This window comes from Streptomyces sp. BK79, assembly GCF_044142145.1.
GTDB lineage: Bacteria > Actinomycetota > Actinomycetes > Streptomycetales > Streptomycetaceae > Streptomyces.
On sequence record NZ_JBHVOC010000009.1, the window covers coordinates 1 to 57,671 of the forward strand.

General features: G+C 69.5%; 52 protein-coding genes, 1 tRNA gene and 1 pseudogene (1 of these 54 running past the window's edge). 35 read left to right on the top strand and 19 right to left on the bottom strand.

From position 1 onward, the window contains the following. The first annotated feature begins 191 nt into the window (after positions 1–191). Positions 192–1,559: a phosphatase PAP2 family protein gene (locus tag ACFIF2_RS12945; RefSeq protein ID WP_395572748.1), complete on the top strand. Its 1,368-nt coding sequence runs from the start codon at positions 192–194 to the stop codon at positions 1,557–1,559. Positions 1,560–1,607: 48 nt separating this feature from the next. On the opposite strand, the gene ACFIF2_RS12950 is transcribed toward ACFIF2_RS12945, so the two are convergent. The 4 genes and pseudogenes from ACFIF2_RS12950 to ACFIF2_RS12965 form a co-directional block, all read right to left on the bottom strand. Beyond that, positions 1,608–2,495, bottom strand: coding sequence for a septum formation family protein (locus ACFIF2_RS12950; RefSeq protein ID WP_395572749.1), 888 nt, complete (start codon positions 2,493–2,495; stop codon positions 1,608–1,610). Between the two features lie 189 nt (positions 2,496–2,684). Then, positions 2,685–5,699, bottom strand: a complete 3,015-nt coding sequence (locus ACFIF2_RS12955; RefSeq protein WP_395572750.1) for an FG-GAP-like repeat-containing protein — start codon at positions 5,697–5,699, stop codon at positions 2,685–2,687. 190 nt (positions 5,700–5,889) lie between these two features. After that, positions 5,890–6,042: pseudogene (locus ACFIF2_RS12960) on the bottom strand (VapC toxin family PIN domain ribonuclease); the annotation flags it as partial. An 18-nt stretch (positions 6,043–6,060) separates the two neighbouring features. After that, positions 6,061–6,483 (bottom strand): hypothetical protein, encoded by a 423-nt coding sequence (locus ACFIF2_RS12965; protein WP_395572751.1) that lies wholly within the window; start codon positions 6,481–6,483, stop codon positions 6,061–6,063. 537 nt (positions 6,484–7,020) lie between these two features. On the opposite strand from ACFIF2_RS12965, the gene ACFIF2_RS12970 reads away from it, so the two are divergent. The 3 genes from ACFIF2_RS12970 (at position 7,021) to ACFIF2_RS12980 (ending at position 11,050) form a co-directional block, all read left to right on the top strand. Further along, entirely contained in the window at positions 7,021–8,361 is a 1,341-nt protein-coding gene (locus tag ACFIF2_RS12970) for a hypothetical protein (RefSeq protein WP_395572752.1), read from the top strand. A 10-nt stretch (positions 8,362–8,371) separates the two neighbouring features. Beyond that, positions 8,372–8,926 (top strand): GNAT family N-acetyltransferase, encoded by a 555-nt coding sequence (locus tag ACFIF2_RS12975; protein ID WP_395572753.1) that lies wholly within the window; start codon positions 8,372–8,374, stop codon positions 8,924–8,926. Between the two features lie 465 nt (positions 8,927–9,391). Further along, a complete protein-coding gene (locus ACFIF2_RS12980; RefSeq protein WP_395572754.1) occupies positions 9,392–11,050 on the top strand; it encodes a hypothetical protein in 1,659 nt (552 codons plus the stop codon). Positions 11,051–11,118: 68 nt separating this feature from the next. Here the strand turns inward: ACFIF2_RS12980 and ACFIF2_RS12985 are convergent, their stop codons facing one another. Beyond that, entirely contained in the window at positions 11,119–11,541 is a 423-nt protein-coding gene (locus tag ACFIF2_RS12985) for a PIN domain nuclease (protein ID WP_395572755.1), read from the bottom strand. Next, entirely contained in the window at positions 11,538–11,753 is a 216-nt protein-coding gene (locus tag ACFIF2_RS12990) for a type II toxin-antitoxin system VapB family antitoxin (RefSeq protein WP_127892590.1), read from the bottom strand. Before ACFIF2_RS12990 ends, ACFIF2_RS12985 begins: the two co-directional genes overlap by 4 nt. Positions 11,754–12,216: 463 nt before the next feature. Here ACFIF2_RS12990 and ACFIF2_RS12995 point away from each other — a divergent pair, with 463 nt between their 5' ends. From ACFIF2_RS12995 to ACFIF2_RS13015, 5 genes are all read left to right on the top strand, one after another. After that, entirely contained in the window at positions 12,217–12,837 is a 621-nt protein-coding gene (locus tag ACFIF2_RS12995) for a Crp/Fnr family transcriptional regulator (RefSeq protein ID WP_395572756.1), read from the top strand. Between the two features lie 139 nt (positions 12,838–12,976). Continuing rightward, the gene (locus ACFIF2_RS13000) at positions 12,977–13,804 is read left to right on the top strand and encodes a hypothetical protein (protein WP_395572757.1); all 828 of its coding nucleotides are present in this window, start codon (positions 12,977–12,979) and stop codon (positions 13,802–13,804) included. A 367-nt stretch (positions 13,805–14,171) separates the two neighbouring features. Beyond that, the gene (locus tag ACFIF2_RS13005) at positions 14,172–14,909 is read left to right on the top strand and encodes a hypothetical protein (RefSeq protein ID WP_395572758.1); all 738 of its coding nucleotides are present in this window, start codon (positions 14,172–14,174) and stop codon (positions 14,907–14,909) included. Further along, entirely contained in the window at positions 14,906–15,208 is a 303-nt protein-coding gene (locus ACFIF2_RS13010; protein WP_395572759.1) for a helix-turn-helix domain-containing protein, read from the top strand. Before ACFIF2_RS13005 ends, ACFIF2_RS13010 begins: the two co-directional genes overlap by 4 nt. Then, on the top strand, positions 15,205–16,392 hold the full coding sequence (locus ACFIF2_RS13015; RefSeq protein WP_395572760.1) for a hypothetical protein: 1,188 nt from the start codon (positions 15,205–15,207) through the stop codon (positions 16,390–16,392). Before ACFIF2_RS13010 ends, ACFIF2_RS13015 begins: the two co-directional genes overlap by 4 nt. A 1,327-nt stretch (positions 16,393–17,719) precedes the next feature. Here ACFIF2_RS13015 and ACFIF2_RS13020 read toward each other — a convergent pair. Beyond that, a complete protein-coding gene (locus tag ACFIF2_RS13020; protein WP_395572761.1) occupies positions 17,720–18,028 on the bottom strand; it encodes a hypothetical protein in 309 nt (102 codons plus the stop codon). Positions 18,029–18,410: 382 nt separating this feature from the next. On the opposite strand from ACFIF2_RS13020, the gene ACFIF2_RS13025 reads away from it, so the two are divergent. Continuing rightward, entirely contained in the window at positions 18,411–19,700 is a 1,290-nt protein-coding gene (locus tag ACFIF2_RS13025; protein ID WP_395572762.1) for a helix-turn-helix domain-containing protein, read from the top strand. 330 nt (positions 19,701–20,030) lie between these two features. Here the strand turns inward: ACFIF2_RS13025 and ACFIF2_RS13030 are convergent, their stop codons facing one another. The 4 genes from ACFIF2_RS13030 to ACFIF2_RS13045 form a co-directional block, all read right to left on the bottom strand. After that, positions 20,031–20,408: a hypothetical protein gene (locus tag ACFIF2_RS13030; RefSeq protein ID WP_395572763.1), complete on the bottom strand. Its 378-nt coding sequence runs from the start codon at positions 20,406–20,408 to the stop codon at positions 20,031–20,033. Continuing rightward, positions 20,405–20,617 (bottom strand): hypothetical protein, encoded by a 213-nt coding sequence (locus ACFIF2_RS13035; RefSeq protein WP_395572764.1) that lies wholly within the window; start codon positions 20,615–20,617, stop codon positions 20,405–20,407. Before ACFIF2_RS13035 ends, ACFIF2_RS13030 begins: the two co-directional genes overlap by 4 nt. A gap of 128 nt (positions 20,618–20,745) precedes the next feature. Further along, positions 20,746–21,177 carry an ATP-binding protein gene (locus ACFIF2_RS13040; protein WP_395572765.1) on the bottom strand — a complete coding sequence of 144 codons (432 nt, stop codon included), beginning with the start codon at positions 21,175–21,177 and terminating at the stop codon, positions 20,746–20,748. Between the two features lie 46 nt (positions 21,178–21,223). Beyond that, on the bottom strand, positions 21,224–21,631 hold the full coding sequence (locus ACFIF2_RS13045) for an NUDIX hydrolase (protein ID WP_395572766.1): 408 nt from the start codon (positions 21,629–21,631) through the stop codon (positions 21,224–21,226). A 107-nt stretch (positions 21,632–21,738) separates the two neighbouring features. On the opposite strand from ACFIF2_RS13045, the gene ACFIF2_RS13050 reads away from it, so the two are divergent. The 10 genes from ACFIF2_RS13050 to ACFIF2_RS13095 all read left to right on the top strand — a co-directional run bounded on the left by ACFIF2_RS13050 (position 21,739) and on the right by ACFIF2_RS13095 (position 28,674). Further along, on the top strand, positions 21,739–22,524 hold the full coding sequence (locus ACFIF2_RS13050; protein WP_395572767.1) for a GntR family transcriptional regulator: 786 nt from the start codon (positions 21,739–21,741) through the stop codon (positions 22,522–22,524). A 156-nt stretch (positions 22,525–22,680) separates the two neighbouring features. Further along, positions 22,681–23,037 (top strand): hypothetical protein, encoded by a 357-nt coding sequence (locus ACFIF2_RS13055; RefSeq protein WP_026235468.1) that lies wholly within the window; start codon positions 22,681–22,683, stop codon positions 23,035–23,037. Beyond that, entirely contained in the window at positions 23,037–24,416 is a 1,380-nt protein-coding gene (locus tag ACFIF2_RS13060; protein WP_395572768.1) for an FtsK/SpoIIIE domain-containing protein, read from the top strand. Before ACFIF2_RS13055 ends, ACFIF2_RS13060 begins: the two co-directional genes overlap by 1 nt. Positions 24,417–24,504: 88 nt before the next feature. Further along, the gene (locus tag ACFIF2_RS13065; protein WP_395572769.1) at positions 24,505–25,167 is read left to right on the top strand and encodes a DUF2637 domain-containing protein; all 663 of its coding nucleotides are present in this window, start codon (positions 24,505–24,507) and stop codon (positions 25,165–25,167) included. Between the two features lie 12 nt (positions 25,168–25,179). Further along, positions 25,180–25,371, top strand: coding sequence for a mobile element transfer protein (locus ACFIF2_RS13070; RefSeq protein ID WP_248509980.1), 192 nt, complete (start codon positions 25,180–25,182; stop codon positions 25,369–25,371). A gap of 15 nt (positions 25,372–25,386) precedes the next feature. Continuing rightward, positions 25,387–25,581, top strand: coding sequence for a hypothetical protein (locus ACFIF2_RS13075; protein ID WP_395572770.1), 195 nt, complete (start codon positions 25,387–25,389; stop codon positions 25,579–25,581). 25 nt (positions 25,582–25,606) lie between these two features. Continuing rightward, on the top strand, positions 25,607–25,852 hold the full coding sequence (locus ACFIF2_RS13080; RefSeq protein ID WP_395572771.1) for a SpdD protein: 246 nt from the start codon (positions 25,607–25,609) through the stop codon (positions 25,850–25,852). A 152-nt stretch (positions 25,853–26,004) separates the two neighbouring features. Next, positions 26,005–27,300 (top strand): replication initiator, encoded by a 1,296-nt coding sequence (locus ACFIF2_RS13085; protein ID WP_395572772.1) that lies wholly within the window; start codon positions 26,005–26,007, stop codon positions 27,298–27,300. Continuing rightward, positions 27,293–27,505, top strand: a complete 213-nt coding sequence (locus ACFIF2_RS13090) for an excisionase family DNA-binding protein (protein WP_395572773.1) — start codon at positions 27,293–27,295, stop codon at positions 27,503–27,505. The genes ACFIF2_RS13085 and ACFIF2_RS13090 overlap by 8 nt, the downstream gene beginning before the upstream one ends. Beyond that, a complete protein-coding gene (locus ACFIF2_RS13095) occupies positions 27,505–28,674 on the top strand; it encodes a tyrosine-type recombinase/integrase (RefSeq protein ID WP_395572774.1) in 1,170 nt (389 codons plus the stop codon). The genes ACFIF2_RS13090 and ACFIF2_RS13095 overlap by 1 nt, the downstream gene beginning before the upstream one ends. A gap of 49 nt (positions 28,675–28,723) precedes the next feature. Here ACFIF2_RS13095 and ACFIF2_RS13100 read toward each other — a convergent pair. Beyond that, positions 28,724–28,797, bottom strand: a tRNA-Gly gene (locus tag ACFIF2_RS13100). Positions 28,798–29,308: 511 nt separating this feature from the next. Between ACFIF2_RS13100 and dcd the strand changes: the two genes are divergently transcribed. Both dcd and ACFIF2_RS13110 read left to right on the top strand, forming a co-directional pair. After that, on the top strand, positions 29,309–29,884 hold the full coding sequence (gene dcd / locus ACFIF2_RS13105) for a dCTP deaminase (RefSeq protein ID WP_395572775.1): 576 nt from the start codon (positions 29,309–29,311) through the stop codon (positions 29,882–29,884). Positions 29,885–29,897: 13 nt separating this feature from the next. Beyond that, positions 29,898–30,395 (top strand): phosphoribosyltransferase, encoded by a 498-nt coding sequence (locus tag ACFIF2_RS13110; protein ID WP_395572776.1) that lies wholly within the window; start codon positions 29,898–29,900, stop codon positions 30,393–30,395. Positions 30,396–30,465: 70 nt separating this feature from the next. On the opposite strand, the gene ACFIF2_RS13115 is transcribed toward ACFIF2_RS13110, so the two are convergent. From ACFIF2_RS13115 to ACFIF2_RS13125, 3 genes are all read right to left on the bottom strand, one after another. Then, positions 30,466–33,690 (bottom strand): FG-GAP repeat domain-containing protein, encoded by a 3,225-nt coding sequence (locus ACFIF2_RS13115; protein ID WP_395572777.1) that lies wholly within the window; start codon positions 33,688–33,690, stop codon positions 30,466–30,468. Between the two features lie 191 nt (positions 33,691–33,881). Further along, a complete protein-coding gene (locus tag ACFIF2_RS13120) occupies positions 33,882–34,901 on the bottom strand; it encodes a Yip1 family protein (RefSeq protein ID WP_395572778.1) in 1,020 nt (339 codons plus the stop codon). Positions 34,902–35,077: 176 nt separating this feature from the next. Continuing rightward, positions 35,078–37,360, bottom strand: a complete 2,283-nt coding sequence (locus ACFIF2_RS13125) for a (Fe-S)-binding protein (RefSeq protein WP_395572779.1) — start codon at positions 37,358–37,360, stop codon at positions 35,078–35,080. Positions 37,361–37,668: 308 nt separating this feature from the next. Here ACFIF2_RS13125 and ACFIF2_RS13130 point away from each other — a divergent pair, with 308 nt between their 5' ends. From ACFIF2_RS13130 to ACFIF2_RS13170, 9 genes are all read left to right on the top strand, one after another. After that, on the top strand, positions 37,669–38,838 hold the full coding sequence (locus ACFIF2_RS13130) for an MraY family glycosyltransferase (protein WP_395572780.1): 1,170 nt from the start codon (positions 37,669–37,671) through the stop codon (positions 38,836–38,838). Positions 38,839–38,932: 94 nt separating this feature from the next. After that, the gene (gene dnaK / locus ACFIF2_RS13135; protein ID WP_395572781.1) at positions 38,933–40,789 is read left to right on the top strand and encodes a molecular chaperone DnaK; all 1,857 of its coding nucleotides are present in this window, start codon (positions 38,933–38,935) and stop codon (positions 40,787–40,789) included. Continuing rightward, the gene (gene grpE / locus ACFIF2_RS13140; RefSeq protein WP_395572782.1) at positions 40,786–41,457 is read left to right on the top strand and encodes a nucleotide exchange factor GrpE; all 672 of its coding nucleotides are present in this window, start codon (positions 40,786–40,788) and stop codon (positions 41,455–41,457) included. Before dnaK ends, grpE begins: the two co-directional genes overlap by 4 nt. Before the next feature lie 30 nt (positions 41,458–41,487). Continuing rightward, the gene (dnaJ, locus tag ACFIF2_RS13145; protein ID WP_395572783.1) at positions 41,488–42,681 is read left to right on the top strand and encodes a molecular chaperone DnaJ; all 1,194 of its coding nucleotides are present in this window, start codon (positions 41,488–41,490) and stop codon (positions 42,679–42,681) included. 5 nt (positions 42,682–42,686) lie between these two features. Continuing rightward, positions 42,687–43,142 carry a heat shock protein transcriptional repressor HspR gene (locus ACFIF2_RS13150; protein ID WP_395572784.1) on the top strand — a complete coding sequence of 152 codons (456 nt, stop codon included), beginning with the start codon at positions 42,687–42,689 and terminating at the stop codon, positions 43,140–43,142. 175 nt (positions 43,143–43,317) lie between these two features. Continuing rightward, the gene (locus ACFIF2_RS13155) at positions 43,318–44,436 is read left to right on the top strand and encodes a sugar ABC transporter substrate-binding protein (protein ID WP_395572785.1); all 1,119 of its coding nucleotides are present in this window, start codon (positions 43,318–43,320) and stop codon (positions 44,434–44,436) included. A 176-nt stretch (positions 44,437–44,612) separates the two neighbouring features. Continuing rightward, positions 44,613–44,993, top strand: a complete 381-nt coding sequence (locus tag ACFIF2_RS13160; RefSeq protein WP_395572786.1) for a hypothetical protein — start codon at positions 44,613–44,615, stop codon at positions 44,991–44,993. Between the two features lie 121 nt (positions 44,994–45,114). Then, on the top strand, positions 45,115–45,801 hold the full coding sequence (locus ACFIF2_RS13165; protein ID WP_395572787.1) for an ABC transporter ATP-binding protein: 687 nt from the start codon (positions 45,115–45,117) through the stop codon (positions 45,799–45,801). Next, entirely contained in the window at positions 45,798–47,966 is a 2,169-nt protein-coding gene (locus ACFIF2_RS13170; RefSeq protein ID WP_395572788.1) for a hypothetical protein, read from the top strand. The genes ACFIF2_RS13165 and ACFIF2_RS13170 overlap by 4 nt, the downstream gene beginning before the upstream one ends. A 298-nt stretch (positions 47,967–48,264) precedes the next feature. Here the strand turns inward: ACFIF2_RS13170 and ACFIF2_RS13175 are convergent, their stop codons facing one another. After that, positions 48,265–48,996 (bottom strand): DNA-binding response regulator, encoded by a 732-nt coding sequence (locus tag ACFIF2_RS13175; protein ID WP_395572789.1) that lies wholly within the window; start codon positions 48,994–48,996, stop codon positions 48,265–48,267. A gap of 305 nt (positions 48,997–49,301) precedes the next feature. Between ACFIF2_RS13175 and ACFIF2_RS13180 the strand changes: the two genes are divergently transcribed. After that, the gene (locus ACFIF2_RS13180) at positions 49,302–50,348 is read left to right on the top strand and encodes a LuxR C-terminal-related transcriptional regulator (RefSeq protein ID WP_395572962.1); all 1,047 of its coding nucleotides are present in this window, start codon (positions 49,302–49,304) and stop codon (positions 50,346–50,348) included. On the opposite strand, the gene ACFIF2_RS13185 is transcribed toward ACFIF2_RS13180, so the two are convergent. Together ACFIF2_RS13185 and ACFIF2_RS13190 are read right to left on the bottom strand one after the other, a co-directional pair. Then, positions 50,299–51,294: a LuxR C-terminal-related transcriptional regulator gene (locus ACFIF2_RS13185; RefSeq protein ID WP_395572790.1), complete on the bottom strand. Its 996-nt coding sequence runs from the start codon at positions 51,292–51,294 to the stop codon at positions 50,299–50,301. The two genes, ACFIF2_RS13180 and ACFIF2_RS13185, sit on opposite strands and share 50 nt — an antisense overlap. Beyond that, a complete protein-coding gene (locus tag ACFIF2_RS13190) occupies positions 51,291–52,304 on the bottom strand; it encodes a helix-turn-helix transcriptional regulator (protein ID WP_395572791.1) in 1,014 nt (337 codons plus the stop codon). The genes ACFIF2_RS13185 and ACFIF2_RS13190 overlap by 4 nt, the downstream gene beginning before the upstream one ends. Before the next feature lie 322 nt (positions 52,305–52,626). Between ACFIF2_RS13190 and ACFIF2_RS13195 the strand changes: the two genes are divergently transcribed. The 3 genes from ACFIF2_RS13195 to ACFIF2_RS13205 all read left to right on the top strand — a co-directional run bounded on the left by ACFIF2_RS13195 (position 52,627) and on the right by ACFIF2_RS13205 (position 56,654). Continuing rightward, positions 52,627–52,962, top strand: coding sequence for a hypothetical protein (locus ACFIF2_RS13195; protein WP_395572792.1), 336 nt, complete (start codon positions 52,627–52,629; stop codon positions 52,960–52,962). Positions 52,963–53,274: 312 nt separating this feature from the next. Further along, positions 53,275–55,872: an ATP-dependent chaperone ClpB gene (gene clpB / locus ACFIF2_RS13200; RefSeq protein WP_395572793.1), complete on the top strand. Its 2,598-nt coding sequence runs from the start codon at positions 53,275–53,277 to the stop codon at positions 55,870–55,872. A gap of 248 nt (positions 55,873–56,120) precedes the next feature. Beyond that, entirely contained in the window at positions 56,121–56,654 is a 534-nt protein-coding gene (locus tag ACFIF2_RS13205) for a YbjN domain-containing protein (protein WP_395572794.1), read from the top strand. Between the two features lie 60 nt (positions 56,655–56,714). On the opposite strand, the gene ACFIF2_RS13210 is transcribed toward ACFIF2_RS13205, so the two are convergent. Further along, positions 56,715–57,671, bottom strand: the 3' portion of a protein-coding gene (locus ACFIF2_RS13210; RefSeq protein WP_395572795.1) for a pyridoxal phosphate-dependent aminotransferase. Its footprint extends 246 nt past the window's final position; only the last 957 of its 1,203 coding nucleotides appear in the window; its start codon lies beyond the right edge, outside the window; the stop codon is at positions 56,715–56,717.

The window sequence follows — 57,671 nt, forward strand, 5'->3', positions numbered from 1 at the left end:
CCCCGGTGGGCCGGGTAACCCCCGGGGCGGGCTGCCCATGGCTTGCCCGCCGCGGGGTTCGTTGTATCCCTATTTCCCGCCAGGAACCCGGGCCTTAATCTTTTCGTCTTCCTGCCGGTGGACCGGAACGGGCCAGCCGACAGAAAGAACTATTCGGCCTATATCAGCACATCGAATAAAGATTGAGATACATGCCATCACGGGTGTTTTCGCGAATAAACTGGCGCCAACCACGGGCGAGACTCTGGGCCGTGGCGGGCGCGACGGTGCTCGGATTCCTCATCGTGCTGGAGATCGCCGCGCGTCGCTACGGCCTTCCTGGTCCGATCACCAACCAGGCAAAAGAGGTCATATTCCCCCCTGCGTCGGGCCCTTTGCTCTACGCCAGCATGGCCCTGATGTCGGTGGTGCTCACCTGGCGGCAGCGGTTCCTCGCGGCCGGCGCCGCGGTCGGCATCGACCTCGCCCTCACGCTGGTGCGGTGGGCGGCCGGCGTCACGGTGACCGAGGGCCACTCCTTCGGCAACGGCGCGCTGTGGGTGATGCTGGGCTGCGCGGTCGTCGCCGTCACGCGCCGCACCGGAGCGGACCGCGTCCTGCTGCTCAAGGGGGTCGGGCTGGGGCTGCTCCTGGTGGCCGGCCGCAAGACGGGCGACGCCTGGCTCCTGATCACCTCCAAGACCCGCCCCGCGGTGCTCGACGAGTACGTGGCGGTCGCCGACCACGCGCTGGGCAGCCCCGCGTGGGTGATGGGCCGGATCGTCGAGGCGACGGGCCCGGTCGGTGACCGCGTCCTCGACTGGGTCTACGTCCAGCTCGCGGTGGCCGCGGTCGTCGTGGCCCTGTACCAGCTGCGCCACGTGGCGGCCGAACGCCGCTTCCCCGGCCACCACCTCGTGCGCACGTTCCTGGTGATCGGCCTCCTCGGCCCCGCCGTCTACATGATCTACCCCGTGGTGGGACCGGTCTTCACCTACGGCACCGGCGCCTTCGGCACCGGCGGCGAGGAATGGGCCGTGGCGCAACTGTGGCCGCACACCACCCCGCCGATCGCCGCCCCGCACCCCGTGACGTACGACGGGATCACGCCCCGCAACTGCATGCCCAGCCTGCACACGGCATGGGCCACCGCGATCTTCCTGCACTCCCGCCGGGGCCCTCGCGTGCTGCGTTTCGCGGGAACGTTCTGGCTCGTCGCCACGCTCGCGGCGACCCTGGGATTCGGCTACCACTACGGGATCGACCTCGTCGCCGGCGTGGTGTTCGCGGTGACGATCGAGGCGGCGCTGCGCGCGGCGGACCGGGGCTGGGACCGGGCGGGCGTCCGGCTCGTCGCCCACGGGACGGTGGTGTTCGCCGCGGTGCTGCTGTCCTCCCGCTTCCTGTCCCTGGAGATGGCGCACCGCCCGTGGCTGTTCGGCCCGCTCCTCGTCCTGGCGATGCTCTCCGTGGTCCTCGGCTACGCGCGCACCACCGCCGGCTGGGAACCGAGGCTCGCCGTACCGGCCCCGCGCGCGGAACCGCAGCCCCAGCCCCAGCCGCAGCTCGAGGGCGCCTGAGACCACCGGCGCCGGCGCCCCCGCCGCCTCACGTGCCGCGGGCGGGGGTCAGCCCGCCCAGACCTCGGCCTCGTCGGCCGGGACGGTGGTGGCCAGGCCCAGTTCCTTGCGGGCGGCGACCGACTCGTTCGGGTCGATGCCGGTGAACGCCGGGTCGTAGGCGACGTAGAACGCGTCGGCGTCGGCGGCGTTCGCGGCCTTCTCCCAGTCGCCGGCCGCCTTCGTCAGCGTCGAACGGAGCTTGCCGACCTCGGCGCCCTCGATGCCGCCCAGGCCCTCGACGTGCGTCTGGAGAGCGGCCGCGACGGCCTTGGCCTGCGCCTTGTACCCGGGCAGGTCGGCCTCGACGGTGTCCTTCTCGGACTGGTTAGCCCACAGGGCCTCGTAGACCGCGTTCGAACCCTTGAGGTACGTGAGCTGCTCGGGCTTGAGGGACTTCGCGGTGTCCAGCGTGCCCTTGAGCGCGCCCTTCTCGGCGGTGTAGGTGCAGCTCACCGCGCGGTCACCCGTCGCCCAGCTCTCCTTGGTCGGGGTGTAGTAGAAGAGTTCGGCGCCCTTGGGGAGCGCCCAGGTGTCCGGGGCGTACTTCTGCGCCTCGACCGGGCAGCGGGTGTCCGCGATCGCCGAGACCCCGTCGTCGCCGGGGTACGCCTCGCCCTCGTCGATCGAGAACTCGCCGACGACCTGGCCCTCGTGCGCCTCGTCGCAGGGCACGATCTCGACGGTGTACGCCGTCCCCTCGGCCTTGCCGGACGGGTTGTAGCAGTCACCGGTGTCCAGCGAGAACACCGAGCGCTGGCGAGCCACCTTCTTCGCGCCGTCCTTGGCGCTGTCGACGGCGTCGGTGACGTCCGAACATCCCACCGCGCCGATCGCGAGCAGGGCGACGACGGCGGATATGCCGCGAAGGGAACGGTACGGGGCACGGACGTTCATGACGTGTACATCCTCTTAGGTGATCTTTATGAGAGTCATGCGGATCGTAAGCCATCCCGGCGACCCGCCCGCACGCAGACGGGCCCGCACCCATCGCGGCGTCTTACTGACGCGCGACGGACCACGAGGGTTGTATCCGCTGACGGCCGGCCTGGGGGTTTCGCATGGAGCGGGTGGCGTCGCGGGCGGTCAGTACAGGGCCTTGTAGCTCTGCCACCCGGTGGCGATCCCGGTGCGAGCACCGAAGGAGCCCTTGCCGTCGCCGTTGTTGCGCCACAGCTTGCCGGAGGTGTCGCGGGAGACGATGTCCGCCCTCCCGTCCCCGGTGATGTCGCCGGCGCCCGCCACGACGTTGTAGGAGGCACCCCAGTTGTCGGCCACCTTGACCCGCGCCCTGAAGCCGCCGGTCGCCGTGCCCACGTACCGCCACAGCTCGTTCGACGTGTCCTGCGCCAGCAGGTCCCCGTATCCGTCACCGTTGAGGTCGCCGACGCCGATGATCTTCTTGTAACCGGACCACTTGGAGAAGATCTTCACCCGTGCCGAGACCTTTCCGGTGCTTGTGGCCTTGTACAGGTAGATGTCACCGGTGGACGCCTGGCGGGCGATCAGGTCCGCCCGGCCGTCACCGGTGATGTCGCCCGGTGAGGTCAGCACGTCGTACTGGTTGTAGCCTGAGGTTCCCAGCGTGGTGTACGGCGTGGAGGTCGTCAGGGCTTTGCCGCACCCCGGGAGGTACGCCCGCAGTGCACCGCCGCTGACCCGCACGAGCACATCGTTGCAGCGGTCACCGTTCAGGTCCCCGAACGGCACCACCGTGACCGAGGCCGGCCAGCCCGGAGCCGAGGTCTTCGTCGAGAACTTTCCGGTGCCGTCGCCCCGGTGGAAGGTGAGCGCACCCTGGGAGTTGAGCGTGAGCAGGTCACCGAGTCCGTCGGAGCCGACATGGTCGCGTCGCACCGCGGCACCGCCGGTCAGGTTCAGCGTGCCGGACGCCGTCGCCGACGCGCCGTGCTTGTCGGCCGGGGTCACCGTCAACGTCCAGCCGTACGTGCCGTTCGGCACATGGGCGCCCGTCGACGTCCTGCCGTTCCAGGACGTACGGACCGCGTCGTGCGCGGCGCCACCGGTCAGTGTGCGCACGGTGGCCCCGGTCGCCTTGTTCCTGAGCGACAGAGTCCACGACGCGGCCGGCTTCGACAGCCACCACGTGCCGTCCCACGAGGGCGACGAGTCCACCAGGCTGACCGACGGTTCCGTCCTCGCTCCGAGGACCGCGATGTCCGTGGTGGGGACGCCACTGCGGAGGACGTGGATGTCCTGGGAGGCCGGGTCCACGTAGCCGACCAGGCCGGTGTACGGATCGACGTCCCACATGCCGGCCTGGGCCGCCAGCGTCCGGCTCACCGCGGAGCCGCTCGTGACGTCCGTGAGGGTCAGCGCCGCGGATGTGGGGCCGGCCGCGACCAGGAAGCCGTCGCCCAGGCGTGTCCCTCGGCCGGCGGGCACGGTGATGAGCGCCTTCTTGCGGGTGTCGTACACGAAGGCCTTCTGCACGCTGCCCTGGGCAAGGGCGCACGAGCCGGACCAGAACACCCAGCGTCCCACCGCCTGGAAGTCGCCCACCTGGCAGCCACTGCCGACCATCCGGAACGACGTGATCGTGCTGCCCGAACGCACCTCCGTGGCCGTGACGGTGCCGTCCTGGGCCGCCGCCCACAGCGTCTCGCCCCACAGGGCGGAGGGGCCCACGTCGGCCGCGCCCGTACGGGTGAGCACGACCTTCCGTGTGTCCAGGTCCGTCACCACCAGGCCCTCTCCCGCGGGCGTGGGCCCGCGCCAGGCCGCGTACCGGCCCGCAACGGCCACGAGGGCATGGCTGTCCTGGAGACCGGTGGTCACCACGGTGCCGGGAAGGGGCTGTCCCCGGTCCAGGACGGACACCTCCCCGAGCGTGTCCGCCATGACCGCCCGGCCGTCACCCGTTCCCATCAGACTGGGGCAGTTCCCGTACTGCCCGGCCATGTACCCGCACCGCCGGGTCGCCCCCCGGTCCGTGCGCGTGCCCGCCGTCAGAGCCTCCGCCGTGGTCAGCGAGCGGCTGTACAGGTGCGTCGCCCCGTCGCCCGACTCGTAGGTCATCAGCTCACCGCCGCTCAGATCGAGCGACTCGATCCCGGAGGGCACGGCCGGAAGGTCCACGATCCGGTGGACCCGGGGCAGACCGTCGGTGCCCGCCTGGATCTTGGCGATGCCGTAGTCCAGAGAGGACTCTCCGCCGGAGAGGACCAGGCCGCCGTCGGGGGTCATGACGGCGGCGGGATCCGCCCTCTTGAACAGGGGCAGTGCGGCGGAGCCGTCGAAGGGCAGCGCTGACACACTCCAGACGGAGGAGTCGCCGCGCCGCGCGACGACGAGCGCGTCACCGACGACGCCGAGGATCTTGTTGGCCGAGATGCGGGGGAACGCGACCTCGTGGGTGGGCGCGTCGTAGGCACCGTGGGCGTACACCCGCACCCGGGTCGTGCCGTACCAGCTGACCAGGTAGTCGGATCCCACCACGGTGTCCGTGCTCGCCACCAGCGATGGCAAGGGCGTGGCGGCACCGGTCTCCGCGTTCACCCATGCGGACTGGAGGACCCGGTCCGGGCCGTGGTAGTTGACGAGAATGCCGGAGGCGGAACCCGTGGGCCAGTAGGGGAAGACCACCCCGGCCGGGAGTCCGGTGACAGGCTTCTGCACCGTGCCGCCGTTCTCCTCGCGCAGCAGGAACAGCCGAGTCCGTTCCCCGCCTGTCGACATGCTGGTCAGGACAGTACGTCCGTACGTCTGCAGATAGCTCTGGTCCGCCGGGATGGCCACGGTCTCCGTCGAACCGGTTCCCATGTCCCGGAGCAGGACTTGCCCGCCACTGCTCTGGGAGGGGCGAAGGGCGACGACGTCCGAACCGGTGCCGTACGCACCCGCGGTGCGCGGTGCGAGTCGCTCGCCGCCTTCCACCGGCTTTCGGCTGCCGTCGTAACCGGTCCACCAGAGGCCGTAACCCTCGGGGGTGGATCGGTACTCAAGAAAGCCGGAAGCCCCCGCGCTCTGCAGATATGCCGTGCGCGGAGTCGTGCGCATGGTGGCCGGAACGATGATCTCCGTTGCGGTCTCCGCATGCGCGGGCCCCACCAGCGGCACGGCGGACACAGAGAGTGCCAACCCGATCAGCGTGACCAAAGAACCACGCATGAAGGCATGACGAGTCACTTGCTTCCCCTCCCCGACGGAGGGCCCCACCCCCCGCAACCCCCCGAACAAGTGGGCGGATCCTAGCATCGGCGCAAGCCGGATGATCGTGCCGAGCCGCTCGGCCGGCTCGTGTACGGACGGCCCGGAGCCCAGGCGCACAGGCATGGTCGTCGACCGGCGCCCGGCCGAAGAGCAGGCGCAGATCCTCGACGCCTCGCGCACGGTCGGCAGCGGAACGCGCGCTGCAGAAGAACTCCAGCTCGGTGATGGGGCAGGTGGCGATCAGCCCGGCTGCCGCCGCCCGGTCCCATCCCGGGACAGCGGCCGACGCTCAGCGGAAGGCGTTCCGTCCCGGCCCGGACACCCGGTCGAAGAGGTCGTACAGCGGCGCCGGTGACACCAGACGGTCACCGCGCAGGCGCCGGCGCCAGAACACGCCGGGCGGTCGGGTGCGGGTCAGCGGCGGGAGGGAGAGAACGTGCGGCTGACCGAGACACGCCGTGTCCCCGTGCGGCTGCCACCGCTCGCTGGTGCCGGGCGGCACGAGCCAGAACAGCCAGCCCTGGTCGGGGTCCTCGATGACCGGCCCGCAGGCGGGTTCGCGGGCACCCCGGTCGTCGCACTCGATCTCGTCCATCATCGAGAGCACCCGGCTGCCCATCTCGCCGCCCACCGTGATCACCACGTCGAACAGCTGACCACCGAGCGGTACGAGGGCCCAGCCGCCGCTCTGAGGACCCTGCAGGTCACGCACACGATCCACGAGGGTGCGTGATCCCGGGACCGGGACCGGAACCGGGATCGGGATCGGGACCAGGGCAGACCGGGGCGCGGGGCGATCGTCGGTCGTCGGGAGGTTCACCCGCGGGACACGGGGGCGGCCCCCGGCCGGGGCGAAGGTGTGGCGCCGTAGCTCGGTCGTCGTCGGCATCGTCATGTCGGCACTTCCCCATCGGCTGGAAGGTTGTGCGGAAGGTCTGGCGGCAGGTGGAGCGATCGGGCGTCGGACTGGTGGGTCGGTAGGCGGCACTGCCTGCTAGGAGCGTGACAAGTCCGGTCGGACGGCTCCATCCCCGGACCGCCCCCGGACTGCCCCGGACCGTCCCGGAGCGCGCTTGGCCGGGGACCACACGGACCCGTGACCCTCGATCTGACCTCTGATACACCTCGGACAGACCTCGGAACCACTAAGAGGCGCCCGAGCGGGGCAAGTTGAGAAGCAGAACGCTCTAATCTCGGCACGGCGGTGACGCGGGCGACGCGTCCGGTGGACGGTTCGTGGGGAGGTACCGTGCTGTTCTTCCGGCTGGAACTTCAGAGGCGTGGCATCCGGAGCGCCGAAGAATTTCTCCCGCACTACAGGAAGGCGGCGGAGCGGCTCGGCCTGAAGCACGTGGATCCGGCTCCGAAGACCTTCGAGGGATGGTTCTACGACGGGCGCAGGCCGCAGCGGGTCTTCCGTCCCGCCATCGTCGAGATGCTCGGCAGCACCATCGACGCACTGTGGACCGAGGTGCCGGCAACCAGCGCCTCACCCTCCCTCCCCGTGGCCGGCCCGCAGTCGCCGGTCGCCTCGCCTGCCCGACCCGGCATGGATATGAGCGAGATGAGAAGGAGCGGTGCCATGGCCGTCCGACGTGCACGGAAGTACGTTCTCCAGACGGACCGCGAGAGGCTCGGTGACAGCACGCTCCCGGTGCTCCACGATCATGTGGCCCGACTGATCACCGACTATCCGCGCGTCCCGCTGTCGGCGATCTGGGACGACCTGCTGGACGCCCAGGACCAGGTGATCTTCAACCTGGAGACCGGCAGGCACCGGCCCTCGCAGCTCGGCGATCTCAACTTCCTGGCCGGGATCCTGGGGTTCCTCGTGGCCAAGGGCTTCAACGACATGGAGGACCGGGAGCAGGCCAGGACCATGAGCCTGCTCGCCACCTCCTTCGCCAGGGACGCCGAGCACCCAGGGCTCCTGGCGCTGGTCCACGGGCTGCAGTCCCTGATCGAGTACTGGGCGGACCGCCCCGGGGACGCCCTGTTCTACGCCGAGAAGGGCGCGGCGCTCTCCGCGGACCTGCGTGGCACGGTCGGACTGTGGCTGCTGGGCCTCCAGTCGCGGGCCGCCGCGATCCTGGGCGACGAGGAGACCGTACGGAACGCCAACCGGGCGGCGTTCGACCGGCGCGAGAGCTTCGTCCCGGACGACTTGGACGAACTCGGCGGCCTGCTCACCTACTCGTTGGAGAAGCAGATGTACTACGCGGTGGAGTCCGAGGCCCACCTGGGCCACGGCGACGCCGTCCTGCTCGGCGAGGCGGAGGGGGCCGTACGGGGATTCAGCGACCCGGCCGACCCGAACTGGGCCTTCGGGGATCTGGCCGGAGCCCAGTGCAACCAGGCCCTCGTCCTCCTCCACAGCGGGGACGTGGACGGTGCCGCGCAGGTCATCCGCCCGGTGCTGGACCTGGAGCCGATGTACCGCAACAACGGCATCATCGTGTCCGCGCAGCGGGTCAGGCAGGCGCTGACGACATCCGGTGCGCGCACCGCGGTCGTGGCCCGCGACCTGGGAGAGGAGATCGCCGTGTTCCCGCCCCGGCGGTCGTCGTTCCCTTCTCCGCCGCGGCGATAAGGTTCCCCGCATGTACCCGGTCCAGCGTTCCGGCCGGCGCCTCGGCCTGCGCGAACTCACCGTCGACGACGTCGACGCGGTGTTCGCCGTCTACGGTGACCCCGAGGCGACGGAACACCTGTCGTTCGAACCCCGCACCCGGGAACAGACCGGCCACATCGTCGCCCGTTCCGTCGCGGCGGCGACGGCGGAGCCCCGCACCGAGTACGCGCTCGCCGTGGTCGCCCCGCCCTCCGGCCGTCTGGTCGGCTTCGCCCGGCTGGCGATGGACCCCCACCAGCAGCGCGCGGCCACCATGGGCTTCGCCCTTCGCCCGGACACCTGGGGCGCCGGCTACGGTACCGAGACCGTACGCCTCCTGCTGGCACTGGCCTTCGAGGATCTGTCCCTCCACCGCGTCTGGGGCGCCCGCTCCCCCCTCAACGCCGCCTCGGCACGCACGATGGTCGCGGCAGGCATGACGGAGGAGGGCACGATCCGCGGCCACATCCAGAAGGCGGGCCACTGGCGGGACTCGGTGGTACACGCGATCCTGGCGGAGGAGTGGAACCCCCAGCCGGACTGACCGCCCCGGCCGAGAGAGCCAAGCCTCCCCCGGACAAAAAACAAACCCCAGGCCACTGGCCCGGGGTTTCACATGGAGCGGGTGACGAGAATCGAACTCGCGCTCTCAGCTTGGGAAGCGACGGCGCTTGGGCCAGGTCTATGGCTCTGGCCTGCGCAGACGCTGCCTACTTGGGTGGCCGTGAGGGTCGGCTCGTACCGTCGTTGACTGTAGTTTCCCGCTCTTGCGGGCACGCTATGGGCACGGCGTCGTGTATCTGCGGGATATTGCGTGAGTGCGACGGCCGAAGCGCCGGGCTCGGCTCGCCCTGTTGCCTGGACTAGAGACGGCGTCGCGAGTGCACACACCGGTTCTTCAGGTAGGCGGCACGCTACGACAGGCATGCCGAGCCAGTGTCATGTCCGCGGACCCGTGTTGAAGTCCGTGATCGACAGGGCAGATCAGCTCCTGCTGAAGGGAGGAATCGTGCAGGCAGACCAGGGACAGGGGCGCGGAGCGCTGCTCACCGTCCGGGTGGAGGCGGCTCTCACGGGGCCGGTCGAGCACCGGAGAAAGGCCCGCACCTTGTTCGAATTGAAGGGCTGGGAGGTACTGGTCGCTCACGAGGAGGTGTACCCGGAGGCTCGTACCCCGGGCGGAGTCCTTCCGGATCAGGCGGTCCGAAATTCGGTCTACGCGCTTGACATCCCTGTCGGGCAGGTTTCCGGTTGCCGCCCGGAGCGGTGGGCGGCCCAGGAGGTCAAGGACCTGGCGGACGATGCCGAGCTTGATCTGCGGCCTGTGAGCGCGCGGATGCGGCGGAGGCAGCGCCGCCATGAACCGCACTGGTTCGTCTGCGCCCCGCCAAGCACGCACGCCGATTGGTGCCTGCGGTGGCTGTTCAATCTGGAGCGGAGCACGGGGTTGCACGACACAGGGACGGTGCTGTTCGGCTCGTTGGAGGAGGCCGAGCGGCACGCTGGTGAGGGACGGGTGCGGCCCCCGTTTCCGCGTCGGGTGCGAGCACACGATGGAATGCACCGGACCAGGGTGAGGGAAAGCCACCGGTGGGTGGTGAGAGCGACGGCACTGAGTTGGGCTGCAGGTGTGCTCGGCATCCCGGCTTCTTCTGGGCCTTGGTGGCTGGCTCTGCCTGCGCTGGTGGCGTGGGTGCTGCTGAGTTGGTGGTGCGCGACCATCATGCTTCCGTTCGTCCGCCGACGTCGTGTCGTCCGCCAGCGCCGCACCAGCCCGCTCACGTCGGATGGCCGTCGCACTGCAGCCGGGGACGGGTGCGATGCCCTGCGGGACGGGGACGCGGTGGTGGTCTACCAGCGCCAGCGCAGTCACGCATGGCTGGCGGCGCTGGCGACCAGCGGAGCGCTCTTCGCTGTCACGGCTTGGGTGACCTGGATCGCTGATCCCAGTGCCGCTTTCTGCCTGCACCTCCTCCTGGCAGGCGGGGTGTTCGTCACGGGCGGCATCCGACGCCTGGCCCGCGAAGGTAGCCGCAGGCCGTTTCTGGTGGCGGTGCTCGTCGCTCTGCTACCGGTGGTCGTTCCGGTACTTGGCGGGCTCAGCCCTGTGCTCTTCACCTTCTACGGTGCCGCGTTCCACGTCCGCGCGGAGGAGATGGACGTTGCGGAGGTGTGGCAGTTTCTCGCCTCGGTATACGTGTTGGGGATCTCGGTAACGCTGACGCTCTTCTTCCTGGCCTGCTGGGGCTACTTGCGGCTGCCCCTGTTCCGCCAACGTACGCTGCGCCTGTGCCTGCCGATCGTCGCCCTGACCGGGGCCATGGCGCTCACGTTGGCATGGGCGGTGACCGTACTGGACGGCGCCGGTGCGGCCGGTGATGATGCGATACGTCAGTGGCGATCGGGCCGAGTACCGGATCACTACTACGGCGCCAATCCCCGACCCGTCTGCGTCACTCCGATCGGCTCCCTGGAAGAACTTCCCTTGTACGGGCACCGATTGGACCCCAGGCAGGTGTACGGCACGTTCGGTGTGGTCGGTGGTGAGGTGACATTGTGGGACCCCGAATCAGGCGACGCCTTTCCCATACCCTCCGATGCTGTACAGGCGCTCTCTGCAGGGGAGGGTGAACCCGGCGCCGCGATTCCCCGTAGTTGTCGTTCCTGAGTGGATGACGATCTCGGTGAACCCGGACTCCGTATCCGGGCTTCGTGTGTTCGACGTGCCCGTCGCGCTCACTTGCCGGCTTCGGGGCCGTACCATTGGAGCGCCTGACCGGTGACAGCTGCCACGCGTTCGAAATCCCGGTCGCGGTGCAGAAGGGTGAGTCCTTGCAATTCGGCTGTGGCGGCCACGACGAGGTCAACAGGCCCGGCGCTGCGGTGCTGCCCGCGTTGAGTGAGGATCTCCTGGACCTGCCAGGCGCGGTCGTAGGCCCGGTCATCGATCGGAACCCAGCCGAAGAGCAGACGCATGTTCTCGATGCCGTGGGCCCTGTCGGCGGCGGAGCGTGCGCTGTAGAAGAACTCCAGCTCGGTGATGGAGCAGGTGGCGATGAGCCCGGCTGCTGCCGCCCGGTCCCATCCGTACTGCTCGGCGTCGCCCCGCAGCAAGCGGACGAGCGCGCTGGTGTCGATGAGGAATTGCGCGGCGTTCACCGGCGGTAGTTCCCCTTGTCCTCAAGAAGGTCCAGATCAAAAGCGCCGTCCTCCGCTGCCGCCCGCAGACGAGTGAGCGCAAGAGCGCGCCGTCGGTTCTGGAGCACCTCACGCAGTGCGGTGTTGACCGTCTCCTTCTTGGTGCTGGTCCCGAGCGCCTTGGCTACATCTGCGACCAGCTGATCGTCAAGATCGATCACGGTTCGACTCATGAGTACCTCCAAAGATATCTTCGATGCTATCGATTATATCTCCTGTGTGTCGTGAGGGTGTGCCGCTGTGCTGATGCGCCTCGGGGGCCCATGGCGACCACGGATACAACTTGAGCTGCCCTGGGTCGGTAATCAGTCCACGGCGCGGTGTGGCGTCTCGCCGGCTGCTGCCGGTTGCGCACTGTAGCGTCCCCGGACATTGCTGGCATGCATCCTTGGAACCTGCTGCACGCCCCTGCTGGTCTTCCGCTGTTCACCATCCAGGGCGCGATCGGGTCCCCCGCAAGGCAGGAGCCCGCCATTCCGCTCCCTCGGGAGCACATGGCCTTCGACGAATGGCTGGGTGCGCCTGTATCGCGTCTGTGCGCCCTGTTATCGGCGATGCGGAAGCATTCACTATTTCCCGGGGCCGTGAGGCAAAAGGCGTCACTGCCGGCGGAATCGCTAATGCGGGAGGGGCGCTTTGGATATTGATCGCTGGAGCAGCATATTCGATCGCGGCAGGATCATTTCCTACCGGCGGGATCAGACCATGCTCCTGAAGGGCAGCTTGAAGGGGAACGTCCTGCGGGTCGTCGAGGGATGGGCTCTGGTCACCGATCCGCACCCGGACGGTGAGCACACCTTCCTGGAAATCCGTGGCCGGGGTCAGCTTCTGGGGGAGACCTCGGCCTTGTCGGGACAGCCGCGGAACGCAGAAGTGACAGCGGTCTGTCGCACTGTCGTCCAGGCCATCGGCTACGAACGGTTCCTCACAGAACTGGGGCGCAGTGACGCGCTGGTCGGGATGCTGCTGCACGCGCAGCAACTGCACATGAGGGCCAATGTGCGGGCCGGGTTGCGGCGTTTCGGCGTGGCGAGCGGGCTCAGCCGACTCCTGCTCGACCTGGCCCACACCGCCGGCACGTCCCATGTGGCCGGGATTCCCCAGAAGGTGCTGGCTCTCGTCCTCGGTGTCACGCCCCGGACGCTGTCCGGTGCCGTCACCGAGCTGGAGCGCCGAGGTGCGCTCTGCGTGCGCTGGCCCGTGATCCACATCACGGACGAGGTCGTACTGGAACAACTGGCGCGCAGCAACGCGTGAGGGCCATCGTCACTCGGCAGTACCGGCAGAGTGACGCACATCACAGCGTCGAGTGGAAATTCTTCCGCTTCGCATTGCTGTCGATTGTCGATCGTTGAATTCGCCCGCAGTACCCGGAATGTCTCCTGGGAGGTTTGCCATGTCTGAAAATTCCTGGTCATCCGGGAAAGAAATCTGTCCGCTGCCGCCCTACTTCGGTCTTCTCGCAGTGGACGCGAAGGATTCGACCCGACTGCCGTCGGTGCGCCACGCCACACTCAGCAGGTCCATCACTGACCTCATCCACCGAGGGCTGGAACGCGCGGGCCTGGGAGAGATGATCAGGCAGTTCGAGAGCAATACCGGAGACGGGCTTGCCTTCGGTTTCGATCCGTCGTGGCTGCCGCGAGTCATCAGCCCGTTCGCGGATGTGCTCGACTCCATTCTCCAGCGGCACAATGCTGGGCCCGGTCCGCGTATCAGGCTGCGGATGAGCATCCACGTCGGGCCGGTTCCCGTCTCACCGGGGCTGCCCGGTGACGGCAACGCGGCTCCGCGCAGTGAGACGCACCGTCTCCTGGACTGCTCGGCCGCGCGCCGAGGACTCGCCGAGTCGGGTGAGGACGGGACGTCCCTCGTCGTCATAGTCTCCGACGCTGTCCACAGCGCGGTGGTCGTCGGAGGTTATTGCGCTGTGCCGTCCTCCCGCTTCATCGAGGTCCGTGCCGAGGTCCCCGGGAAGGATTTCGCACAGACGGCCTGGATGTACGTGCCATCGCCCTCCGGTGGTCTGCTCCGTCGGCCCACCGCGCAGACAGCATCCGCGAACGAGCCGAAGGTAGGGACTGACAAGGCTGCCCCTACGGGCCCCCGACCGATCCATGCGCGGGTCCAGAACGTCGAGTCCGGCGTCGCCGTCATGGACAGCACCCTGCGTGACGTCCATCAGCGCGGGGTGCCCCGGCCGGGCCGGGACCGCCGCTCGTGAGCACTGCGTCGGACCAGCCCGGAACCGACCACGACTGGAACGCGCCCCCGTGGCTTGCCGGCCAGTACGTGGGCTCGGGGACCGCTGTCCTAGGGGCGCAGGCCCACTGCATCACGATCTACAACTCCTCCGTGGGCAACCAGGTCCCGTGGACGCCCGGCGTTGCACCGGCCGGTCCGGCGCCCGGCCCGTTCCAGACGCTCGGCCGACTGCGGAGATTGACCAGTGGGCTCCTCGAACTCGCCAACCGTGTTCATACGGCGGCCGAGGCCCTCGCAGGTCTGTCCCTCCACACCCGAAGTCCCGCCAGTTCGTCCTGTACCTGCTTCTCCCGTACGTCGGAGGCCGATCGGCTGAGGAGGGACATATGACCCAGCTGAAGTACACCAGCTTGTTCGACAACATCGAGGCACACGTCGAGACACTGCACACCAGCCCGCGTCTCGGTGCTGCCGCGGGCGCCGGGCCCTCGGACCTGACATTGCGGGAGGCGCGGGCGCTGGCGCACGGACCGTCACGTGCCGAGCCGACACCCCGGGCCATCTGGAGTCACGTCATGGCCGAGGCCGCCACGGACCCGGATCCCGGCGGCGTGTCGGTCCTGCTTCTCGTGTGGTTCACCCTCCCGAGACTTCGCCGGGCCGTGTGGCAGGTCTTGTCGCGCTTTCCGGCTGAACGGGCCGACCTCGAAGCCGAGACCGTACAGGGAGTCCTGGAAGGCGTCACGGCCGTCGATCCGCTTGCTGCCGGAGCGGGCGAACGACTGATGCGAGCGGCTGCCGGTCGCGCCTGGCGTCTTGCCCGGAGCTCGGTCCCGAAACGCCCCGCCCCGGATTCCGCCGCCCTGTCCGCGGACGGCGTCGCCCAGCCGTACCCGGATCGCTGGCCTTCCGCTTGGATCGTGCACATCACGCCCCCCGACCGCGCCGACGGGCTCGCTGCACCGATCCGCTTCTCCGCCTTGAGACAGCGCGTCGAGGGGGAACGCCTCGGCGCGCTCGCCGAGGAAATGGGCCTGCGCCATGTGGTCCACCGTGCCCGACGCCCCGGCCCTGGACGCCGTATCGGCACCCTGTCCCTGATCCCCTACGGGAGCCCGCGATGAACCGAACCCACCGAACACTCACTTTCGCCGAGGCGTTCGATCTCCCGTTGAGCGTCGATCTGCGAACCGCTGCTCGCGCATTCGCAGTCTGTCCCGCCACCGCATACCGGCTCATCCACGTGGGTCGCTTTCCCTGCCGAGTGGTTCGCGTCGGTCATCAGTACCGCATCCCGACGGCGTCACTCATGCGAGCCCTGGGCATCGAGAACCTTCCTGTCTACACGACGGACGTCGAGGCCGGGATCGAGATGTCCGCTGCCCTGACACATCATTTCGACGAGCAGGAGGACAGCCAGTGAGCACAGCGACCGGCACTGCCCCGGACGACTCGTCCCGTGGCACCTCGACCAGTTGCTTTGTGATCGGCCCTATCGGCGACAAGCACGCGGAGTACGGAAGCCCGAAGCGTCTCCTGTACGAGGGTGCGCTGCGCGTCTACGACGAGGTCGTCCGTGCAGCCTGCCGGGACCACGGAATCATTCCGTTGCGTGCCGACGCCATCGCGGACACCGGGGAGATCACCGACCAGATCCATCGGCGGCTTCACGAGGACGACATCGTGATCGCCGACGTCAGCGGAGCGAACGCCAACGTCATGTACGAGCTGGGCTTCCGTATCGGCCGAGGCAAGCCGGTGATCCTCATCGGCGAGAGTGGTGACCTGCCGTTCGATATAGCCCGGTTGCGGACCATTCGCTTCCGGAGGGCCGAGTCAAGCTTTCACGAAGCCCGCGACCAGTTGAGCCGCGTCCTCCACGAGGGAATCACCTGCGGATTCAGGAGCGTGCCCTACGCCAACGCGACTGTCTCCAGCCCCGCGCCGGCCGTCGACGGGGACGACGACGGAGATGACGACGGCGGCGACGGGCCAGGCATCGTGGACCGGCTGGCGCAGGCCGAGACCCAGATGGACTCCGTCCTCACGGACATGGAAGCCATGGGTGAGGCGCTGATGCGGATCGGCGTGGTGGCGGAGGAATGCACTCCGGAGATGAACGCGGCGAACGCGGCCAATCTGCCGGCCAGTGCCCGGCTCGCGCTCGTCAAGAAGTTCTCCACGGCTGTCGCTGAGCCGGCTGCCGCGTTCAGGACCAGCAGCGAGGCGTTCGCCGAACGCATGGTCGACATCGAGGCAGGAGTCCACGCGGCACTCGACCTCATCGAGAGCCGATCTCCGACCGAACGCGATGAGGAAGCCGAGAAGTTTCTGCACCAGATCATCGAGTTGGCTGAGTCCACCCGCGTGGGGACCACGCACATCGCCGAGTTGGGGGCGTCGATGAAGACGGTCGTCGGATACTCGAAACTGCTCCGGCAACCTGGACGCGATATCGCCGTTGGGGTACGCGCGGTCACCTCTCTCGAACTGCGCGTCGACTCCTTGGAGCGCCGGGCCCGCGCGCTCCTCGCCACCGGGGAATCATCGGCACCGGACCACGAAACCGCAGTCTCGCCGATGCTTTCCCACCTGACCGCTTCGTGACCCACTGACCTACGCACCTGCGGTGAGGGCAGCCTCATCGCGATAGTCGAGGCCCAGGGGCCGATGGTGAGGTGCGGCCTTAGAGGTTCTCCGCGCGACGAGTGATCACAGCGGACAACAAAAGGCCCAGGTCTCTGACCTGGGCCTTCTTCATGGAGCGGGTGACGAGAATCGAACTCGCGCTCTCAGCTTGGGAAGCTTGGGTTGTTCGCCAGTTGTTGGCTCGCTGATCTGCAGCGGAGTGTCGATGGCGCTCGGCCGCCCGCCTGTGTGTTGCCCGCTGTTCCCCGTGGTTCACCGCAGAATCTGGCACGCATTTGGCACGTCTGAACGGTTAACGCTGGCTGGTGTGTGGCTCTTGCCAGTAGCTTCCGGGCAACGCGGGTCGATCGTTGTCAGGGGGAGGACTGGTTGGAGCCCTACGTGGTTGCCTTGATTGCGGTGGCTGGCACCCTGCTGGGAAGTCTGGTTGGCTACGTCCTGCAACGGCGGCAAGCGCTACAGCAGCGACGCTGGCAGCACTCCGACTTGCATCGCCAGGAGACGCTAGCCCTCGTCCAGTCGACGTCAGCCACCTTTGACCAGCGTGAGGCGATGCTCTGGCAGGAGCGTCGAGCGCTCTATGTCCGGTTCCTCGCCGTAATCGACGATTGGACACGAGTCCTCAGGGACCTTTGCGGCCAGGGAGGGGTGCCCAGCGCTGAGGGTATTCAGACGTCCGATGACGCCCGCCAAGCGTCGCCACTCGCAGCTGCACACTTGGACGCATCTCGCGACTTTGCCAGATGTGACGCCGAGATGACCATGCTCGCTGGTACTCCTGTCCTGTCGGTGCTAGATGGCTTCCGAGAACAGATGTATCAGGCGGCGCGCGCGGCTCTGACCGGTGAAAGTGAACTGCCAGGCTTGTCAGAGCAGAGGGGGCGTCTCGTCCAGGCGATGCGTTACGAGCTGACTACGTCATTCGTTGGCGACCGGCATGCTTCGTCGGCGCGCGGCCGACATCCAGTTGGTGACGACGCTGCGGGGACCGCATCATCGGCGTGATGGCTGTGGACTGAGCGCCGGCCGCTCAGTCGGTGGCGTGGCCCCAGCGGCGCGGCGAACTCTTCCCTTTCTTCGGGAAGGCATCGATCGATCCTGTGTCGATGCGGCGGGAGTTGAAGCCACGACCTCTTCGTCCCGAAGCAACTTGGGTGGGCCCTCGACCTTGGGGCCGTGCGGCTCTTACCTGCTGCGATGGTCCGCAGGTGTCCGCGCTTGTCCGCCGCTGTCCGTCGGCGTTGTCACGCAGTTAGACACTCACCCTCAGCTATTGGGGACACTGCTACGCAGGGTCGCCACTGTGCCCGAAGGCGATGGCTGCGCGACATGTGTCCAGATGCTCAGGGCAGCCGAAATACTGCTTTGGCCGCTTGAAGAGCCCTTGGCGCCTGGTCACCCGGTACTCCGGCAGTTCATCACATGCCTGCACGTCGCAGGACGGGGCACGGTCAACGTCCGGGATGCGGTAGAAGTCCATAGCAACCGTGTCGCGCGTGCCGATGCCGGCGGCAGCAAGCTCGGCACCACTGCCGTAGAGGATCTGCTGCGTGCGGATCCACTGGCCGTTGATGAGTTCTGAGTGCTGCTCCATGCCGAAACCTTACTGAAGGTGAGCCCGTGCCTGGGCCTTCTTGGCGTATCTAGCCGATCGCATCGGCGGAAAGAAGCGCCCCCTCTTCCCCGACGGCTACCCCGTTGGGGAAACCCGTATGGTCGGGAGCTTCTGACCTTGGGGTTCGCTGCCAGCGGTCATGGGTCGACTGTCGGTGTCGGTCGTCGTTAGGTGGCCTCGGTGGGCGTCGGACGGCCCAGGGACGGCCCGAACGTCGCACCAGTCCCCTGGCGTCTGGTCGGGTGCTTCAGCCCACCGACCGTGCCGACTGGCGCCCTTCCACAGCAACCGCAGGCCCGCGACCGTCGCCCTTCTGCCTAATAGCTGTGCATCGGCCCTCATCGCAGCACATACTCGGAACATGGCATTGGACGTTGACCACAGCAAGCCTTTTCGCACCCCCCTGCAACTGAGGTCCCTAGTTGAAGCGGTAAAGGGTGCGGGTGAGCACGATGAAAATGACTGGATCGAATGGAAGTCGAACTACAACCTAAGAGAGAAGCAGACTAAAGCAACTCTTGCTCGCCATATTCTCGCTATGGCGAATAGATCAGTTGAGAAAAGCTCCCAAGCGGCCGGTGGGTTCGGCTACATCCTTGTGGGAGTTGAACCAGGCGCGGTAAATGGGGTATCTACGATTGACCTGGCCGATTTGGAGTCAGGAATTAGGCCTTACCTAGGACCGCAAGGCCCTGAGTGGGTTCCCTCCTACGTGACTATCGAGGGTAAAGAAGTGCTTGCCATAGCCGTCGACCCCCCGAAGGATGGTGACCCTATTCACACTCTTCATAAGGATTTTGACAGGTATTACGCTGGCATGATATTCGTACGCAGGACGGCCCAAACGGCGATTGCTGGTCCTGGCGAGGTCCTGCGCCTTACGCAGAGAGCGCAGACCTCAGAGGAGCGCCAGTCCCTCTCGCTTGAGAGCCTAGATGATCCTGTGGAAGTTCCGCCTTGGCCCTGGCTCGAAGAAACTGTGAGCTCGCTCCTTGCGAAGGAAAGGGAAACCGTCGAGGCGGGCAGGAGGAAGCCTCCTGCTTCCGGGAACAGATTTATCACTTCCCCAAGCTTTGACCGTCGCTCAGAAAGTGACTACGACAGGGAGGCGCGGGCCTACTTGCGCCGCTTCAAGGAGTATCTCTTTGACGTGGCGAGGCAGTCCTACGTGCGCAAAGGTCGGGGACTACTGCGCCTGCATCTCAAGAACTCACAGGAGCGCAGCTATCAGCAAGTAAGGGTAGAGCTCGACCTTCCGGAGGGTATCACTGCCTTCCTGGGCGACGATTATACGGGCAATAACGTCAAGAGGCCTCGCAGGCCGACTCCCCTTGGTGGAGAATACTCGTTCATACAGAGCAACATCGCTGACATGCAAGGGCTTGTTGTCACTGGGAATGTACCTGATGTCCATATGCGGGTAGAGGGAAATGCGGTCCTGTGTGACGTGGTCAGCCTACGAGCCGAGGAGACACTGCCTCTGCCTGCCGTGCATTTGATGGCTCCCGAAAGGTTGGGAGAGTCGCCGTTGGTGATGCCTTGGTCCGTGACCGCTGTTAACGCCTTGGGTCGCACTAGGGGGCACTTGGAAATCAGGCCCGGTCCCGAGATCGAGAAAGATGCAGATGACCCGGGGCCGGCGAGTAAATGAGAAGGTCGGCGGAGCGGCTTTGGGCTGGAGCTGATTTGGTGCGAGTGATCATGGCCCATTACGCTAGCCAGCGGATCGGGCAGGTTTGTGAGCCTGCCCGGTAGTGCCCGATCTTGGGCCATGATCTTCGAGGCTCGCGCCAAATTGGCTGCCTAAAGCCGTGGAGCCGACCCCCCAGCCACAGAGAGTTTCTCTCACTATGTGCCCGCAGCCGCCGAGCGCGCCGCCGGGCGCGGCCAGCCGGGGCGCAGACAGGAGGCAGGCCGCGCCGCAGAGGCGGCGCGCGCCCGCGCCGCGCGCGGGCCTTGAACCAGTAGAGAAAGTTGTAACTCAATCGGTCGGCTGGGGTCTGAAGGCATAGGCACAGGCCGGAAGTTCAGCGGCCTGCCGGTGTGCGAGGGGCAGGTAGAGCACTGGACGGATGGTCCAAGTGATGCGGAGTTGAGCGTGCTTGACGGTCACCGTGCACGGCTCGGAGCGTAGGAGAGCCCTCCTCGTCTCGGCGCGGTCCTCGTGCAGCCATGCCCACGCTTCGTCCGAGGCGTCCGAGTCGAGTGCCGGTGAGATGGTGCGGAGTGCGATGGCCACCCATCGGTCTGCTTGGGATGCGGAGTACGCGTCGAACGATGCTCGGAGTGCCGGCGGGTCCGGCCTGGTGACGTGTTCGGTCCAGCACTCGCACCAGTAGCCGCGGACTGTCCCGCTCACGAGGCCGCTCCCATCCGGTGGGCGGTGAGGACGTAGTGGGCGTTCTCGTCATGCAGGGTGAGTTGGTAGCCCGTTCCTGCGGTCATGTAGGCGAGGGCTCGTTCGTGCTCTGCCTCGTCGATCAGCCAGTGCAGTCCGGGCTGCGCGTATGCGGCGTCGAGCTGGTCGGTGATGTGGCGCGTGCGCTCTTGTAACCAGCGCAGGGCCAAGCGCGGGCTCGTGGTGTCGTGTGTCCCCAGGGGGATGGAGTGGGCCGCGTGCGAGGGGTAGGCGGCAGCCTGGCTGCGGTAGTGAAGGGGGCCACTGGCCGCGTCCAGTGCTTCGGGATGCCGGGACGTCAACACTGGTTTCCCCCTGCCAAGCGGGCCTGGGTGAAGAGCTCCGCGGTGACCGTGTAGCCGCCGTGGCTGTCGTAGACGACGACCCGGTGTGCGAGCGCACTGACCATGCCCAGGCCCCGGCCGTGCTCAGCCTGGTCGTCCTGGTGCTCGACCTTCGGAGCCGTGCCCGTGCCTCCCTCGTCCGTGACCGAGAGGGCGACCCCCTGCGGGGACACCGCGAGCGCCAGATGGAAGCTGCCCGTCTGCATGCCGCTGGCGGTATGGAGGACCGCGTTCGCGCTCAGCTCGCTCACGATCAGCTCGGCGTCGTCGGCCAGGGGAGATCCGCGCAGGATGTCCCGGGTCCAGCGGCGGGCCCGGCTGACCTCTTCCGGGAAACCTGGGCAAGACAGTCCCCAGACCCGGGCTGTACTCGTATACTCGTGCATACAAGTTCCTTCATGCTGGTAGGCCGCCATGTGCAGCGGGTTCGGGCTAGACGAGTTTCACGCCGTCGTGGGCGCGGATGGCCGGCGGAGACATCGCGTCGAGTGCGTCAAGGACGCGGATCGCGTAGGCCTCGTCGGCAAGGTCGATGACTTCTTCGCGGGTGGCCCAGCGCAGTGCGCGGGTCTCGTCTCCGGTGGTGGGGGTGCCGTCGGCTGCCTGGCAGCGGAAGACGAGGGAGACGATCAGGCCCGTCATGTTCTTGTAGACGCCGGTCAGGGTTGCAGGGAGCTCGATCTTGATGCCGGTCTCTTCGAGAACTTCGCGCTGGAGGGCTTCGGGGATGGTTTCCTCACGTTCGAGGATTCCGCCCGGGGGCTCCCAGTGACCGTTGTCGCGGCGCTTGATCAGGAGGGCCCGGCCTTGGTCGTCGACGATGACCCCGGCGACGCTCACGGAGTGCGGGCGTTCTGTGCTCACGTTCCTCGGCCCTCTCGGCTGACTAGGCTCTCCACCGTAGCAACAACACTCGCCCACTCGTCTAGATACCTAAAGGAGTACGCGTGACGTCTCTACCGAGCATTCTCGGCGGCCTCGACCCGACCAGTGATCGGGCAGTCTTCCGACAGATCGCCGACCAGCTGCGCGAGGCCATCGACCGTGGGCGATTCAAGGAAGGGGAGAAGCTGCCCTCCGAAGCTGAGCTGGTCGAGCACTACGGCGTTTCCCGGATGACGGTCCGCAACTCCTTCTCGGTTCTCCAGGGCGAGGGCCTGGTGTACGCCGAGCACGGCAAGGGCGTCTTCGTTCGGCCCCGGCCCCCGGTGCGGCGGCTCGCCTCGGACCGGTTCGCCCGGCGCCACCGCGAGCAGGGCAAGTCCGCGTTCATCGTGGAGGCCGACGCCGCCGGCAGTCACCCGAAGGTGGACAGTCTGGAGGTCAAGGAGGAGAAGGCCAGCCAGGACATCTCCACCCGCCTCGGCTCCGTGCGGCGCGTGCTCGCCCGGCGTCGCCGGTACCTGCTCGACGGACGGCCGGTCGAGTTCGCCACCTCGTACCTGCCGCTCGACATCGCTCGCGGGACGCAGATCGCCGAGCCGAATCCCGGCCCCGGCGGCATCTACGCCCGACTCGAGGAGCTGGGCCACCAGCTCGACCACTTCGAGGAGGAGATCCGGGCCCGGATGCCCTCGCCGTCCGAGGTCAAGACGCTGCAACTCGCTTCCGGCGTGCCGGTGATCCACCTGATCCGCACCGCCTTCGACACGGCCGGACGAGCCGTGGAGGTCTGTGACACGGTCATGGCCGCCGACGCTTACGTCCTCTCCTACCAGCTCCCGGCGAACTGATCGGCGGTTCGCGAGGCCACTCCCCCGGACTCGTACACCCCGACACGCATACTCGTATAGACGAGTGGGCAAGTGGTGTGGCAGAGTGGTCGACGTTCCCGGCGTCGCCGGGTTCGAAGACTGCAGCTTGTCTAGACGAGTAGATGGGAACAAACCTTGCGCACCATCCGTGTGGAGACCTCGGCCGCGACGATCCTGCTGACCGAGGCGCCCGAACCCAAGGTCCGCGACCGGCAGACGGGCGAGATCGCCAAGGACGCCGTCAGCGGTGAGGCCCTGATGACGATCGGCGTCGTCTACATCGAGGAGGGGGAGTCGTCCCTGATCAAGGTGACCGTCCCGGAGAGCGGGGTGGCGGAAGGGCTCGCCCTCGGCGCCCCGGTCTCTCTGCCGGGCCTGGTCGCCCGGCCGTGGGAAAGCGTCTTCAACGGGCAGCAGCGGCACGGCATCGCCTTCCGGGCCGCCGCCGTCACTCCGGCCGCCTACCCCGCCTCCGTGGGGGCTGCGGCCTGATGACCGACCTGGCAACGCTGCTGGAGGTGGGTGGTCCCGTCGCCGCACTCGGCGGTGGGGCCGCCTACGCCCGGGCCAAGCACCCCGGGGTGTACTGGTCCACCGTCGGCTTACCGATATCCACGGTCCGGCTGCTCAGCTCCTACAGCTCGGTCATGGAGGCGTGCGGTCTGACTGTCGCGCCCTCCCGGCTGCGGGTCTTGGCGGTCAAAGCCACCACCCGCCGTGAAGTCCGGCCCGTGCCGCCGCGTCGGGGGATCATCTGGCCGACCACGACGGGGCTGCGGGTCCGCCTGCGGCTCGCCCCAGGCCAGGAACCCGCCGATGTGGCCGCCTCCGCCGAACGGCTTCGGCACGCCTGGGGCGTCCACGCCGTCTACGTGAGCACGATCAAGCCGGGGGTGGTGGAACTGCGGCTCGTCGGCTTCGACGTGCTGCGGCGGGTGCGCATGCCGCGCAAGCTCCGCCCGGACCTGCTCCGGGTGCCGGTCGCGCTGCGCGAGGACGCCACTCCGTTCGTACGCGACTACCGCACCGTGCCGCACCAACTCACCCTCGGCGCCACGCTGTCCGGCAAGTCCATGTACCTGCGTCACCTCGTCGCCGGCCTCGCCCGTCAACCCGTCGCCCTGGTCGGCATCGACTGCAAGCGGGGCGTGGAACTGGCGCCCTTCGCCCCGCGTCTGTCGGCGCTCGCCACCGACCCGGAGCAGGCCGCCGAGCTGCTGCCCGTGCTGATCAAGGAAATGGAGGACCGGTACGACCTGATCAAGGCCCGGCAGGGCATCGCGCCGAGCACACCGGACGAGGAGATCACCTCCGACATCTGGGGCCTGCCCGAGCACGAACGCCCGGTGCCCGTCGTGCTGTTCGTCGACGAGGTGGCCGAACTCTTCCTCGTCGCCACGAAGAAGGACGAGGAGCGCCGGGACGAGATGGTCACCCAGCTCATCCGGCTCGCCCAGCTCGGCCGGGCCGCCGGCATCTACCTGGAAGTCTGCGGCCAGCGCTTCGGCGCCGAACTGGGCAAGGGCGCGACCATGCTGCGAGCCCAGTTGACCGGCCGTGTCTGCCACCGCGTCAACGACGAAGCCTCCGCCAAGATGGCACTCGGCGACATCGCCCCCGAAGCGGTCTCCGCCGCCTGCGCCATCGCCCCCGAACGGCCCGGCCTCGCCGTGGCCGGTGACACCTCCGGCGGCTGGTCCCGCATCCGTACCCCGTACCTCTCCCTCGGCAACGCCGCCGAGACCTGCCGCGAGTCGGCCCACCTTGTCCCCGACCTGCCCGCGCTCAAACCCTTCCGGCCCGACGTGCCCGTACGGCCGACCGTCCAGACGCCGGACCCGGTCGTGTGGCCCCGGCCAGTGACCGACTGATCCGCGTCCCCACGCATCCCCGGTCGGCGTGACCGCCTCACGCCACGTCCCTACCCCTCCCATGTCTGAATCCGGAAGGAGCCGCAGCATGCGTGCCCACCTGGCCCGCGTCGACGCGGTGCTCGTCCAAGCGGTCATCGCCGCCGCGCTGTCCTTCGCCCACCTGCACGACGTCGCCTCGGCGGCCGGACAGGACGGGTGGAAGGCGTGGGCCTACCCGATCAGCGTCGACCTGCTGCTCGTCGCCGCCTGGCGCCGACTGCGCTCCAGGGAGGCGAAAGCGGCCGGGTGGTGCTGGTTCCTGATCGCCCTCGCCGCATCCCTCGGCGCGAACATCGCCACCGCCGGACTGCTCGACCTCGACCACGTACCGGCCTGGCTCCGCATCCTCGTCGCGGGCTGGCCCGCGGTCGCCTTCCTCGGCGGAACCCTCCTCGTCCACTCCCCGCCGGCATCGTACGACGAGACCAGTGACGCCGTGGACGGAAAGACGTCCGAGGAGATCGAGGGCCAAGAGGACACCGACCTCTACCCCGCACCGGAACTCCCGGCACCTCCGGCAGTCGAGCCGGTACCGATCCCGGCATCGCCCACGCCTCCGGTCGCCGTCCCGGCCGCTCTGGTCGAGCACGCCCGCAAGGTCGCCGCCGAGCACCACGCCCGCACCGGGACGGCCATCGACACCCCAACCCTGCGCGCCCGCCTCGGCGTCCCGCCGCCCATGGCCGACGCCATCGCCGCCCAGCTCTGAGAGGAGACCTACGTGAGCACCAACCGCCGTTTCCGCTCCGTCACTCGCATCGGCCCGGTCCAGGTCGGCACGTACTACGACGGTCGCGGCCGGGAGAAGCACACCGCCGCCTGCACGGCCCCGCGCTGTGGCTTCTCCGCCGACTACGACAGCCGTGCCGCCGCCGAACTGGCCGCCCGTACCCACCGCTGCCCCGTCCGCTGAAAGGACCCGCACACCGTGACCGTCAGTCTCCCGCTCGTCGCCGTCCTCGGCTTCTTCGCCTGGGGAGCGGTCAAGTTCCTCGGCGTCCGCACATGGATCGTCGTCCTGATCGCCCTCTTCGGCTTCTGGCTCTCGCACACGTTCATGGCTCCGGCCATCGAGTCCGGTACGCGCTCCGGCGTGGACATCGTCAACGACTCACATGACTAGACGAGTAGGTAAGGAGAGCTTCGCCGTGTTCCTGCCCAAGTACCCCGACAGCCCGACGCCGCCGCCCGCGTACCCCCACGCCGTGGCCGAACAGGCGCCCGCGCGGCGTCCCGCCCCTCAGATCTCCGTCAGCACGGGAGCGGTCGCGGCCGCCCTCGTCGGCGGCGTCGTGCTGACCGCGCTCCTGGCCGCCGTCGCCGTCAGTGCCGTCTCCGTGGCTGTCGCCGCCGTGGTCCTGCGCTCGATGCTCCGCGACCAGCACCGCCGCTGACACACCAGACCCCCGGGGCGGCCTCGATACCGCCAAGCATCCGCCGCCCCGGGGCCCTCTCCCTCCAGCCGAAACCAGAAGGAGAAACCATCATCACCCGCGCCACTCCGCCCCCGCTCCAGGAACTCGGCGAACTGGCCGCCCTGGGCACCATGCCCGCACTCCTGCGCCAGCTCGCCGGCCTCGGCGGCTGCACCCACCCGATCCGCCTCGACGGCTACCGCACCGAGTACGACCTAAACACCCGCACCGGTGAGATCGGCAACGTCCTCCACCACCTCGACTCCTCCAGCCTCCCGGCCGGGCACCTCCTGGTCCGCTGCAACAACCGCCGCACCACCCGCTGCGCGGCCTGCGCCGAGATCTACCGCCGCGACACCTTCCACCTGATCACCAGCGGCCTGCGCGGCGGCAAGGGCGTCCCCGAACGCGTCGCCGCCCACCCGCGCGTCTTCGCCACCTTCACCGCGCCCAGCTTCGGCCCCGTCCACAACCGCCCCACCGACCCGGCCGGTTCGGTCCGTCGCTGCCGCTGCGGCGCCCTCCACGAGCAGGACGACCCCGCACTCGGCACCCCGCTCGACCCGGACACCTACGACTACGAAGCAGCCGTGCTGTGGAACGCCCACGTCGGTCCGCTGTGGCGGCGCTTCTCGACCTATCTGCGCCGGGAGGTCGCCAAGCGCGCTGGCGTGACACAGCGGGCCTTCCGCGAGCACGCCCGGGTGTCCTTCGCCAAGGTCGCCGAGTACCAGAAGCGCGGAGCCGTCCACTTCCACGCCGTCATCCGCATCGACGGCCCCGAGGGTGGCGACACCCCGCCACCTGCCTGGGCCACCGCCGAGCTGCTGACCGATGCCATCCGGTCGGCTGCTGCCGCCGCTCGCGTGGACGGGCCGGTCATCGACGGCCGGGCCCACACCTTCGCCTTCGGCCGTCAGCTCGACGTGCGCACCATCCGCTCGACCGACTTCGACGGCGGCCAGGAGCTGACCGAACGGGCCGTCGCCGCCTACATCGCCAAGTACGCCACCAAAGGCGCCGAGACCGCCACGGGAGCTCTGGACCGGCCGCTGAAGTTCCTCGCCGAACTCGCCCAGCTCGACATCAGCGACCACGCCCGCCGACTCATCCGCACCGCCTGGACCCTCGGCGCTCGCAAGGATCTCGAACACCTCCGCCTGCGGGCCTGGGCCCACATGCTCGGCTTCCGCGGCCACTTCTCCACCAAGTCCCGCCGCTACTCCACCACTCTCGGCGCCCTCCGCCACGCCCGCGCCGTATGGCGCCGCGCACAAGCCCTGGAAGCGGCCGAGACCGACCCGGACACGACCCTCGTCCTCGCGCACTGGATCTACGCCGGGACCGGCCTCACCGACGCCGAAGCCTGGCTCGCCGAAACCATCGAGCCCGCTCCCGGAACGGAAGGAGAGCCCACACGTGGCTGAGCGCTATCTATCGGTCGGGCAGGTCGCGGAACTGCTCGGCACCACGGTCAGCTTTCCTCGGCGACTCATCGAGGAGCGGCGTATCCGCTACGTCAAGGTCGGTCGGCACGTACGTATCCCAGAAAGCGCCCTTGCCGAGTTCATCTCGTCTCATACGGTCGAGCCGATCCGGCGGCCTCGCGCTCGCTACGGGAGGGCTGCCTGATGGCCAACAACCGAGGCAGACGACGCCGCTTCGGAGCAATCAGGAAACTGCCGTCAGGCCGCTATCAGGCTCGCTATCCAGGACCTGACGGTGTGATGCGTCCCGCTCCCTTCACCTTCGAGACGACGGCGGACGCCGATGACTGGCTCGCCGAGAAGCAGACCGAGATCCGCCGTGGCGAGTGGCGTGACCCCGACGCGGGCGCGGTGAGCTTCCGGGCCTACGCCGAGAAGTGGGTGGAGGAACGGGAGCTCGCGCCGCTGACGCAGGACCTCTACCGCTACCTCCTCGACAAGCACCTGTTCGCCTTCGCCGACCTGGACTTGGACGAGATCACCGCGCCCCGCGTCCGGGAATGGCGGGCTGAACGGCTGCGGCTCACGGGTGCCAAAACGATCACGGCAAAGGCGTACCGACTCCTCAAGGCCATCATGGAGACGGCCGTGGATGACGAGCTGATCACACGCAACCCGTGCCGCATCAAGGGTGCGGGTAAGGAGAAGGCCGCCGAGCGTCGTATCGCCACCGTCGACCAGGTGGACGCCCTCGCCAACGCGGTGGGCATGCGGTGGCGGCTCTTGGTCTACCTCGGCGCCTACGGTCCTCTCCGGCCCGAAGAGCTGGCCGGTCTCCGGCGCCGGGACGTCGACCTTGACCACTTACGGCTCCGAGTCCGCCTCGCCGAACCGGAGCGGATGAACGGGCGCCGCGTCCAGGGCGGCACCAAGTCTGAAGCGGGCACCCGGACTGTGATTCTTCCCGCCTTCCTCCGCCGGGAGCTCCGTTGGCACCTGGAGTCCTACGCCGAGCCGGGCCCGGACGGGCTGCTCTTCGTCGGGGAGAAGGGGGCTCCCTTCCGGCGCAGCACCTTCGGGCGGAAGTGGCGGAAGGCCCGGGAGGTCGTTGGCATGCCGGAGGGCTTCCGGTTCTACGACCTGCGACACACCGGGCACACCCTCTCCACCCGTTCCGGTGCCACCCTGAAGGACACGATGGTGCGCGCCGGGCAGTCGTCCGAGAAGGCCGCGCTGATCTATCAGCACTCCGACGAGGAGCGACAGGAGGAGGTCGCCGCCGGCCTCGATGCCACCGTCCGGAGGGCCCGGGAAGAGGCTGCCCGGAAGACGGCCGAGACACCTTCTGGCACGGATCTGGCACGCGGCCAGTGATCACCTCGGACAGCAAAACGGCCCAGGTCTCTGACCTGGGCCTTCTTCGTGGAGCGGGTGACGAGAATCGAACTCGCGCTCTCAGCTTGGGAAGCTGATGTTCTACCATTAAACTACACCCGCGTAAGACGCCGACCGAGGTCGGTGCCTGGACGCTCCGTCACTCTACCCCATCGTCGGCCCCCGGTGTTCGCGCCGTGGGGCCGACGGGTGTTCGGGTGTGGGGATCGCGGCTGCGGGGGGCCGGAGTTGGGGCGTACGGTGGGGGCCTGGGAGAGGTGCCGGGAGGGGCCGGAGTGCCGCCTGGAGAGTCGTCTCTTTGATCCCGTAGTGTGGCTTTTGTCGTCAGGGTAGTCAGCCAGACGCGGCTCTTGGGGAAGGGACTTGAAGGACTTGATGGATCGCACCGTCCTCCGCTGTGCCGATGGGCACGTGTTCACCGCCGCCTCGTTCCCGATGCAGCAGGCCGAGCGACTCGGCCCCGGCCGGCTCGTCCGATGTCCCCGGTGCGCGCGGCTGCGCAGTGCCGTGCCGGTGGGTTCGGGGAAGCGCTAGCACACACCCCGGGAGGGGTTCGGGCGCGCGGGACGGCGGCGGTTGTCGCAGCTCCGCGCGCCTTGCGTATCCTCGGTGCGTGCTTCTCTCAGACAAGGACATCCGGGCCGAGATCGAATCCGGACGGGTCCGCATCGATCCCTTCGACGACTCCATGGTGCAGCCGTCGAGCATCGACGTGCGCCTCGACCGCTACTTCCGGGTGTTCGAGAATCACCGGTACCCGCACATCGACCCCTCCGTCGAGCAGGCGGACCTGACCCGGCTCGTGGAGCCGGAGGGGGACGAGCCGTTCATCCTGCACCCCGGCGAGTTCGTACTGGCCAGTACGTACGAGGTCGTCTCGCTGCCCGACGACCTCGCCTCGCGACTGGAGGGGAAGAGCTCGCTCGGCCGGCTCGGGCTGGTCACGCACTCCACCGCCGGGTTCATCGACCCCGGGTTCTCCGGGCACGTGACGCTGGAGCTCAGCAATCTCGCGACCCTGCCCATCAAGCTGTGGCCGGGGATGAAGATCGGGCAGCTGTGCATGTTCCGGCTCACGTCGCCGGCCGAGCACCCCTACGGGAGCGAGCGGTACGGGTCCCGTTACCAGGGCCAGCGGGGGCCGACGGCCTCCCGGTCCTTCCTCAACTTCCATCGGACCCAGGTATGAGCAGGACGCGCGCATGAGTGATGTTCGGGAGAATCTGACCTACGAGCAGTTCGGCGTCGCCGTGCGCGAGCTCGCGCAGGCCGTCGCCGACGACGGGTACGAGCCCGACATAGTGCTCTCCATCGCGCGGGGCGGGGTCTTCGTCGCCGGCGGGCTGGCGTACGCGCTCGACTGCAAGAACATCCACCTGGTGAACGTCGAGTTCTACACCGGCGTCGGGACCACGCTCGAGATGCCGGTCATGCTCGCGCCCGTGCCCAACGTCATCGACTTCTCCCGCAAGAAGGTCCTCATCACCGACGACGTCGCCGACACCGGCAAGACGCTCAAGCTGGTGCGGGACTTCTGCCTCGACACCGTCGCCGAGGTCCGCAGCGCGGTGATCTATGAGAAGTCCCACTCGCTCGTCCAGTGCGAGTACGTGTGGAAGCGCACCGACGAGTGGATCAACTTCCCGTGGAGCGTCCAGCCGCCCGTCGTGCGGCGCACCGGGCAGGTGCTGGACGCCTGACCGGGCGGTCGTACGGGCATGCGGAAGGGCCCCCGGCGCGTGGCGCGCCGGGGGCCCTTGGCGTGACGGGTCAGAACAGGCCCTTGAAGGTGTTCCAGCCGCCGGTGCCGACCAGGACCCGGCCGCCGTAGGTGCCGGCGCCGGTGGAGGCGTAGCGCCACAGCTTCCCGGTGGTGTCCCGGGCCAGCAGGTCGGTGCGCCCGTCGCCGGACAGGTCGCCGGTGCCGACGAGGGCGGAGTAGGTGTTCCAGCCGCCGCCGACCCGCTCCCGCGGGGTGACGCCGCCGGTGGACGTGCCGTAGTACCGCCACAGCACGCCGGCGGAGTCGACGCCGAGGAGGTCGCCGCGCCCGTCGCCGTTCAGGTCCCCGGCGCCGGTGACGCGCTTGTACAGCTTCCAGTTGGTCTGGATCCGCACCCGGGGCTCGAACCGGTGGTCGGCCGTGCCGGCGTAGAAGTAGATGTCGCCGGTCGTGGCCTGGCGGGCGATGAGGTCCGGGTAGCCGTCGCCGTCGGCGTCGCCGGACGACGTGAGCTGGTCGTACTGCGCCCAGCCGCCGCCGATCGACGTGTACGGCGAGGAAGCGGTGACGACCTTCCCGCACCCGGGGCGGTAGGCCCGGAGCTGGTCCCCGACCCGTGCGAGGACGTCCGCGCACCGGTCGGCGTCCACGTCCCCGAAGGGCACGAGCACGGTGCCGGCGGGGAACGCGGTGCCGGATCCGGCGGTGCGGGCGGACACCCCGCCGGTGCCCGTGCCCCGGTACAGGGACACGGCCCCGGCGGAGTCCGTCACCAGCAGGTCGCCGAAGCCGTCGTCGCCGGCCAGGTCGCGCCAGGCGGCGGCGCCCCCGCGCACCTTCACGGTCCCGGAGGCCGTGAGGTCGGCTCCCACCCCGTCGGCGGGCTTGACGGTCAGGGTCCAGGTGTAGGACCCGTTGGCGGCGAGCTGCCCGTTCGCGTACTTGCCGTCCCACGAGGCGCGCAGCAGCCCGCGGGCCTCGCCGCCGGTGAGGGTCCGTACGGCCTTCGCGCCGCCCTTGGGCCTCAGCGTCAGCGACCACGAGGCGCCCGGCTTCGACAGCCACCACCGCGCGGCCCAGGCGCCGGCCTGGACGTCGACGGCCGCCGGGGTGTCGGCGTCGATGACCGCGACCGGGGAGGCGGGGACGCCCGACGGGACGATCCGTACGCGCCGGTCCGCGCCCGTGTAGGCCACGTGGCCGCCGAAGCGGTCGACGGTCCAGCCGGCCCGGCGCACCGTGCGGTCGCCGAGTTCGGCGGCGGTGACGATCACCCGCCGGGGCAGGTCCGCCTCCGTGCCACTGGCCGGGAGGCCGCCCCGCAGGTCGACGAGGGTGAGGCCGGCCTGGTCCGAGCGGCGGACCAGGTAGCCGTCGCCGAGGAGGGTGTCGTCGGCGCCGAGCTTCAGCGTGCGCTTGGCCTGCCGGTCGTAGAGGCCGCCGCTCTTGTAGGTGGGCCAGTTGTCGTCGCACTGCCAGTACACCCAGCGGCCGACGGCCTGGAGTTCGCGGGGCGCGCAGCCCGCGTCGAAGGTCTCACCGGTGGCGCCCGTCGACAGGTTCCTCGCCGCCACCGTGGTCGCCACGTCCAGGTCGGGGTCGTTCCAGGAGCCGGCGGCGCTCCACAGGGTGCTGCCCCAGACGGAGGCCGCGACCTGGTCGCGCCTCTCCAGGACGCTGCCGGTGTCGCCGTCCTTGAAGTGCAGGATCGACTGGGTGCCGCCGGATGCCTCGTCCACGATGCCGAACCGGCCGGAGAGGTCGACGAGTTGGGGGCTGTCGTGTCCGGAGGTCACCCGCGGGCCCCAGGAGGCGGAGCCGTTGCGGTAGAGCATGGTGACGCCCTGCTCGGTCGCTGTCTCGCGCCCGTGGTGTCCGTCACCGCCGGCGAAGAGGGTGGCGCAGTAGCCGATCTCGGCGTAGCCGCAGTCGCTGTCGTTTCCCGCCATGAGGCCGTCGACGGTCGTGTTCAGCTCCTCCGGGCGGCCGGAGGTCTTCAGCCAGGTGCTGCGGTAGGCGCCGACGTAGGTGTGCGGCATGAAGAGCTTGGAGTCGTCGGCCGTGGTGAGGATGCCGCTGCCCAGCGCGATGCCGGCCGGGTCGGCCGCCATGTCCTCGATGTCGGCGACGCGCTCGCGGGCGACGGTGCCGTCCGCGGCGGGCGTGAAGAGGTAGTACCCCCAGTCGAGCGGGCCGTAGTGGGTCTGCTGCTCGGCGCCGGCCACCAGGAGCGAGCCGTCGGGCGTGCGGTGCAGGGAGGGGGAGGCGACGGCCAGCAGGGACTTGAGGTGGTTTCCGGCGAGGTCGCGCAGGGAGAGTTCGTTGCCCCGGTACTCGTTGTTGCCCGGGTTGGGCCTGGAGACGGAGGCGAGACCCCCGGCGAGGGGCCGGAGGGTGTCGTCGTAGGAGGTGTTCCGCAGGTCGAGGGTGGCCGGCTCGGCGTCGAGGTCGTCGCGGCGGTACACCTGGGCGGCGTAGGTCTCCGGGGCGCCGAGGTGGAAGACGGTGTCCTGGTCGAAGGAGACGCTCTCGCCGTGCGGGGAGAGCGTCTTCAGCTTCCCGGTGGCGAGGTCGACGACCCACCACCCCTGGGACATCGTGGTGTCCTCCCACTTGATCGCGCGGACGGCGACGGACCGGGCGTCGCCCTCGCTGATGGTGAGGTTCCACCCCTCGGGCAGTCCGTCCAGCTTCTGGTCCCGTACCTGGCCGTTCTCCATGCGCAGCAGGTGCAGGCTCGTTTCGGCGTTCTCGGCGCCGGTGCGGGTGATGACGGTGTCGCCGTAGGTCGCGACGTACGACTGGCCCGAGGGGATCGGGATCGTGGCCGTCGGGCCGCCGGCCCGCTGCTGGAGCGTCACGTGCGGGGCGGGAGACGGGTGGTGGACGGCCACGGTGTCGGAGCCGTGGCCGAAGTCCCCCGGGTACTGGGTGAAGCGGAAGTCGTCCACGTCGTAGGCGAGCGGCTTCGGCAGCCGGTGGTCGAGGACGGTGGCCGCGCCGGTGGCGTAGTCGATCCAGCGCAGGCGGTCGTCGCCCTCCTGGGCGGTGAGGAAGCCGGTCTCGCCGGCGTTCAGGACGAGGGTGGCGCGCGGCACGAAGCGGGCGCCCGGGCTGACGACGACGGGCTCGGCCGGGACGCCGGGCTCCGCGGCGACGGCCGTGCCCGTGGTGGCGCCGGTCCCGGCGGTCACGGCGAGTGCGACGGCGAGAGCGGTACGGGCGAGCGCGCGCCGACGGCGCTCGGCCCGCTTGTGCGGCGGACGAATCACGGAAGAAGTCCCTCCCCAGGGCATTCGACGCAAGGGGGGCGTTCACGATTCGCCGCTCTGCCCTGCGCGAGCAGGGCGACAGTAGCAGTAGGTGATCACCGCGCGGCAGGGGAAGGGCCCTCGGCGTACGCGACGCCGAGGGCCCTCTTCCGTACCGGTCTCGAAGGAGCCCGATACCGGGCTCGAAGGAGCTAGAACGTGCCCAGCTTCACGATCGACAGCAGCGCGATGAGCTGGATCGCCGAGGCGCCCAGCGCCTTCGGCCAGGGCAGGTCGTGGGAGCGGCTGACCATGAGGGTGAGCAGGGCGCCGGCCGCGACCCAGGTGGCCCAGCCGAGGACCTGGACGAAGGAGGCGTCGCCGCCGAGGAACAGGGCGAAGACCAGGCGGGGGGCGTCCGTGAGCGACATGATCAGCATGGAGAGGCCGACGGTCGGCTGCCAGGCGCCGTCGCCGCCGAGCTGGCGGGCCAGGGTGTGGGTGACCACGCCCAGGACGAACGCGCTCAGCACCATCGCCACGGCCGTGGTCAGGACGATCGGCACCGCGTTGGACAGGGTGGCGTTGATCGCCTCCTCGCGGGCGCCGTCGAAGCCGAAGACGGCGAGCAGGCCGTAGAGGAAGGTCACGATGAGCGCCGGGGCCCACATCGCGTAGTCCCGCATCTGGAGGAAGGTCTGGTTGGGGGCGAGGACGACGCCCCTCAGCAGGGCCTTCCAGTGCAGGCGGGGGCCGACCGGGCCGGACGGCGCGGCGGAGCCGGCGCGGTAGGTGCCGCCCTGGTTGTAGGGGTCGTCGCCGACCGTGAACGCCTGGGTGTGTCCCGGGTTGTTGGCCGCGTACGGGTCGTGCGGGGCGTGGCCGCCCCCGTGGGGGCCGCCGCCGTGGGGGTGGCCGCCGTCGCCGAAGTACTCCGGCTCACCGTGCCCGCCGCCGTGCGGCTGTGGCCACGGTGAGCCGCCGGAGGCGGGGCCGCCGCCTCCGTACGGCTGCTGCGGGTACGGCTGCTGAGGCGTCGCGGGACTGCCGTACGGCGGTCCCTGGGGCGCCTGCTGTCCGTACGGAGGGTGTTGCGGTCGCGCGTTGGGAGCGCCGTTGTTCCGGCCGCGTCCGATCCTGAATCCAGCCACGCCTTCGAACGTACCTGGTCCCGGAGAGTGACGTGCGGGGCCCGGCCGTTCGGGGGGTCCTTTGGGGCCGAGCTGTGACATCCCTTACGGGGGTTGAGCGGGGAGTCCCCTAGGGGGCGTGCGGTGGTTCCGGTACCGGTCCGGATCCCGGTCCAAGGCCCGGCGCAGGGCCCGGTTCCGGTCCGGCGAACGGCCGCGGCCCCCGACCCGCTGGGGGTCGGGGGCCGCGTACCTCGGGGTGCCGGGGCGGGGGCCGGTTACTTCACCGGCTCCGGCGTGGGCTCCGTCTCGGTCTCCGGCTCGCCCGCCGGGTCGGCCGGGGTCTTGACGGAGTCCAGCAGGAGCTGGGCGACGTCGACGACCTGGATGGACTCCTTGGCCTTGCCGTCGTTCTTCTTGCCGTTGACGGAGTCGGTGAGCATGACGAGGCAGAAGGGGCAGGCGGTGGAGACGATGTCCGGGTTGACGGACAGGGCCTCGTCGACGCGCTCGTTGTTGATGCGCTTGCCGATCCGCTCCTCCATCCACATCCGCGCGCCGCCGGCGCCGCAGCAGAAGCCGCGCTCCTTGTGGCGGTGCATCTCCTCGTTCCGGACGCCCGGGACGGCGGCGATGATCTCGCGCGGCGGCGTGTAGATCTTGTTGTGGCGGCCCAGGTAGCACGGGTCGTGGTAGGTGATGATGCCCTCGACCGGGGTCACCGGGACGAGCTTGCCCTCGTCCACCAGGTGCTGGAGCAACTGGGTGTGGTGGATGACCTCGTAGTCGCCGCCGAGCTGCGGGTACTCGTTGCCGAGGGTGTTGAGGCAGTGCGGGCAGGTGGCGACGATCTTCTTGGCCGACTTGGGTTTGCGGGACTCGTCGGTGACCTTGCCGTCGTCGTCCATCTCCTCGCCGAAGGCGGCGTTGAGGGACATGACGTTCTCCATGCCGAGCTCCTGGAAGAGGGGCTCGTTGCCGAGGCGGCGGGCGGAGTCACCGGTGCACTTCTCGTCGCCGCCCATGATGGCGAACTTGACGCCCGCGATGTGCAGCAGCTCGGCGAAGGCCTTGGTGGTCTTCTTGGCGCGGTCCTCCAGGGCGCCGGCGCAGCCGACCCAGTACAGGTACTCGACCTCGGTGAGGTCCTCGATGTCCTTGCCGACGACCGGGACCTCGAAGTCCAGCTCCTTGAGCCACTCCAGGCGCTGCTTCTTCGCCAGGCCCCAGGGGTTGCCCTTCTTCTCCAGGTTCTTGAGCATCGTGCCCGCCTCGGACGGGAACGCCGACTCGATCATGACCTGGTAGCGGCGCATGTCGACGATGTGGTCGACGTGCTCGATGTCCACCGGGCACTGCTCGACGCAGGCGCCGCAGGTGGTGCAGGACCACAGGACGTCCGGGTCGATGACGCCGTTCTCCTCGACGGTGCCGATCAGCGGGCGCTCGGCCTCCGCCAGAGCGGCGGCCGGGACACCGGCGAGCTGCTCCTCGCTCGCCTTCTCCTCGCCCTCCATCGTCTTGCCGCCGCCGGCCAGCAGGTAGGGGGCCTTGGCGTGCGCGTGGTCGCGCAGGGACATGATCAGGAGCTTGGGGGAGAGCGGCTTGCCGGTGTTCCAGGCGGGGCACTGCGACTGGCAGCGGCCGCACTCGGTGCAGGTGGAGAAGTCCAGCAGGCCCTTCCAGGAGAACTGCTCGACCTGGGAGACGCCGAAGACGTCGTCGTCGCCGGGGTCGGTGAAGTCGATCGGCTTGCCGCCCGACGTCATCGGCAGCAGGGCGCCGAGGGCCGTGCCGCCCTTGGCGTCGCGCTTGAACCAGATGTTCGGGAAGGCCAGGAAGCGGTGCCAGGCCACGCCCATATCGGTCTTCAGGGCGACCGTGATCATCCAGATGAAGGAGGTCGCGATCTTCAGGCCGGCGAAGAAGTAGACCAGGTTCTGGAGCGTGGAGACGTCCAGGTCCCCGAGCGCGGAGACGACCGGGTACGAGATGAAGAACGACGCCTCGTAGCCGTCCACGTGGTGCAGGGCGCCCTCGAGCGCGTGCAGCATGAAGATGCAGACGCCGACGATGAGGATGACGGCCTCGACGAAGTACGCCTGGCCGAAGTTGGAGCCGGCGAAGCGGGACTTGCGGCCCGGCTTGTTCGGCTTGCTCAGCTGGCGGACCGCGATGAGCACGAGGATGCCGAGCACGGTCATGGTGCCGATGAACTCGACGAAGACGTTGTACGGGGCCCAGTCGCCGATGACCGGCAGGATCCAGTCGGCCTCGAAGAGCTGCCCGATCGCGTTGACGATCGTCAGCAGCAGGGAGAAGAAGCCCACCGCCACGAACCAGTGCGCCACGCCGACGATGCCCCAGCGGTTCATCCGGGTGTGGCCGAGGAACTCCCTCACCACGGTGAGGGTGCGCTGTGCGGGTTCGTCGGTCCGCGTGCCGGCCGGTACCGACTGGCCCAGCCGCATGTAGGTGACGATCTGCAGGACGGCGCGGCCGAACAGTGCGACGCCGACCACGATCAGGACCAGCGACACGATGATCGCGGCGAGTTGCATTGGGGGCTCCTCGGGCCTGCGAGGTTACGAGGGGGCGGTATTACTAAGCGGTAACTTATTCAGTTCGTCTGAGAGTACCCCCATCCTTCGCCGCACTGTAGTCGGACGTGCGGTGATCTGCGTCGCTGAGGCAACCCTGACCAGGCCGGAGGTAACCGTGACCAGGCCGCCCGGCGTCCGGCCCGACCGCCGGTCGGCGGGGCGGTTGCGGCGGGGTGACGGCGGCGGGGTGACCGCGCCGAGTGGCGCCACGCCGCGCATGAGGGGCAATTCATAGCAATTCGTGATATTCGGCATAGTTTATGCCCGTGCTCTACGGGATCGCCGCCGCCACCGCCTCCTTCCTCCTCGCCGCCCTGCTGGCCGCGCTGCTGAGGGTGCCGGGCCTGCGCCTCGGCGTCGTCGACCGGCGCCGGCAGCGGCCCGTCCCGCTGCTCGGCGGGGTCGCCGTGGTGCTCGTCACCGGGGCGGTGGCCTGGGCCGGGGACCGGGCCGGGGTCGTGCCGCTCGGCTCGGGCGTCGGCCGTCTGCTCGTGGCCGGCGCCGCGGTCGCCGCGCTCGGCCTGGCCGCCGACGTCTGGCGGCTGCGGCGGCGCTGGCTGGTCGCCGGTACGGCGGTCGCGGCGGCGTGCGTGGTGCCGTACGAGGTGACCGGGCCGGTGGCGGGGGTGTGCGCCGTCGGCTGGATCACCCTGGTCGCCGCGGCCTTTCGGGGGCTCGACCACGCCGACGGGGTGGCCGGGACGGTGGGCGTGGTGACCGCCTTCGGGGTCGGGGCGTGCGCCGCGGCGGAGCTGATGGACGGGCTGGCGGTGCTGCTGAGTGTGCTGGCCGCCGCGCTGGCCGGGTTCCTGCCGCACAATCGGCACCCCGCGCGGAGCGCGCTCGGCGCGTGCGGGTCGCTCTTCGCCGGCTTCCTGCTGGCGGGCGCCGCCGTGTTCACCCGGCCGGGGCGCGAGCCCTGGGCGGACGCGGGGGTGCTGTTCGCGCTGGCCGCGGTGGCGTGCGTCGACGCCGTCCTCGTACTCCTCGCGCGTCGACTGGCCGGGCGGCCCGCCCTGCGCGGCGGCCCCGACCACCTCGCCCACCGGCTGCGGAAGCTGGGGCTCACCCCGCAGGGTGCGGTGGTCGTGCTGGGCGCGGCCTCGTTCTGCTCGGTGCTCGTGGGCGTGCTCGTGCACACCGGCCGGGTGGGGGAGGCGGCGGTGCTGGGCGTGGCGGTGTGCGCGGTGGCGGCCGTCGCGGGGCTGCTGCGGGTGCGGGTGTACGGGGTGCCGGGGCGGGCGGGGGCGCGGGTGCCGGGGCGGGCGGGGGCGAGGGTGCCGGTGGGCCGGCCCCGGGAGGGTTCGCAGCGGCCCCTTGGGGCAACCGCATCCCCTGGGGGTGCGTCCTCCCGGGGGATGATTTTCCCGGTTCGTCAGGCCAGGCGCTCGGAGAAAGAGCAGGTCAGCGCGGCGTTGCGTGTAAGGAACGGATAAGAGTTGAGTCTGCCCGACTCACCTCTGTTGACCCAGCGATCCGCGTCATGCACACTTGAGCCTGTTCCACTCAAGTCGCTGGAGGTTATTCACCATGGCACGTGCGGTCGGCATCGACCTGGGCACGACTAACTCCGTCGTCAGCGTTCTGGAGGGCGGCGAGCCCACCGTCATCACCAACGCCGAGGGCGCCAGGACCACGCCGTCCGTCGTCGCCTTCGCCAAGAACGGCGAGGTGCTGGTCGGCGAGGTGGCCAAGCGCCAGGCGGTCACGAACGTCGACAGGACCATCCGGTCGGTCAAGCGCCACATGGGCACCGACTGGAAGATCAACCTGGACGGCAAGGACTTCAACCCGCAGCAGATCAGCGCCTTCGTGCTGCAGAAGCTGAAGCGGGACGCCGAGTCCTACCTGGGCGAGAAGGTGACCGACGCGGTCATCACCGTCCCGGCGTACTTCAACGACGCCGAGCGCCAGGCCACCAAGGAGGCCGGTGAGATCGCGGGCCTCAACGTCCTGCGCATCGTCAACGAGCCGACGGCCGCCGCGCTGGCGTACGGCCTCGACAAGGACGAGCAGATCATCCTCGTCTTCGACCTCGGTGGCGGTACGTTCGACGTCTCGCTGCTCGAGATCGGCGACGGCGTCGTCGAGGTGAAGGCCACCAACGGTGACAACCACCTCGGTGGTGACGACTGGGACCAGCGCGTCGTCGACTACCTGGTCAAGCAGTTCCAGTCGGGCCACGGCGTGGACCTGTCCAAGGACAAGATGGCCCTCCAGCGCCTCCGCGAGGCCGCCGAGAAGGCCAAGATCGAGCTGTCCTCGTCCACCGAGACCTCGATCAACCTGCCCTACATCACGGCCTCCGCCGAGGGCCCGCTGCACCTGGACGAGAAGCTCACCCGCGCCCAGTTCCAGCAGCTGACCGCCGACCTGCTGGAGCGCTGCAAGACGCCGTTCCACAACGTCATCAAGGACGCCGGCATCCAGCTGTCCGAGATCGACCACGTCGTCCTCGTCGGTGGCTCCACCCGCATGCCCGCCGTCGCGGAGCTGGTCAAGGAGCTGACCGGCGGCAAGGACGCCAACAAGGGCGTCAACCCGGACGAGGTCGTCGCCATCGGCGCCGCGCTGCAGGCCGGTGTCCTCAAGGGCGAGGTCAAGGACGTCCTGCTCCTCGACGTCACCCCGCTGTCCCTCGGCATCGAGACCAAGGGCGGCATCATGACCAAGCTGATCGAGCGGAACACGACGATCCCGACGAAGCGTTCGGAGATCTTCACCACCGCCGAGGACAACCAGCCCTCCGTGCAGATCCAGGTCTACCAGGGCGAGCGCGAGATCGCGGCGTACAACAAGAAGCTCGGGATGTTCGAGCTGACCGGTCTGCCGCCGGCGCCCCGCGGCGTCCCGCAGATCGAGGTCGCCTTCGACATCGACGCCAACGGCATCATGCACGTGACCGCGAAGGACCTGGGCACGGGCAAGGAGCAGAAGATGACCGTCACCGGCGGCTCCTCGCTGCCGAAGGACGAGGTCGACCGGATGCGCCAGGAGGCCGAGAAATACGCGGAGGAGGACCACGCCCGCCGCGAGGCCGCCGAGTCCCGCAACCAGGGCGAGCAGCTCGTCTACCAGACGGAGAAGTTCCTCAAGGACAACGAGGACAAGGTCCCCGGCGAGATCAAGACCGAGGTCGAGGGCGCCGTCGCCGAGCTGAAGGAGAAGCTCAAGGGCGAGGACACCGCCGAGATCCGCACCGCCACCGAGAAGGTCGCCGCCGTCTCGCAGAAGCTGGGCCAGGCGATGTACGCCGACGCCCAGGGCGCGCAGGCCGCCGGCGGCGAGGCTCCCGGCGCGGGTGCCCAGGCCGGTGACAAGGGCGGCGACGACGACGTCGTGGACGCCGAGATCGTGGACGACGAGCGCAAGGACGGTGCCGCGTGACGGAGGAGACCCCGGGTTTCGAGGAGAAGCCCGACGTCCCCTCCGGCGCCACCCCTGACGACGCCGAGCCGCAGGCCGCCGCCCCCTCTTCGGAGGAGGGCGCGGCCCCGGCCGGGGACGCGAGCGAGAACGCGGGCCTGGTGGCCCAGCTGGACCAGGTGCGCACGGCGCTGAACGAGCGCACGGCGGACCTCCAGCGCCTCCAGGCCGAGTACCAGAACTACCGCCGCCGGGTGGAGCGGGACCGCGTCGCGGTCAAGGAGGTCGCCGTCGCGAACCTCCTGTCCGAGCTGCTCCCCGTACTCGACGACGTCGGCCGTGCCCGTGAACACGGGGAGCTGGTCGGCGGCTTCAAGTCCGTCGCGGAGTCGCTGGAGGCCACGGTCGCCAAGCTGGGCCTCCAGCAGTTCGGCAAGGAGGGCGAGCCCTTCGACCCGACGATCCACGAGGCCCTGATGCACTCGTACGCGCCGGACGTCACCGAGACGACGTGCGTGGCGATTCTGCAGCCCGGGTACCGGATCGGCGAACGCACCATCCGCCCCGCGCGGGTGGCGGTGGCCGAGCCGCAGCCCGGCGCGCAGACGGCCAAGCCGGCCGAGGAGAGCACCGAGGCGCAGGCGGAGTCCGCGGACAACAAGGAGAGCGGTGGCCCGGACGAGGGCTGAGCTTGAAGCGAGGAAGGAGGGACGTCGGGGATGAGCACCAAGGACTTCATCGAGAAGGACTACTACAAGGTCCTCGGCGTCCCCAAGGACGCCACCGAGGCCGAGATCAAGAAGGCGTACCGGAAGCTCGCCCGCGAGTACCACCCGGACGCCAACAAGGGAAACGTCAGGGCGGAGGAGCGCTTCAAGGAGATCTCCGAGGCCAACGACATCCTCGGTGACCCCAAGAAGCGCAAGGAGTACGACGAGGCCCGCGCCCTCTTCGGCAACGGCGGTTTCCGTCCGGGGCCGGGCGCGGGCGGCGGCGGCACCTTCAACTTCGACCTGGGCGACCTCTTCGGAGGCGGCGCCCAGGGCGGGGGCCAGGGCGCCGGCGGTTTCGGCGGCGGCCTCGGCGACGTCTTCGGGGGCCTGTTCAACCGCACCGGTGGCGGTCCCGGCACCGGCACGCGGACCCAGCCGCGGCGCGGCCAGGACATCGAGTCCGAGGTCACGCTCAGCTTCACGGAGGCCATCGAGGGCGCGACGGTCCCGCTGCGGATGTCCTCGCAGGCACCCTGCAAGGCATGTTCGGGCACCGGCGACAAGAACGGCACGCCGCGCGTGTGCCCGACCTGCGTCGGCACCGGGCAGGTCGCCCGGGGTTCGGGCGGCGGCTTCTCGCTCACCGACCCGTGCCCGGACTGCAAGGGCCGCGGCCTGATCGCCGAGGACCCCTGCGACATCTGCAAGGGCTCCGGACGCGCCAAGTCCTCCCGGACGATGCAGGTCCGCATCCCCGCCGGGGTCTCCGACGGGCAGCGCATCCGGCTGCGCGGCAAGGGCACGCCCGGCGAGCGGGGCGGACCGGCGGGCGACCTGTACGTGGTCGTCCACGTCAAGGAGCACTCCGTCTTCGGCCGCAGGGGCGACAACCTCACCGTCACCGTGCCGGTGACGTACGCCGAGGCCGCCCTCGGTGGCGAGGTGCGGGTCCCGACCCTCGGCGGCCCCCCCGTCACGCTGAAGCTGCCGGCGGGCACGCCCAACGGCCGCACCATGCGCGCCCGGGGCAAGGGAGCGGTCCGCAAGGACGGCACCCGCGGTGACCTTCTGGTCACCGTGGAGGTGAGTGTTCCGAAGGACCTGACGGGGAAGGCTCGTGACGCGCTCGAGGCGTATCGCGAGGCGACCGCGGACGAGGATCCGCGGGCGGAGCTGTTCCAGGCCGCGAAGGGAGCTTGACGGGAATGGACGGTCGTCGACGCAACCCGTATGAACTGACCGAGGACACCCCGGTCTACGTCATCTCGGTGGCGGCCCAGCTTTCCGGTCTGCACCCGCAGACCCTGCGCCAGTACGACCGCCTCGGCCTGGTCTCCCCGGACCGCACGGCCGGGCGCGGCCGGCGCTACTCGGCCCGCGACATCGAACTGCTCCGCCAGGTGCAGCAGTTGTCGCAGGACGAGGGCATCAACCTGGCCGGAATCAAGCGCATCATCGAACTGGAGAACCAGGTCGCCGCGCTCCAGGCCCGCATGGCCGAGCTGCAGGACGCCCTCGACGGTGCCGCGACGGCGATGCGCCAGCGGGAAGCGGCGGTGCACGCGTCGTACCGCCGTGACCTGGTCCCCTACCAGGAGGTCCAGCAGACCAGCGCGCTGGTGGTGTGGCGCCCCAAGCGGCACGGTCAGTCGGCGGACTGACCCCTCGCGCCGCGCGGAAGACGGCGACGGGCCCGGGAGTCCCCGCGGACCCTCCGGGCCGGTTCGCAACGTTGATGTCTCATTGCTCTGGGACTTCTTGACGATTTCGTGAAGACAGCGTTGGCTTCCTTCACCTGGGTCTCTTGCAACACCCGTGTGTCGGAAGGTAAGCGCAGTGAACAGCCGTGCCCGTCGCATCGCCATATCCGTGGCCGCGTCCATGATGACCATCTCGCTGGCCGCCTGTGGTGTGCTGGGCGCATCGGAGAGCGGTGACGAGGCGAGCCCCACCAAGGGCAACGACATCACTGTGGGCCTGCTGCTCCCCGAGAAGGCCAACACGCGCTACGAGCAGTTCGACTACCCCTTCTTCAAGGCGAAGGTCGCCGAGCTCACGGGCGACGAGGGGTCCGTCAAGTACGCCAACGCCGAGACGAGCGCGTCCAGGCAGGCCGACCAGATGCAGCAGATGATCGACGACCAGGTCGACGTGATCGTCCTGGACGCGGTCGACGCGAAGGGCATCGCGGAGAGCGTGCAGAAGGCCAAGGACGCCGGCATCCCGGTCATCGCCTACGACCGGCTGGCCGAGGGCCCGATCGACGCGTACATCTCCTTCGACAACGAGCTGGTCGGCGAGGTCCAGGGCCGCTCCCTCATCGAGGCGCTCGGCGACGACGCCGACAGCTCCGACAAGATCGTCATGGTGAACGGCTCGCCCACCGACCCCAACGCCAAGCAGTTCAAGGCCGGGGCGCTGTCCCAGCTGAACGGCAAGGTGACGATCGCCCAGACCTACGACACCGAGGACTGGAAGCCGGAGAACGCCGAGGCGCACATGGCCGAGGCGATCGAGAAGATCGGCGCGGGCGACATCGCGGGTGTCTACTCCGCCAACGACGGCATGGCCGGCGGTGTCATCAAGGCCCTAGAGGCCGCGGGCGTCACCGAACTGCCCCCGGTCACAGGCCAGGACGCGGAACTCGCGGCGGTGCAGCGGATCGTGACCGGCGAGCAGTACATGAGCGTGTACAAGTCCTACCCGCAGGAGGCCGAGCACGCCGCGGAGATGGCCGTGGCGCGGGTCCAGGGCCGGGACATCCAGTTCGACGCCCTCGCCCGCGACAAGGTCGACAGCGCCACCACCAAGGGCATCCCCGCGCAGCTGGTCCCCGTCGTCGCCCTGACCCGGGACAACATCGACGAGACGGTCATCGCGGACGGCTTCTACAAGGCCAGCGACATCTGCACGGCGAAGTACGCGGAGGACTGCGCGAAGATCGGGCTGAAGTAGGCCGGCATCCCCTCTTCAGGGCGCGTCTTCTGAAATACCCCCCAACAGGTGGATTATCCCGCTGATCGTCCCGGAGCAGGCTGGGAGTCACTGGAGCCGCACCGTTCTCGTTCGTGCGGTTCCGTCCCGGCTGCCCACCGCGGTCGGGAACTCCGCCAGATGAGGGGACGAGTTCGGTGAACGTCAGAATCGCACGACGGCTGGGGGTCGGGGCCATCGCGGCCCTGGCACTCAGCACGGCAACGCCTGCCTTGGCGTACGAGATCGGCCCGCACTCCTACAGCGGCCAGCTCCAGTTCTGGACCGAGGGCAACCGCTCGATCATGAACCTCAAGGACACGGGGTCGAGCTACTGGGTGAAGGCGGAGTACTACCGCGTGGCGCACTCGGGCACCAAGCTGAACCTCTGGAACAAGGACGGACCCGACGGGCCGTCGGACAACGACGGCAACAGGGGCACGGTCGAGAGCAGCAGGGCCTCGGAGATCTTCAAGGCACGCGGCACGGTGTCACGCAACAACCTGCCCGACTGGCACACCGATTGGTACTCGAACTGACGAGCTGCGTCCGCCCGGCTTGATCACCGCCTGACCGAGGGGCCTCACCGGCCTCTCGGTCAGGCGTGCGTTGTCGGCGTCGTCCGAACCGAGCGATTCCCACCGACCAAGGGAGCTCCGCGTGTCCTCAACCTCTGCCCCACCCGTTCTGCGACTGAGCGAGGTGGTCTACGGCGTGTCCGGCCGGACTCTGCTCGCCGGCGCCGATCTCGCCGTTCCCGCCGGCACTTCCGTCTCAGTGATGGGGCCATCCGGAAGCGGCAAGTCCACCCTGCTGATGTGTGTCATGGGGCTGATCCGCCCCCAGTCCGGACGCGTCGAGGTTGCGGGACAGGACGTGACCCGGATGTCCGCGAGGGCTCTCGCCGCCCACCGGCGGCGGCACGTCGGTATGGTCTTCCAATTCGGTGAGCTTCTCCCGGAGCTCACTCCGGTGGAGAACGTGATGATCGCGAGTCTGCTGGCCGGCGTCACGGTCACCGACGCTCGATCCCGTGCCGCGTCGCTGCTCACCCGCCTCGGAGTGCCCGAGGCCAGTTCCACGCAGGACCTGTCGGGCGGGGAGCGGCAGCGTGTCGCCGTGGGCCGTGCCCTGGTCAACACCCCTGAACTGTTGCTGGCGGACGAGCCGACGGGAGCGTTGGACGGCGAACAGCGGGAAGCCGTGGCCGACCTGCTGTTCAGCACTCCGCGAGAACACGGATGCGCCCTGGTGGTCGTCACACATGATCCGACGGTGGCCGGACGCGCCGACGTGCGGCTGCACCTGCATGAGGGGCGCTTGGTCCAGGCCGAGGGGGCGCGGTGAACGGCGGCGGCCTGCGACGTCGACTGCTGCGGATGGGGCGGGCGGCGTCCCGGGCGGCCGAAGCAGGCCGCATCCGCTACTTCGCGCTGTTCGCCGCGACCACCGTGGCGGCCCTCGCCGTCTGCGGGTTCCTGCTCGCGGCAGCGTCCTTCGACGGTCGTGCCGAGCGAAGCCAGGCTCGTTGGCCACAGACCGCCGCCCCCGGAGCGCCCGCCACGTTGTTATGGCGGGCGACGCTCGCGAGCGTCGATGACCGCCAGTACGACGTGGTCTACGTCGAGCCGCTCACCCCCGCCGCGCCCCTGCCGCCAGGACTGAGCCGGTGGCCGAAGCCCGGTGAGGCCGTGCTCTCACCCGCACTGAAGGCCGTCGGCCCCCAGGTGCGCAGCGAGTACGGAGAGGCCGTGGGCACCATCGCGCCTGACGGCCTGGAGTCGCCGAGCGAGTACTTCGCGTACGCACGGCCGACAGCTGAGCGCCTGGACCGGGATGCGATGACCGAGGTGTCCGGATTCGGCGTCTCCTGGACACCCTCGCTCGGGGAGCACATGTACAACTTCGGCTCGAAGGAGTTCTACTGGGCCTATCTGGCCCTGGTGGGTCTCCCGGCCGGACTGTTCGTCGTGATCGCCGCTCGGGTCGGTGCCGCGGCCCGGGACCGGCGGACCGCGATCCTGACGGCGCTGGGTGCCTCCGGCACAGCCCGGGCCTGGTTCACGGTGGGGGAGGCGTACGCGCCCGTGGCCCTCGGGGCGTCGGCGGCGGTCCTCGCTGTCGCACCCGTGCTCCTCACCGACATACCACTGCCTGTCGTCGACTTCGTGCTGCACGTCCCCGACGCCCGGGCCGCGCTGCCCGGCCTGATGGGCGCCGTGCTGGGCGTGCCGCTCGCCGTTCTGGCGGTCGTCGTGCTACTCCAGCCGCGCTACCGGCCTGGTGCCTCGACCCGGCCCGTGGCTGCCGGACGGCGCCGCGAGTGGGTGCTGTGGCTGTTCCCCGTAGCTCTCTTCGGTACGGTCCAGGGCACCGATCTGGCCCCGTACGACCTGCGTCTGCCGGTTCTGGCCGCCGGCAGTGCGGTCACCATCGCGCTGCTGCCCGTGGTGGCCGGTGCTGTGGTGTCGGCGGCCGGGCCCGTGCTGGCCGGGTTCGGCGCCGCGCGCGGCCGGGTGGGCATGCTGGTCGCGGGCCGACGCCTGGCCGTGGGGGCGCGTCCCGTCGCGCGGCTCGTGGCCGCGGTGGTCATCGCGGTCGGCCTGGCGGCTCAGGGGCAGATCGCGATCAGTCTGTTCACGGACATGAGTGATCGGGTCGACGCCGTGGAGGAGCATCTGGGCACCAGCGTGCTGAGCGTGTCGACGACCCTCTCCACGACGTCCGCCGACGTAGCGGCCCTCGAACGGGATCTGGGGCCGGGAGTGCACGCTCTGGCCGTGACGAGGGACCCCCGATCGGGACGGACCGACCTTGTCGCGGACTGCCCGGTCTGGCGGGTCCTCGGCGTCACCTGTCCGGCAGCGACCCCCGTCGAACTGCGAACCCGTCACGCCGGGCTGGCGCGGGTGGCCGAGCTGGAGCGGTCGGTGGGGGAACGTCTCCACGCCCGTACGGGCGACGTCACCGAGACCCTGCGTACCGTGGCGGAGCCGGCTCTGGTCGTGCTGGCGAAGGACGGACGGCAGTTGTCGCCGTCGCGGGTGCATCAGGCCGCCAACGCGCACGTGGCGATGGCGACGAACGTCCAGGTGTTCGCGATGACCGGCACCCTCGGTGGCAGCGGGGAGGGCATCGCGGCACAACAGTGGCTGGAACTGCTGTCCGTGGCGGGCGTGCTGGTGATCGTGATCGTGGCGGGCGTCGGCTCGGTGGCCCAGTTCGTACGCACGGGCCGTGAACTGGGCCCAGTCTCGGTGCTGAGCGGCAACGGCCGCGTGTACTACGCGGTCTCCGTCTGGTCCCTCCTGGCACCCACCGCCTTCGCCGTGGGCGCGGCAGTCGGCGTGACCTGGTACGTGACCACGCCTTTGATGGCCGACTCCGCCGACAGGCTGTCCACGCTGTCGGCGGTGGGGGCGAGCGGACTGGCGTGCGCCGCGGTGATGGCCTGGTGGGGTGCGCGTACGGCTTCAGCAGCCGGACTGGCGTGGCGCCCGCGCAACGACTAGGCGAGGCGCCGTCCGTCCGCCCGGAGAGCCGCCACGGCCTTCCGCACCGTGCTCGGCGCCACGTCCAGCTCGACAGCCGCCGTGGTGGACCTGGCGCGTCCGATGGTCGCAGACACGCCAGGTCTCACAGTGGACGAACTCCGCTCAATCGCTTGATCACCCGCCGTCCCGTGGAGAGCCTGACGGACGTCCTCAACGTCGCTGAGAGCCGCGGACGGCGCCTCCGCCGTACGACGGCTGACCTCGCCACCGCCGTGCCCCGTGCCCGCCGCCCCGCGGACGGGCGCCGCGCGCGCCGTCACGGCGCCTGCGGATCCGCGCAGCCGACGGAGACCCGCGCCTGTGCGCTCGCCGTCGGCTGTTCGGGGATCTGCGCCTGCCACACGATCCGGGAGGCCTGGACCCGGTTGTCGACACCGAGCTTTGCGTAGACCCCGCGGATATGGTCCTTCACCGTGTGCGCGCTGATCCCGAGTGCCTCGGCCATGTCGGGATTCGAGGCGCCCTCCGCCAGTAACCGGGCGATCTCCCGCTCACGGGCGCTGAGCTTCTTCAGCATCCCCCGCGCGGCGACCACCGCGTCCGCGATGCGTCCGGGTCGGACGTACTGATCGACGAGGAACCGGGCGGCAACCGGTCCGAGGGCGACCGTGCCTTCGGCGGCTGCCCTGACCGCCCACGGCAGGTGCCGCACGGAGTTGCCGCGCAGCAGAATCCCGCGCGCTCCGTGGCGGAGCAGCATGCGTGTGCCGTGTTCCGACAAGGAGTCGACCAGTACGACGTGTGCGGGAGCGAAGTCCGGGGCGTCGGTCGTACCCGGTGAGGCCGGCTCTGGTCGCCGGAGAGCGTCCAGTGCCTCGTCCGCACCGCGGTGACTGCTGATCAGGACGTCCAGACGGGACGTCCTGATCACAGGGGACGCCGGGTCCGAGTGCTCGCAGACGATCCGGATCCTGACGTCCTCCTCCAGCACACGTCTGACCCCGGCCCGTTCCAGCGGCTCCCGGCCGAGTACGCCTACGCGTATCACGATCTGTGTCCTCCCCCATGCGCACCCCCACGCGCCGTCCGGGTCCCTGGCCTTGCCCACGTGACGGCAGGGCGGGCTCAGTACGGCAGGCGGAGCCGGTCATGCTCCGCCGTCACCCAGCATGCACGCTGCGTACAACTCCGCGACACCTTCAGCTTGTTGCAACGAGCGGAACCGGGGGGCGTGCGTAAAGGGTCATGACGTTGCATATCCACCGGCGGCGGGGGAGGAGCCGTGTTGCGGAGCCGGTCCCGGCCGCGCATAGTGGCGCTGCGGAGGAGCCGGAACCGGGGGTGGGATGGGCGATGGCCGGGCACGGGGCTCAAGAGCATCCACACGGTGCCGACCGGCTGTGCGCGGCCGGAGACCGCGTGTACTCCCGGGCCGTGCGCCGCGGCCGGGTGCCCCGCCGGGACGCCGAGCCGGTCCCCTGCCTCCTCGAACTGGCCCTGCTGCACCCCGACCCCGATGACATGGACTGGCTGGTGCCGACCTCCCCGCAGGAGGTCATGACGCGCCTGCTGCGCGGGGTCCACGACGAGGTCAGCGCCAGTCAGCGGCGGGTGGGGTCGGCGGTGGAGGCCTTCGAGTGGTACGCGGGGCTCGGCCGGCTCATCCACTCCTCCGCCGGGACGGAGAGTTCGGCGATCAGGGTCCTCGACGGGCTGGCCCGTATCCAGGCCGCCATGGACGAGGCGACGCAGGCGTGCACGACGGAGGTCCTGACCGTGCAGCCCGGCGGCATCCGGCGTGAGGCGGAGCTGTCGGAGGGCCTGCACCGGGCGCTGGCGCTGCGCGGGCGCGGGGTGCGGATGCGGGACCTGTACACGCACGTCGCCCGGCACGGCCAGGGCCTGCTCAACTACCTGGAGCTGATGGGCGACACGGTGGAGGCCCGCACCCTGGACGAGGTCATCGACCGCCTCATCCTCTTCGACCGCACGGTCGCCTTCATCCCGGCCAACACCGACCGCACCATGGCCCTGGAACTGCGGCACCCCGCGCTCGTCGCCTACCTGGTCACGGTCTTCGAACGCCTCTGGCGCCTCGCGATCCCGCTCTCCGCCGCCCTCCCCGACACCGGCATCGAGGGCATCTCCCACCGCGAGCAGTCCATCGCGGCGCTGCTGGCGGAAGGGCACCAGGACGCGGTGATCGCCGAGCGCCTCGGCATAAGCGTCCGCACCGCCCGCGCGCACATCGCCCGCCTCTCGGAGACCCTGGGCGCGGCCAGCCGCACCCAGCTCGGCGTCCGCATCGCCCAGGCCGGCCTGGACGGCTCCCCGCCCCTGCCGCCGGCGATCAGCCTGCCCGATCAGGCTCCTGGTCGAGAATCCCCGACCGCCCGATGAGGTAACCGAGCTGAGCGCGGCTCTCGCTGCCGAGGGTGGCCGCGAGTTTCGCGATGTGGACGCGGGCGGTACGGACGTTCATGCCGAGGCGGTCGGCGATGTCGGCGTCGGTGTGGCCTTCGACGAGGAGGGTGGCTATGGCGCGTTGGCGGGGGGTGATGCCGTTGAGGGTGGGCTGCTGGACGGCTTGGGGGTGCATGGGGGTGGCGAGATGCCAGAGGCGGTCGAAGGTGTTGACGAAGTAGGCGACCAGGGCGGGGTGGCGTACTTCGAGGGCGAGGGTGCGGTCGGGGCTGGCGGGGATGAAGGCGACGGTGCGGTCGACGATGATGAGGCGTTCGGTGATCTCGTCCAGCGTGCGTGCTTCCACGTCCCCGGTGAGGTGCTCGTAGCGAACGCGTGTGTAGGGGGCGTGCCGGACCGTGTGCTGGTACAACGCACGGATGCGGGCACCGCGGTCCAGGAATGCCTGGTCCCGTTCCATCGCTGCTTCGTAGACCTCGGGACGTCTGCTGAGGTCGGGGTCGTACGGCTGGATGGCGAGCAGTTCGCTCCTCGCCTCGGTCATGGCGTCGGCGATGGCCCTGGTCGTACGTTCCTTGCCGGACAGGAGCCTGAGGGGAAAGGTCTCCTCGCCCCCAACGTTGCGGATGCCCTGCCGTATGAGGGGCTCGAACACGTCGGCCAGGTGCTGCCCGCGCCGCCGTTCATCGGCGATGCGGTCCTCGGACTTGCGCAGCAGCCTTTGCAGAGCGACGGTGGGGGCGACGGGCTCCAGTCGGGTCAGGTCGTCGACGGCCGGGTGCAACAGGCCGATGTCGAGCAGGCAGGGGGCCGCGTCCGCAGCGGCACCGGGTACATGGCCCTCGCGCAGGGCGCGGGAGTAGAGGGCGAGGGCCGCCTCGCACAGCTCCTCGTCCGTGTGCCGGTGCGTCCCTTCCTTCATGCGCCGCCTTCTCCCGCGAGGCCCTGCCGTTCCTGCTCCAGGATGCCGGACTGCGCTATGAGGTAGCCGAGTTGGGCCCGGCTGCCGCTGCCCAGTGCCAGGGCCAGTTTGGCGATGTGGGCACGGCAGGTCCGGACGTTCATGCCCAGACGGCGAGCGATGGCCTCGTCGACGTGGCCCTCTACGAGGAGCTTCGCGATGGAGTGCTGGATGTCGGTGATGCCGTCGGGGGCCGTCTCGTAGGGAGCGCCCGCCGTGAGCGGGACGGCGCGGCTCCAGATGAACTCGAAGACCCTGATCAGGTACCGGACGAGGCCCGGGTGACGGAGTTCCAGGGCGACCTGTCGGTCGTCGCGGACAGGGATGAAGGCCACGGACTCGTCGCAGATGATGAGGCGCTCCACGAGTTCGTCGATGGTGCGGTACTCGACCTTGCCCTCGCTGAAGTGATCGGCGTAGGCGAGCCGGTCGGGGCTGAACCGTGCGGTGTGCTGGTAGAGCGTACGGATCCGCACACCTCGTTCGATGAGCGGCTTGTCGCGTTCCAGGCCCTCCAGCAGCCGGTTCTCAGGGCGTCGGTGGCCGCTCGGCTGGACGGTGAGCATCTCGGTCTGGCACTGGGCGGTAGCCAGGTCGAGTGCCGCGTTGATCCGGTCAAGGCCTTCCAGGACCGTGATGGAGTGCGCAGGGCCTGCCTGCTGAGTGCTGATGTCCATGAACGGTTCGAAGAGTTCGGCCATCGCTATGGACAACCGGCGCTGCTCGGTGATTTCGCGTTCGATGGGATTGAGCCGTTGGGCCAGGGCGATCGACGGTGGCACCGGGCGCATCCAGTCGGCGTCGTCCGGATCGGGGTGGAGGAGGCCGAGTTCCGTCAGGCACGAGGTCGTCTCGACGTCTGTTCTCGGTATGCGCCCGGTCCTGAGGGCGCTCGCGTAGAGGCGGCTTCCTTCCGGGCACAGCTCGGTTCCTGTATGGGGATGATCCCAATTAGTCCACTTTGTCACCAAATCTCCACCCCCCAGGGTCCTGAACGTGCAGGAACATGATGCACCGATTGTGTGGCCATGACGTGCCCGAATGAGCCATCGTCTTATCCGACGGGGGAATGAGGGACCATCAAGTGAGGACGAAGCCGACTATGCGTATCAGAATGCTTCGCTCGGTGCTTGTTGTCGCCTTCTCCGCCGTTGTGGCCATGGGTACGCTGTCCGGCCTCTCCGGTGCGAAGAGCGACGAGCACGAAACGGGTGGCGTTCACTTCTTGGCGTTCACGGGCCCCAAGGGTGAGCCGGCGGCTGTTCCGGCCGACAGTGTGTGGGACTGATCGCGATGACCAATCCTCCCGACGACCGCTCCTTCCGCCGAGAAATGGCCACCGCCTACCGCTCCGGCTGGCACTTCATCGACCTGGTCACCGCGATCCCCCACCCCGGTGACTCCCTGATGGTGACCGTCTTCGGCGAGCCGGTCGTCGTCACGCTGGACGAGGACGGTGACGTGCGGGCGTACCGGTGTCTGCGGCGGCCTCGGGGGGCGCCGCAGCCCGTGCGGTGCGCCATCCGTTACGGAATGATCTTTGTGAACCTGGACCGGAGGGATCACCGGCTCGCGCGGCCGGAGGATTCCGAAGTGAGGACCATCTCGGCCACCCCCCGCAGTGCCTGACGCGATTCCCCCGTCGTAACAGATCGCTCAGGTGCTTCCCCCCGGCAGCGGCGTCACCGTGACCTGAACACGGTGACGCCGCTGTCGTCTGTGGTGATATCTCCAGGTGTCTCCCGATCGTCGGCCTGGCCGGAAAACCCCTCGCGCGGCACGAACGCCCGCGGAGGGGGAACTCGTGCGTCATCCCCCGGAGGGGACCGGTGCCGTTTCTGAGTTGAGTGGAATAGACTCAACTTTGTGTACGTTGGATGAGTCAGCACTGGGAGACATGGCCGGACCGCCGACGGCCGACGCAAGGAGGGAAGCCAGAACGTGGACGCCGAGCTGACCAACCGGAGCCGGGACGCGATCAACGCGGCCAGCAACCGTGCCGTGACCGAGGGGCACGCCGACCTCACCCCCGCCCACCTGCTCCTGGCTCTGCTCCAGGGACAGGACAACGAGAACATCACCGACCTGCTCGCCGCCGTCGAGGCCGACCTCGCGGCCGTGCGCTCCGGCGCCGAGCGCATCCTCGCCGGGCTGCCCAGCGTCACCGGGTCCACGGTGGCACCGCCGCAACCGAGCCGTGAGATGCTCGCCGTGGTCGCCGACGCCCAGGCCCGCGCCAAGGAGCTCGGGGACGAGTACCTCTCCACCGAGCACCTGCTCCTCGGCATCGCCGCGAAGGGCGGCGCGGCCGGTGAGGTACTGGAGGGGCAGGGTGCCAGTGCGAAGAAGCTGCAGGACGCCTTCCGCAAGGCGAGGGGAGGGCGCCGCGTGACCACCGCCGACCCCGAGGGTCAGTACAAGGCGCTGGAGAAGTTCGGCACCGACCTCACCGCGTCCGCCCGGGAGGGCCGGCTCGACCCGGTCATCGGGCGGGACCAGGAGATCCGCCGGGTGGTGCAGGTGCTCAGCCGGCGCACCAAGAACAACCCCGTCCTCATCGGTGAGCCCGGCGTCGGCAAGACCGCCGTCGTCGAAGGGCTCGCCCAGCGGATCGTCAAGGGGGACGTGCCCGAGTCGCTCAAGGGCAAGCGGCTGGTCGCGCTGGACCTCGGGGCGATGGTCGCCGGGGCCAAGTACCGGGGCGAGTTCGAGGAGCGGCTGAAGACCGTCCTCGCCGAGATCAGGGACTCCGACGGGCAGATCATCACCTTCATCGACGAGCTGCACACCGTCGTGGGGGCCGGGGCCGGCGGGGACTCCGCCATGGACGCCGGGAACATGCTCAAGCCCATGCTGGCGCGCGGCGAGCTGCGCATGGTGGGCGCCACGACCCTCGACGAGTACCGGGAGCGGATCGAGAAGGACCCCGCCCTGGAGCGGCGCTTCCAGCAGGTGCTGGTCGCCGAGCCGACCGTCGAGGACTCCATCGCGATCCTGCGCGGGCTCAAGGGGCGGTACGAGGCGCACCACAAGGTGCAGATCGCGGACAGCGCGCTGGTGGCCGCCGCCACCCTCTCCGACCGGTACATCACCTCCCGCTTCCTGCCCGACAAGGCCATCGACCTCGTCGACGAGGCCGCGTCCCGGCTGCGCATGGAGATCGACTCGTCGCCCGTCGAGATCGACGAACTCCAGCGTGCCGTCGACCGGCTGAAGATGGAGGAGCTGGCGATCGGCAAGGAGACCGACGCCGCCTCCCTGGAGCGGCTGGAGCGGCTGCGGCGCGACCTCGCCGACAAGGAGGAGGAGCTGCGCGGCCTCACCGCCCGCTGGGAGAAGGAGAAGCAGTCCCTCAACCGCGTCGGCGAGCTGAAGGAGAAGCTCGACGAGCTGCGCGGCCAGGCCGAGCGGGCGCAGCGCGACGGTGACTTCGACACCGCCTCCAAGCTGCTCTACGGCGAGATCCCGGCCCTGGAGCGGGACCTGGAGGCCGCCTCCGAGGCCGAGGAGGAGGTCGCCCGGGACACCATGGTCAAGGAGGAGGTCGGCGCCGACGACATCGCCGACGTCGTCGCCTCCTGGACCGGCATCCCCGCCGGGCGGCTGCTGGAGGGCGAGACGCAGAAGCTGCTGCGGATGGAGGACGAGCTGGGCAAGCGGCTCATCGGGCAGACCGAGGCCGTGCGGGCCGTGTCCGACGCCGTGCGCCGGAGCAGGGCCGGGATCGCCGACCCCGACCGGCCGACCGGGTCGTTCCTCTTCCTCGGCCCCACCGGTGTCGGCAAGACCGAGCTGGCCAAGGCGCTCGCCGACTTCCTCTTCGACGACGAGCGGGCGATGGTCCGCATCGACATGAGCGAGTACAGCGAGAAGCACAGCGTCGCGCGGCTCGTCGGCGCCCCGCCCGGCTACGTCGGGTACGAGGAGGGCGGCCAGCTCACCGAGGCGGTGCGGCGGCGGCCGTACACCGTCGTGCTGCTGGACGAGGTGGAGAAGGCGCACCCCGAGGTCTTCGACATCCTGCTCCAGGTGCTGGACGACGGGCGGCTGACCGACGGGCAGGGCCGCACGGTCGACTTCCGCAACACGATCCTGGTGCTCACCTCCAACCTGGGCAGCCAGTACCTGGTCGACCCGGTCAGCAGCGAGGCCGAGAAGAAGGAGCAGGTGCTGGAGGTGGTCCGGGCGTCCTTCAAGCCGGAGTTCCTCAACCGGCTCGACGACCTCGTGGTCTTCTCGGCACTCAGCAAGGACGAGCTGAGCCGCATCGCGCGGCTCCAGATCGACGCGCTCGCCCGGCGCCTCGCCGAGCGCCGCCTCACCCTGGAGGTCACCGAGGAGGCCCTGGAGTGGCTGGCCGTCGAGGGCATGGACCCGGCCTACGGCGCCCGGCCGCTGCGCCGCCTGGTCCAGACCGCGATCGGCGACCGGCTCGCCCGGGAGATCCTGTCCGGCGAGATCAAGGACGGCGACACGGTCCGCGTGGACCGCTTCGGCGACGACCTGATCGTGGGCCCGGCGGGCGGCAAGACGCTGTAGCGTCGGCGCGGGCCCGGACAGGTGTGCGCCGGCGCGGGCCCGGGCAGGTGTGCGCCGGCCGGTCGCGGACACTCGTGCGGGGCGTGCGGGAGGCGGTGTCGTGGTGACCGTCCGGGATCTCCGTCCGCCGGACGGCCACCCGACCGGCCGGATCCTGTCAGCCCAGGGCTGACAGGGCCCCGGCGGGCTTGCCACGCCCCTCCCCGCATGGGGGAGGATGGCCAGATCCGTACGAAGGGAAATTCACGGTGACCATCGACCCGTCCTCGATTCCGAACTTCGGGGGCCAGCCCGAGCCGCAGCCCCAAGGACCGGCGGGCCCCGTCGTCCCGGATCAGGATCTTGTGAAGCAGCTCCTCGAACAGATGGAGCTGAAGTATGTCGTCGACGACGAGGGCGACCTCGCGGCGCCGTGGGAGCAGTTCCGTACGTACTTCATGTTCCGCGGCGAGGGTGACCAGCAGGTCTTCTCGGTGCGGACGTTCTACGACCGGCCCCACCAGATCGACGAGAAGCCGCAGCTGCTGGAGTCGATCGACGACTGGAACCGGCGCACGCTGTGGCCCAAGGTGTACTCCCACACCCACGACGACGGCACGGTCCGCCTGATCGGCGAGGCCCAGATGCTGATCGGCATGGGCGTGAGCCTGGAGCACTTCGTCTCCTCGACGGTCAGCTGGGTGCGGGCCGCCATCGAGTTCGACCGGTGGCTCGTGGAGCAGCTCGGCCTGGAGCAGGAGGTCAACGAGTCGGAGAAGCCCGAGGACGAGGACGGCGAGTAGCCCGCTCCGCGTGAGGCGAGCCCGGCCCGGCGGTGACCGCGGGGCCGGGCTCTCGCCGTCTCAGCCCGCCAGTCCCTTGAGCCGCCGTACCGCCTCCTGGAGCACCGGGGTCCGCTTGCAGAAGGCGAAGCGGACGAAGGGGGCGCCCGCCTCCCGGTGGTCGTAGAAGACCGCGTTGGGGACGGCGACGACGCCCGCCCGTTCCGGCAGCGCGCGGCAGAAGGCGAAGCCGTCGCTCTCGCCGAGGGGGCGGATGTCGGTGGTGACGAAGTACGTCCCGGCGGGCCGGTACACGCCGAAGCCCGCCTCCTGGAGGCCCGCCGCCAGCAGGTCCCGCTTGGCCCGCATGTCCTCCCGGTAGTCGGCGAAGTACCCGTCGGGCAGCGCGAGGGCCTCGGCGACGGCGTACTGGAAGGGCCCCGAGGCCACGTACGTCAGGTACTGCTTGGCCGAGCGGACCGCCGTGACCAGGGCGGGCGCGGCGGTGATCCAGCCGACCTTCCAGCCGGTGAACGAGAACGTCTTGCCGGCCGACCCGATGGTCACGGTCCGCTCGCGCATCCCGGGGAAGGACGCGAGCGGGATGTGTTCGGCCTCGTCGAAGACCAGGTGCTCGTAGACCTCGTCGGTCACCACCAGCAGGTCCCGCTCCACCGCCAGCTCGGCGATCGCGGCCAGCTCCTCGCGGGTCAGGACCGTGCCCGTCGGGTTGTGCGGGGTGTTCAGCAGGAGCAGGCGGGTGCGGTCGGTGACCGCGTCGCGCAGCTCGTCGAGGTCGAGGCGGAAGACGGGCCGCCCGTCCGCCTCGTGCGGGCGCAGGGTCACGGGGACGCGCGTGCCGCCCGCCATCGCGACACAGGCCGCGTACGAGTCGTAGTACGGCTCCAGCGCGATCACCTCGTCACCGGGCTCCAGCAGCGCCAGCAGGGACGCGGCGATGGCCTCGGTGGCGCCGGCGGTGACCAGGACCTCGGTGTCCGGGTCGTAGGACAGGCCGTACCGGCGCCGCTGGTGGTC

Excerpts from the sequence above, each read along its gene's own strand:
- ACFIF2_RS13020 (WP_395572761.1), bottom strand. The coding sequence starts at position 18,028 with ATGGAGCAGCACTCAGAACTCATCAACGGCCAGTGGATCCGCACGCAG.
- ACFIF2_RS12945 (WP_395572748.1), top strand. The coding sequence starts at position 192 with ATGCCATCACGGGTGTTTTCGCGAATAAACTGGCGCCAACCACGGGCG.
- ACFIF2_RS13010 (WP_395572759.1), top strand. The coding sequence starts at position 14,906 with ATGAACCGAACCCACCGAACACTCACTTTCGCCGAGGCGTTCGATCTC.
- ACFIF2_RS13125 (WP_395572779.1), bottom strand. The coding sequence starts at position 37,360 with ATGCAACTCGCCGCGATCATCGTGTCGCTGGTCCTGATCGTGGTCGGC.
- ACFIF2_RS13195 (WP_395572792.1), top strand. The coding sequence starts at position 52,627 with ATGACCAATCCTCCCGACGACCGCTCCTTCCGCCGAGAAATGGCCACC.
- ACFIF2_RS13065 (WP_395572769.1), top strand. The coding sequence starts at position 24,505 with ATGCGTGCCCACCTGGCCCGCGTCGACGCGGTGCTCGTCCAAGCGGTC.
- ACFIF2_RS12990 (WP_127892590.1), bottom strand. The coding sequence starts at position 11,753 with ATGAGTCGAACCGTGATCGATCTTGACGATCAGCTGGTCGCAGATGTA.
- ACFIF2_RS13095 (WP_395572774.1), top strand. The coding sequence starts at position 27,505 with ATGGCCAACAACCGAGGCAGACGACGCCGCTTCGGAGCAATCAGGAAA.
- ACFIF2_RS13060 (WP_395572768.1), top strand. The coding sequence starts at position 23,037 with ATGACCGACCTGGCAACGCTGCTGGAGGTGGGTGGTCCCGTCGCCGCA.
- ACFIF2_RS13110 (WP_395572776.1), top strand. The coding sequence starts at position 29,898 with ATGAGTGATGTTCGGGAGAATCTGACCTACGAGCAGTTCGGCGTCGCC.
- ACFIF2_RS13025 (WP_395572762.1), top strand. The coding sequence starts at position 18,411 with ATGGCATTGGACGTTGACCACAGCAAGCCTTTTCGCACCCCCCTGCAA.
- ACFIF2_RS12950 (WP_395572749.1), bottom strand. The coding sequence starts at position 2,495 with ATGAACGTCCGTGCCCCGTACCGTTCCCTTCGCGGCATATCCGCCGTC.
- ACFIF2_RS12975 (WP_395572753.1), top strand. The coding sequence starts at position 8,372 with ATGTACCCGGTCCAGCGTTCCGGCCGGCGCCTCGGCCTGCGCGAACTC.
- dnaJ (WP_395572783.1), top strand. The coding sequence starts at position 41,488 with ATGAGCACCAAGGACTTCATCGAGAAGGACTACTACAAGGTCCTCGGC.
- dnaK (WP_395572781.1), top strand. The coding sequence starts at position 38,933 with ATGGCACGTGCGGTCGGCATCGACCTGGGCACGACTAACTCCGTCGTC.
- ACFIF2_RS13180 (WP_395572962.1), top strand. The coding sequence starts at position 49,302 with ATGGCCGGGCACGGGGCTCAAGAGCATCCACACGGTGCCGACCGGCTG.
- ACFIF2_RS13000 (WP_395572757.1), top strand. The coding sequence starts at position 12,977 with ATGTCTGAAAATTCCTGGTCATCCGGGAAAGAAATCTGTCCGCTGCCG.
- ACFIF2_RS13005 (WP_395572758.1), top strand. The coding sequence starts at position 14,172 with ATGACCCAGCTGAAGTACACCAGCTTGTTCGACAACATCGAGGCACAC.
- ACFIF2_RS13085 (WP_395572772.1), top strand. The coding sequence starts at position 26,005 with ATGCCCGCACTCCTGCGCCAGCTCGCCGGCCTCGGCGGCTGCACCCAC.
- ACFIF2_RS13185 (WP_395572790.1), bottom strand. The coding sequence starts at position 51,294 with ATGAAGGAAGGGACGCACCGGCACACGGACGAGGAGCTGTGCGAGGCG.
- ACFIF2_RS13040 (WP_395572765.1), bottom strand. The coding sequence starts at position 21,177 with ATGCACGAGTATACGAGTACAGCCCGGGTCTGGGGACTGTCTTGCCCA.
- ACFIF2_RS13150 (WP_395572784.1), top strand. The coding sequence starts at position 42,687 with ATGGACGGTCGTCGACGCAACCCGTATGAACTGACCGAGGACACCCCG.
- ACFIF2_RS13120 (WP_395572778.1), bottom strand. The coding sequence starts at position 34,901 with ATGTCACAGCTCGGCCCCAAAGGACCCCCCGAACGGCCGGGCCCCGCA.